The 56,115-nt window shown below is 72.3% G+C and carries 54 protein-coding genes (1 of these 54 running past the window's edge); 30 read left to right on the top strand and 24 right to left on the bottom strand.

The features are described from left to right. On the bottom strand, positions 1-1,700 hold the 5' portion of the coding sequence (locus tag ACFZB9_RS03010) for an ABC transporter ATP-binding protein (RefSeq protein ID WP_391443324.1). The gene continues 187 nt to the left of window position 1, outside the view; only the first 1,700 of its 1,887 coding nucleotides appear in the window; its start codon is at positions 1,698-1,700; its stop codon lies beyond the left edge, outside the window. 104 nt (positions 1,701-1,804) lie between these two features. Beyond that, complete coding sequence (locus tag ACFZB9_RS03005) at positions 1,805-3,538, bottom strand: ABC transporter ATP-binding protein (RefSeq protein ID WP_391443198.1); 1,734 nt, start codon at positions 3,536-3,538, stop codon at positions 1,805-1,807. Between the two features lie 346 nt (positions 3,539-3,884). Here ACFZB9_RS03005 and ACFZB9_RS03000 point away from each other — a divergent pair, with 346 nt between their 5' ends. Further along, a complete protein-coding gene (locus ACFZB9_RS03000) occupies positions 3,885-5,798 on the top strand; it encodes an AMP-dependent synthetase/ligase (RefSeq protein WP_391443196.1) in 1,914 nt (637 codons plus the stop codon). Positions 5,799-5,908: 110 nt separating this feature from the next. Beyond that, the gene (gene hemW, locus ACFZB9_RS02995) at positions 5,909-7,147 is read left to right on the top strand and encodes a radical SAM family heme chaperone HemW (RefSeq protein ID WP_391443195.1); all 1,239 of its coding nucleotides are present in this window, start codon (positions 5,909-5,911) and stop codon (positions 7,145-7,147) included. 26 nt (positions 7,148-7,173) lie between these two features. On the opposite strand, the gene ACFZB9_RS02990 is transcribed toward hemW, so the two are convergent. From ACFZB9_RS02990 to htpX, 3 genes are all read right to left on the bottom strand, one after another. Continuing rightward, positions 7,174-8,004: a DUF3097 domain-containing protein gene (locus ACFZB9_RS02990; protein WP_391443193.1), complete on the bottom strand. Its 831-nt coding sequence runs from the start codon at positions 8,002-8,004 to the stop codon at positions 7,174-7,176. Between the two features lie 55 nt (positions 8,005-8,059). Further along, positions 8,060-8,644: a hypothetical protein gene (locus tag ACFZB9_RS02985; RefSeq protein WP_327069297.1), complete on the bottom strand. Its 585-nt coding sequence runs from the start codon at positions 8,642-8,644 to the stop codon at positions 8,060-8,062. Positions 8,645-8,710: 66 nt separating this feature from the next. Next, entirely contained in the window at positions 8,711-9,637 is a 927-nt protein-coding gene (gene htpX, locus ACFZB9_RS02980; protein ID WP_391443192.1) for a zinc metalloprotease HtpX, read from the bottom strand. Between the two features lie 351 nt (positions 9,638-9,988). Between htpX and hrcA the strand changes: the two genes are divergently transcribed. From hrcA to ACFZB9_RS02915, 13 genes are all read left to right on the top strand, one after another. Further along, positions 9,989-11,233, top strand: coding sequence for a heat-inducible transcriptional repressor HrcA (gene hrcA, locus ACFZB9_RS02975; RefSeq protein WP_391443190.1), 1,245 nt, complete (start codon positions 9,989-9,991; stop codon positions 11,231-11,233). A 78-nt stretch (positions 11,234-11,311) separates the two neighbouring features. After that, entirely contained in the window at positions 11,312-12,448 is a 1,137-nt protein-coding gene (gene dnaJ / locus ACFZB9_RS02970) for a molecular chaperone DnaJ (RefSeq protein ID WP_391443189.1), read from the top strand. Between the two features lie 114 nt (positions 12,449-12,562). Beyond that, a complete protein-coding gene (locus ACFZB9_RS02965; RefSeq protein WP_391443188.1) occupies positions 12,563-13,312 on the top strand; it encodes a 16S rRNA (uracil(1498)-N(3))-methyltransferase in 750 nt (249 codons plus the stop codon). Between the two features lie 108 nt (positions 13,313-13,420). Then, positions 13,421-16,738 carry a PDZ domain-containing protein gene (locus ACFZB9_RS02960; RefSeq protein WP_391443186.1) on the top strand — a complete coding sequence of 1,106 codons (3,318 nt, stop codon included), beginning with the start codon at positions 13,421-13,423 and terminating at the stop codon, positions 16,736-16,738. Positions 16,739-16,885: 147 nt separating this feature from the next. After that, positions 16,886-17,239: an HIT domain-containing protein gene (locus ACFZB9_RS02955; protein ID WP_391443185.1), complete on the top strand. Its 354-nt coding sequence runs from the start codon at positions 16,886-16,888 to the stop codon at positions 17,237-17,239. 2 nt (positions 17,240-17,241) lie between these two features. Next, entirely contained in the window at positions 17,242-18,159 is a 918-nt protein-coding gene (locus ACFZB9_RS02950; protein ID WP_391443183.1) for a ribonuclease Z, read from the top strand. Positions 18,160-18,506: 347 nt separating this feature from the next. Beyond that, positions 18,507-19,544 carry a PhoH family protein gene (locus ACFZB9_RS02945; protein WP_391443323.1) on the top strand — a complete coding sequence of 346 codons (1,038 nt, stop codon included), beginning with the start codon at positions 18,507-18,509 and terminating at the stop codon, positions 19,542-19,544. 14 nt (positions 19,545-19,558) lie between these two features. Beyond that, positions 19,559-20,053, top strand: a complete 495-nt coding sequence (gene ybeY / locus ACFZB9_RS02940; protein WP_391443182.1) for an rRNA maturation RNase YbeY — start codon at positions 19,559-19,561, stop codon at positions 20,051-20,053. 83 nt (positions 20,054-20,136) lie between these two features. Next, positions 20,137-21,480 carry a hemolysin family protein gene (locus ACFZB9_RS02935; protein WP_391443181.1) on the top strand — a complete coding sequence of 448 codons (1,344 nt, stop codon included), beginning with the start codon at positions 20,137-20,139 and terminating at the stop codon, positions 21,478-21,480. A 102-nt stretch (positions 21,481-21,582) separates the two neighbouring features. After that, the gene (locus ACFZB9_RS02930) at positions 21,583-21,924 is read left to right on the top strand and encodes a cytidine deaminase (protein ID WP_391443179.1); all 342 of its coding nucleotides are present in this window, start codon (positions 21,583-21,585) and stop codon (positions 21,922-21,924) included. 110 nt (positions 21,925-22,034) lie between these two features. Continuing rightward, positions 22,035-22,187 (top strand): hypothetical protein, encoded by a 153-nt coding sequence (locus ACFZB9_RS02925; RefSeq protein WP_329564090.1) that lies wholly within the window; start codon positions 22,035-22,037, stop codon positions 22,185-22,187. A 100-nt stretch (positions 22,188-22,287) separates the two neighbouring features. Then, positions 22,288-23,238, top strand: coding sequence for a GTPase Era (gene era, locus ACFZB9_RS02920; RefSeq protein ID WP_391443177.1), 951 nt, complete (start codon positions 22,288-22,290; stop codon positions 23,236-23,238). 77 nt (positions 23,239-23,315) lie between these two features. Further along, complete coding sequence (locus tag ACFZB9_RS02915) at positions 23,316-23,918, top strand: hypothetical protein (RefSeq protein WP_391443175.1); 603 nt, start codon at positions 23,316-23,318, stop codon at positions 23,916-23,918. A gap of 42 nt (positions 23,919-23,960) precedes the next feature. Here the strand turns inward: ACFZB9_RS02915 and ACFZB9_RS02910 are convergent, their stop codons facing one another. Together ACFZB9_RS02910 and ACFZB9_RS02905 are read right to left on the bottom strand one after the other, a co-directional pair. Beyond that, positions 23,961-24,275 (bottom strand): protealysin inhibitor emfourin, encoded by a 315-nt coding sequence (locus ACFZB9_RS02910; protein WP_391443174.1) that lies wholly within the window; start codon positions 24,273-24,275, stop codon positions 23,961-23,963. 100 nt (positions 24,276-24,375) lie between these two features. Then, positions 24,376-25,401, bottom strand: coding sequence for a M4 family metallopeptidase (locus ACFZB9_RS02905; protein WP_391443173.1), 1,026 nt, complete (start codon positions 25,399-25,401; stop codon positions 24,376-24,378). 303 nt (positions 25,402-25,704) lie between these two features. Here ACFZB9_RS02905 and leuA point away from each other — a divergent pair, with 303 nt between their 5' ends. The 5 genes from leuA to ACFZB9_RS02880 all read left to right on the top strand — a co-directional run bounded on the left by leuA (position 25,705) and on the right by ACFZB9_RS02880 (position 30,861). Then, positions 25,705-27,501: a 2-isopropylmalate synthase gene (gene leuA, locus ACFZB9_RS02900; protein WP_391443171.1), complete on the top strand. Its 1,797-nt coding sequence runs from the start codon at positions 25,705-25,707 to the stop codon at positions 27,499-27,501. Between the two features lie 251 nt (positions 27,502-27,752). Next, positions 27,753-28,415 carry a TerB family tellurite resistance protein gene (locus ACFZB9_RS02895; protein ID WP_391443170.1) on the top strand — a complete coding sequence of 221 codons (663 nt, stop codon included), beginning with the start codon at positions 27,753-27,755 and terminating at the stop codon, positions 28,413-28,415. 185 nt (positions 28,416-28,600) lie between these two features. Next, complete coding sequence (recO, locus tag ACFZB9_RS02890) at positions 28,601-29,347, top strand: DNA repair protein RecO (protein ID WP_391443168.1); 747 nt, start codon at positions 28,601-28,603, stop codon at positions 29,345-29,347. A gap of 2 nt (positions 29,348-29,349) precedes the next feature. Beyond that, the gene (locus ACFZB9_RS02885; RefSeq protein WP_391443167.1) at positions 29,350-30,213 is read left to right on the top strand and encodes an isoprenyl transferase; all 864 of its coding nucleotides are present in this window, start codon (positions 29,350-29,352) and stop codon (positions 30,211-30,213) included. A 9-nt stretch (positions 30,214-30,222) separates the two neighbouring features. Beyond that, the gene (locus ACFZB9_RS02880) at positions 30,223-30,861 is read left to right on the top strand and encodes a hypothetical protein (RefSeq protein ID WP_391443166.1); all 639 of its coding nucleotides are present in this window, start codon (positions 30,223-30,225) and stop codon (positions 30,859-30,861) included. A gap of 19 nt (positions 30,862-30,880) precedes the next feature. Here ACFZB9_RS02880 and ACFZB9_RS02875 read toward each other — a convergent pair whose 3' ends face one another. The 4 genes from ACFZB9_RS02875 to ACFZB9_RS02860 are packed head-to-tail and all read right to left on the bottom strand — an operon-like array spanning position 30,881 to position 34,191. Then, positions 30,881-31,303, bottom strand: a complete 423-nt coding sequence (locus ACFZB9_RS02875) for a Fur family transcriptional regulator (RefSeq protein WP_391443164.1) — start codon at positions 31,301-31,303, stop codon at positions 30,881-30,883. A 35-nt stretch (positions 31,304-31,338) separates the two neighbouring features. Further along, positions 31,339-32,358: a metal ABC transporter permease gene (locus ACFZB9_RS02870; protein WP_391443163.1), complete on the bottom strand. Its 1,020-nt coding sequence runs from the start codon at positions 32,356-32,358 to the stop codon at positions 31,339-31,341. Then, on the bottom strand, positions 32,355-33,203 hold the full coding sequence (locus tag ACFZB9_RS02865; protein ID WP_391443162.1) for a metal ABC transporter ATP-binding protein: 849 nt from the start codon (positions 33,201-33,203) through the stop codon (positions 32,355-32,357). The genes ACFZB9_RS02870 and ACFZB9_RS02865 overlap by 4 nt, the downstream gene beginning before the upstream one ends. Positions 33,204-33,219: 16 nt before the next feature. Next, a complete protein-coding gene (locus ACFZB9_RS02860) occupies positions 33,220-34,191 on the bottom strand; it encodes a metal ABC transporter solute-binding protein, Zn/Mn family (protein ID WP_391443160.1) in 972 nt (323 codons plus the stop codon). Positions 34,192-34,396: 205 nt separating this feature from the next. Between ACFZB9_RS02860 and ACFZB9_RS02855 the strand changes: the two genes are divergently transcribed. Next, the gene (locus ACFZB9_RS02855; RefSeq protein WP_391443158.1) at positions 34,397-35,779 is read left to right on the top strand and encodes a glycine--tRNA ligase; all 1,383 of its coding nucleotides are present in this window, start codon (positions 34,397-34,399) and stop codon (positions 35,777-35,779) included. Positions 35,780-35,847: 68 nt separating this feature from the next. Here ACFZB9_RS02855 and ACFZB9_RS02850 read toward each other — a convergent pair whose 3' ends face one another. The 5 genes from ACFZB9_RS02850 to ACFZB9_RS02830 form a co-directional block, all read right to left on the bottom strand. Next, the gene (locus tag ACFZB9_RS02850) at positions 35,848-36,480 is read right to left on the bottom strand and encodes a hypothetical protein (RefSeq protein ID WP_391443157.1); all 633 of its coding nucleotides are present in this window, start codon (positions 36,478-36,480) and stop codon (positions 35,848-35,850) included. 38 nt (positions 36,481-36,518) lie between these two features. Continuing rightward, the gene (locus ACFZB9_RS02845) at positions 36,519-37,490 is read right to left on the bottom strand and encodes a WXG100 family type VII secretion target (protein WP_391443156.1); all 972 of its coding nucleotides are present in this window, start codon (positions 37,488-37,490) and stop codon (positions 36,519-36,521) included. Continuing rightward, complete coding sequence (locus tag ACFZB9_RS02840) at positions 37,487-37,798, bottom strand: hypothetical protein (RefSeq protein WP_391443155.1); 312 nt, start codon at positions 37,796-37,798, stop codon at positions 37,487-37,489. The genes ACFZB9_RS02845 and ACFZB9_RS02840 overlap by 4 nt, the downstream gene beginning before the upstream one ends. 159 nt (positions 37,799-37,957) lie before the next feature. After that, complete coding sequence (locus tag ACFZB9_RS02835) at positions 37,958-38,596, bottom strand: NADAR family protein (RefSeq protein ID WP_391443153.1); 639 nt, start codon at positions 38,594-38,596, stop codon at positions 37,958-37,960. A 128-nt stretch (positions 38,597-38,724) separates the two neighbouring features. Beyond that, positions 38,725-40,179, bottom strand: coding sequence for an MFS transporter (locus ACFZB9_RS02830; protein ID WP_391443151.1), 1,455 nt, complete (start codon positions 40,177-40,179; stop codon positions 38,725-38,727). A 112-nt stretch (positions 40,180-40,291) separates the two neighbouring features. Here ACFZB9_RS02830 and ACFZB9_RS02825 point away from each other — a divergent pair, with 112 nt between their 5' ends. Then, a complete protein-coding gene (locus ACFZB9_RS02825; RefSeq protein WP_391443150.1) occupies positions 40,292-41,209 on the top strand; it encodes a helix-turn-helix transcriptional regulator in 918 nt (305 codons plus the stop codon). Positions 41,210-41,246: 37 nt separating this feature from the next. On the opposite strand, the gene ACFZB9_RS02820 is transcribed toward ACFZB9_RS02825, so the two are convergent. The 6 genes from ACFZB9_RS02820 to ACFZB9_RS02795 form a co-directional block, all read right to left on the bottom strand. Continuing rightward, the gene (locus ACFZB9_RS02820) at positions 41,247-42,047 is read right to left on the bottom strand and encodes an ABC transporter permease (RefSeq protein WP_391443148.1); all 801 of its coding nucleotides are present in this window, start codon (positions 42,045-42,047) and stop codon (positions 41,247-41,249) included. After that, positions 42,044-42,949, bottom strand: coding sequence for an ABC transporter ATP-binding protein (locus ACFZB9_RS02815; protein ID WP_391443147.1), 906 nt, complete (start codon positions 42,947-42,949; stop codon positions 42,044-42,046). The genes ACFZB9_RS02820 and ACFZB9_RS02815 overlap by 4 nt, the downstream gene beginning before the upstream one ends. A gap of 132 nt (positions 42,950-43,081) precedes the next feature. Beyond that, positions 43,082-43,612, bottom strand: coding sequence for a GNAT family N-acetyltransferase (locus ACFZB9_RS02810; protein ID WP_391443145.1), 531 nt, complete (start codon positions 43,610-43,612; stop codon positions 43,082-43,084). Between the two features lie 42 nt (positions 43,613-43,654). Continuing rightward, positions 43,655-43,786 (bottom strand): hypothetical protein, encoded by a 132-nt coding sequence (locus ACFZB9_RS02805; protein WP_391443144.1) that lies wholly within the window; start codon positions 43,784-43,786, stop codon positions 43,655-43,657. Between the two features lie 38 nt (positions 43,787-43,824). Continuing rightward, positions 43,825-44,241, bottom strand: a complete 417-nt coding sequence (locus tag ACFZB9_RS02800; RefSeq protein ID WP_391443143.1) for a hypothetical protein — start codon at positions 44,239-44,241, stop codon at positions 43,825-43,827. Positions 44,242-44,367: 126 nt separating this feature from the next. Next, on the bottom strand, positions 44,368-44,892 hold the full coding sequence (locus ACFZB9_RS02795; protein ID WP_391443142.1) for a hypothetical protein: 525 nt from the start codon (positions 44,890-44,892) through the stop codon (positions 44,368-44,370). A 225-nt stretch (positions 44,893-45,117) separates the two neighbouring features. Between ACFZB9_RS02795 and ACFZB9_RS02790 the strand changes: the two genes are divergently transcribed. The 8 genes from ACFZB9_RS02790 to ACFZB9_RS02755 all read left to right on the top strand — a co-directional run bounded on the left by ACFZB9_RS02790 (position 45,118) and on the right by ACFZB9_RS02755 (position 53,948). Beyond that, positions 45,118-46,458, top strand: coding sequence for a histidine kinase (locus ACFZB9_RS02790; RefSeq protein WP_391443140.1), 1,341 nt, complete (start codon positions 45,118-45,120; stop codon positions 46,456-46,458). Then, complete coding sequence (locus ACFZB9_RS02785) at positions 46,446-47,090, top strand: response regulator (protein WP_391443139.1); 645 nt, start codon at positions 46,446-46,448, stop codon at positions 47,088-47,090. Before ACFZB9_RS02790 ends, ACFZB9_RS02785 begins: the two co-directional genes overlap by 13 nt. Positions 47,091-47,092: 2 nt before the next feature. Then, positions 47,093-47,899, top strand: coding sequence for a DUF4097 family beta strand repeat-containing protein (locus tag ACFZB9_RS02780; RefSeq protein WP_391443137.1), 807 nt, complete (start codon positions 47,093-47,095; stop codon positions 47,897-47,899). Positions 47,900-48,163: 264 nt separating this feature from the next. Continuing rightward, positions 48,164-49,237 (top strand): tRNA dihydrouridine synthase DusB, encoded by a 1,074-nt coding sequence (dusB, locus tag ACFZB9_RS02775; protein ID WP_391443322.1) that lies wholly within the window; start codon positions 48,164-48,166, stop codon positions 49,235-49,237. Between the two features lie 451 nt (positions 49,238-49,688). Further along, on the top strand, positions 49,689-52,508 hold the full coding sequence (gene ppdK / locus ACFZB9_RS02770; RefSeq protein ID WP_391443136.1) for a pyruvate, phosphate dikinase: 2,820 nt from the start codon (positions 49,689-49,691) through the stop codon (positions 52,506-52,508). A gap of 125 nt (positions 52,509-52,633) precedes the next feature. Further along, entirely contained in the window at positions 52,634-53,068 is a 435-nt protein-coding gene (locus ACFZB9_RS02765) for a ribonuclease domain-containing protein (RefSeq protein WP_391443135.1), read from the top strand. Between the two features lie 83 nt (positions 53,069-53,151). Beyond that, on the top strand, positions 53,152-53,631 hold the full coding sequence (locus ACFZB9_RS02760) for a hypothetical protein (protein ID WP_391443133.1): 480 nt from the start codon (positions 53,152-53,154) through the stop codon (positions 53,629-53,631). After that, on the top strand, positions 53,628-53,948 hold the full coding sequence (locus ACFZB9_RS02755; RefSeq protein ID WP_391443131.1) for a transcriptional regulator: 321 nt from the start codon (positions 53,628-53,630) through the stop codon (positions 53,946-53,948). Before ACFZB9_RS02760 ends, ACFZB9_RS02755 begins: the two co-directional genes overlap by 4 nt. Before the next feature lie 42 nt (positions 53,949-53,990). Here the strand turns inward: ACFZB9_RS02755 and ACFZB9_RS02750 are convergent, their stop codons facing one another. Both ACFZB9_RS02750 and ACFZB9_RS02745 read right to left on the bottom strand, forming a co-directional pair. Further along, a complete protein-coding gene (locus tag ACFZB9_RS02750) occupies positions 53,991-54,995 on the bottom strand; it encodes a hypothetical protein (protein WP_391443130.1) in 1,005 nt (334 codons plus the stop codon). A gap of 101 nt (positions 54,996-55,096) precedes the next feature. Further along, the gene (locus tag ACFZB9_RS02745; RefSeq protein ID WP_391443129.1) at positions 55,097-55,870 is read right to left on the bottom strand and encodes a GNAT family N-acetyltransferase; all 774 of its coding nucleotides are present in this window, start codon (positions 55,868-55,870) and stop codon (positions 55,097-55,099) included. Positions 55,871-56,115 lie beyond the last annotated feature (245 nt).

The raw sequence follows: 56,115 nt of genomic DNA, 5'->3' as shown, positions 1-56,115 counted from the left end.
CGCAGCCGGGCCATGGCCCGCTGGATCAGCACCTCGGTACGGGTGTCGACCGAGCTGGTGGCCTCGTCCAGGACCAGGATGCTGGGCTGGGCGAGGAAGGCCCGGGCGATCGTGATGAGCTGCTTCTCGCCGGTGCTGACGTTGGTGCCCTCGTCGTCGATGACCGTCTCGTAGCCCTCGGGCAGGGTGCGCACGAAGCGGTCGACGTGGGCCGCCTTCGCGGCCTCGATCACCTGCTCGCGGGTGGCGCCGGTGGACCCGTAGGCGATGTTGTCGGCGATCGAGCCGCCGAACAGCCAGGTGTCCTGGAGCACCATGCCGATCCCGGAGCGCAGTTCCTCGCGGGACATTGCCGCGATGTCGACGCCGTCCAGCGTGATCCGTCCGCCGCTGACCTCGTAGAACCGCATCAGCAGGTTGACCAGGGTGGTCTTGCCGGCCCCGGTGGGACCGACGATGGCCACCGTCTGGCCGGGCTCCACCTTGAGCGAGAGGTCCTCGATCAGCGGCTTGTCGGCCGTGTACCGGAAGGCCACGTCCTCGAAGGAGACCAGGCCGCGCAGCTCGGCGGGCCGCTCCGGCTGCTGCGGCTCGGCGGACTGCTCCTCGGCGTCGAGCAGTTCGAAGACCCGCTCGGCCGAGGCGACGCCGGACTGCACCAGGTTGGCCATGCTGGCCACCTGGGCCAGCGGCTGGCTGAACTGGCGCGAGTACTGGATGAAGGCCTGCACGTCGCCGATGGTCAGCGCGCCGCTGGCCACCCGCAGACCGCCGACCACGGCCACCAGCACGTAGTTGATGTTGCCGATGAACATCATCGCGGGCTGGATGATGCCGGAGATGAACTGCGCCTTGAAGCTGGAGGCGAAGAGCTCCTCGTTCTCCTGCCGGAAGGTCTCGGCGGCCTCGTGCTGCCGGCCGAAGACCTTCACCAGGGCGTGGCCGGTGTACATCTCCTCGATGTGCGCGTTCAGCTTGCCGGTGGTCTTCCACTGGGCGACGAACTGCGGCTGGGCCCGCTTGCCGACCCGGGCGGCCACCAGGACCGACAGCGGCACCGAGATCAGCGCGATGAGGGCCAGCAGCCAGGAGATCCAGAACATCATCGCCAGCACGCCGACGATGGTGAGCACCGAGTTGATCACCTGGCTCATGGTCTGCTGCATCGACTGGCCGACGTTGTCGATGTCGTTGGTGACCCGGCTGAGCACCTCGCCGCGCGGCTGCTTGTCGAAGTAGCTCAGCGGCAACCGGCTGAGCTTGGCGTCCACGTCGCCGCGCAGCCGGTTGACCGAGCGGTTGACCGCGCGCGCCACCAGCCTGCCCTGCAGCACACCGAAGACGGACGAGAACACGTAGATCAGCAGCACCCAGAGCAGCACGGTGCCGATGGCGTCGAAGTCGATGCCCTGGCCGGGTGTGAAGTGCAGCGAGCGCAGCAGGTCGGCCTGCTTGCCGCCGCCGTGGATGACAGCCTGCAGCATCTGGGAGGTGCGGATGCGGTGCCCCATCACGCCCGCCACGATCAGGTCGGTGGCGTGACCGAGCACCTTGGGCCCGATCACGGCGCAGCCCACGCTGAGGGTGCCGAGCACCAGCAGGCCGACCAGCGAGGCCCGCTCCGCGGTGAGCAGTCCGAGCATCCGGCGGCTGGAGGCCTTGAAGTTCATCGACTTCTCGGCGCCGCCACCGGCCATCATGCGGCCGGGACCGGCGGGTCCCCGCCGGGCGGCCGCCTCCGTGGAAGCGGCGGCGGGCGCCTCCTTGTCCGGCTCGGCGTTGCCGCCGGGCTCCTGCGCGGTGGTCACGCCGCCTCCTGCTCGGTGAGCTGGGAGAGCACGATCTCCCGGTATGTCGGGTTGTCGGCCATCAGCTCGTGGTGCGTCCCGGTGCCGACGACCGCGCCCTCGTCCAGCACCACGATCCGGTCGGCGTCGCGGATGGTGCTCACCCGCTGGGCGACGATCACCACCGTCGCCTCGGCCGTCTCCTGGGCCAGCGCCGCGCGCAGCCTGGCGTCGGTGGCGTAGTCGAGCGCCGAGAAGGAGTCGTCGAACAGGTAGATCTCGGGCTTGCGGACCAGGGCCCGGGCGATCGCCAGGCGCTGGCGCTGGCCGCCGGAGACGTTGCTGCCGCCCTGGGCGATCGGGGCTTCGAGGCCGCCCTCCAGGCGCTCCACGAAGTCCTTGGCCTGCGCGGTCTCCAGCGCGCGCCAGAGCTCCTCGTCGGTGGCGTCGGGCTTGCCGTAGCGCAGGTTGCTGGCCACCGTGCCGGTGAAGAGGTACGGCTTCTGCGGGACCAGGCCGACCAGTTCGGCCATCGTGGCCGGCGCGATCTCGCGCACGTTCACCCCGTTGACCAGCACCTGGCCGTCGGTGGCGTCGATCAGCCGGGGGATCAGGCTGAGCAGGGTGCTCTTGCCGCTGCCGGTGCTGCCGATCACGGCGGTGGTCTCGCCGGGACGGGCGGTGAACGCTATCCCGCGCAGCACCGAGGCCTCGGCACCCGGGAAGCGGAAGTCGACGTCGCGTACTTCGAGGTGGCCGTGCTGACGCAGCTCGGTGACCGGTGCGGTCGGTGGCACCACGCTGGACTCGGTGTCGAGCACCTCGACGATGCGCTCGGCGCAGACCTCGGCCCGCGGAATCATCATGAACATGAAGGTGGCCATCATGACGCTCATGAGGATCTGCATCAGGTAGGACAGGAAGGCCGTCAGGGCCCCGATCTGCATGCCGCCGCTGTCGATCCGGTGCGCGCCGAACCAGAGCACGGCGATGCTGGAGACGTTCACCACCAGCATCACGGACGGGAACATGAAGGCCATCAGCCGGCCGGTGCGCAGCGAGAAGTCGGTCAGTTGGTCGTTGGCGCCGCCGAACCGCTCCTGCTCGTGGCCGTCCTTGACGAACGCGCGGATCACCCGGATGCCGGTGATCTGCTCGCGCAGGATCCGGTTGACCGCGTCGATCCGCACCTGCATGCCCCGGAAGGCCGGGCGCAGCTTGCGCACCATCAGGTAGATCACCAGGCCGAGCAGCGGGACCACGACGATCAGCAGGCTGGAGAGCGGGACGTCCTGGTTGAGCGCCATGACGATGCCGCCCACGCACATGATCGGCGCGGCGACCAGCAGCGTGAACGAGGTCAGCACCAGCATCTGGACCTGCTGGACGTCGTTGGTGGTGCGGGTGATCAGTGAGGGCGCGCCGAACTGGCCGACCTCGCGGGCCGAGAAGCTCTGCACCTGGTCGAAGACCGAGGTCCGCAGGTCCCGGCCGATCGCCATGGCGGTGCGGGCGCCGAAGTAGACGGCGCCGACCGAGCAGATCACCTGGACGAGGGTGACCCCGAGCATCACGCCGCCGATCCGCATGATGTAGCCGGTGTCGCCCTTGATCACCCCGCTGTCGATGATGTCGGCGTTGAGGGTGGGCAGGTACAGCGTGGCGATGGTGGATACCAGCTGGAGCAGGACCAGGAGCAGGATGGGTTTGGTATAGGGCCTTAGATGGGCCCTCAGGAGTCTGATCAGCACTCGGACACTCTCGTTGTCGACGGGAGGATTCGCACCCTCATTTTGTGCCTTCCCACCGCAGGGTTGCGGCGTTATCACTCGATCCGGCCGGGGCCGGGCCGGATCGCTGTGCTCGTCCCCGATCGGTGAACGGCCCGGTGTCCGCCACCGTTTCGCTGCACTGGTGCCTTTGGGACGTGTCAGACATTCGTGCCCTCTTAACAGGGGCGCCCTGTTGGGCCTAGGCTGTCGCCAGTCTTGTTACCCGCCAGTTAATTACTCGCCGGTTACCAAGCCCGTCGGGTGGTCCACCCCTCAGCCCCCGTACGGAATCCACCCTCGGCCACCTGGTCCCCCGGAGGTCTCGTTGAGTTCAGCGCAGTCCGTCATCGGCTCCGACAAGATCGCCGGGCGCCCGGCCTCAGTGGCGCATCTCTTTCTCAGTAGGGTAGAGGCCACCCCGGACGACGAGGCATACCGGTTCCCCGTTCCGGTCGACGAGCACGCGGCCGACGGTGCGCCGGGCGCCGAGCAGTGGCGTTCGCTCAGTTGGGCGCAGACCGCCGTGCGGGTGCAGCAGATCGCGGCCGGCCTGATGTCCCTGGGCATCGAGCCCGAGGACCGGGTGGCGATCGCCGCCTCGACCCGGGTCGAGTGGATCCTGGCCGACCTCGGCAACATGTGCGCGGGCGCCGCCACCACCACCGTCTACCCGAGCACCAACGCCGACGAGACCGGCTTCATCCTCGCCAACTCCGGCAGCCGGGCGATCTTCGCCGAGAACGCCGCCCAGTTCGCCAAGGTGGTCGACCAGCGCGACCAACTGCCCGGGCTGGCCACGGTGATCCTCTTCGACGCCCCGGCCGAGCGGCCCGAGGCCGAGGGCCTGACCGTGCTCACCCTGGCCGAGCTGGAGGAGCGCGGCGCGGCCCACCTCAAGGAGCACCCGCAGGCCGTCCGCGAGGCGGTCGACGCGCTGGACCCCGAGCAGCTCGCCACCCTGATCTACACCTCCGGCACCACCGGGCGCCCCAAGGGCGTGCGCCTGGTGCACGACTGCTGGGCCTACGAGGGCATCGCGCAGCAGGAGAGCGGTCTGCTGCGCGCCGAGGACGTGCAGTTCATGTGGCTGCCGCTGTCCCACGTCTTCGGCAAGACGCTGATCTCGGGCCAGATCGCCACCGGCCACGTGATGGCGGTGGACGGCCGGGTCGACCGGATCATCCACAACCTGCCGGTCATCAAGCCCACCCTGATGGCCTCCGCGCCGCGGATCTTCGAGAAGGTCTACAACGGCATCGCGGGCCGGGCCAGAGCAGAGGGCGGGGCCAAGTACAAGATCTTCCTCTGGGCGGCCAGGGTGGCCCGCGAGTACGCCCGCACCACCCAGGCCAACCGGATCGCCACCGGCCGCGACAGCGCTCCGCTGGCCCTGTCGGTGCAGCACGCGATCGCCGACAAGCTGGTCTACGCCAAGATCCGCACGGCTTTCGGCGGGCGGCTGCGCGGCTCGGTCTCCGGCAGCGCCGCGCTGGCCCCCGAGATCGGCTACTTCTTCATGGGTGCCGGTGTGCCGATCCTGGAGGGCTACGGGCTCAGCGAGACCAGCGCCGGCTCGGCGGTCAACCCCGCCGAGGACGTCCGGATCGGCACCGTGGGCCTGCCGCTGCCCGGCACCGAGGTCCGGATCGCCGAGGACGGCGAGATCCTGCTGCGCGGCCCCGGTGTGATGCGCGGCTACCACGAGGACCCCGAGCGGACCGCCGAGGTGCTGGAGGCGGACGGCTGGTTCCACACCGGCGACATCGGCGAGCTGGGCCCCGGCGGGTACCTGCGGATCACCGACCGCAAGAAGGACATGTTCAAGACCTCCGGCGGCAAGTACGTCGCGCCCAGCGAGGTCGAGGGCAAGTTCAAGGCGCTCTGCCCGTTCGTCAGCAACATCCTGGTGATCGGCAGCGGCCGAAACTTCTGCACCGCGCTGATCGCGCTGGACGAGCCGGTGATCATGCAGTGGGCCGCCGAGCACGGCCAGAAGGGCCGGAGCTACGCCGAGGTGGTCGGCTCGCCCGAGGTGAGGACCCTGATCGAGGGCTTCGTCAAGAAGCTCAACGGCGAGCTGCAGCGCTGGCAGACGATCAAGAAGTTCAGCATCCTGCCGCGTGACCTGGACATCGAGCACGGCGAGCTGACCCCGAGCCTGAAGATCAAGCGCCCGGTGGTCGAGCGGACCTACGCCGAGACCGTCGCGGAGATGTACGCGGGCGCCAACGAGGCCTGAGGCACCCACGGTCCGGGTGCGGCGCGACATTCGGCCGCTCGGTGGGCTGCTCCTGCACCGCGTCGCAGCCCAGTCGCGGGGTAACCCGCGCCGTACCGGACAATGGACGCATGCCCTCCGCACTCCCCGACGGCGAACCCGTGCCGTCCGATGGTTCGCTGCCCGCCCACGCCCTGACGGGGCTGGGCGAGCGGCCCTTCGGCTTCTATCTGCACGTGCCGTACTGCGCCACCCGCTGCGGCTACTGCGACTTCAACACCTACACCGCCACCGAGCTGCACGCGCAGGCCGGACGCGGCCCCGTTGCCACGCAGGAGACGTACGCGCAGAACCTGATCGGCGAGATCCGGCTGGCCCGCAAGGTGCTGGGCGCGGTCGACCTGCCGGTGCGCACCGTCTTCCTCGGCGGCGGCACGCCGACCCTGCTGCCGGCCCGCGACCTGGTGGCGATGCTGGCCGCGATCCGGGAGGAGTTCGGGCTCGCCGCGGACGCCGAGGTGACCACCGAGGCCAACCCCGAGTCGGTCGACCCGGCCTATCTGACCGAGCTGCGCGAGGGCGGCTTCAACCGGATCTCCTTCGGGATGCAGAGTGCCCGGCCGCACGTGCTCAAGGTGCTCGACCGCCACCACACGCCCGGCCGTCCGGAGGCCTGCGTCGCCGAGGCCCGCGCGGCCGGCTTCGACCACGTCAACCTGGACCTCATCTACGGCACACCGGGGGAGTCCGACCAGGACTGGCAGGCCTCGCTGGCGGCCGCCATCGGCGCCGGGCCCGACCACGTCTCCGCCTACTCGCTGATCGTCGAGGAGGGCACCCGGCTGGCCGGCCGGATCAAGCGCGGCGAACTGCCGATGGTCGACGACGACGTGCACGCGGACCGCTACCTGATCGCCGAGCAGGCGCTCAGCGAGGCGGGCTACGCCTGGTACGAGGTCTCCAACTGGGCCACCACCGAGGCCGGGCGCTGCCGGCACAACGAGCTCTACTGGACCGGCGGCGACTGGTGGGGCGCCGGCCCGGGGGCGCACAGCCACGTGGGCGGCGTGCGTTGGTGGAACGCCAAGCACCCCGCCGCCTACGCCCAGGCGCTCGCCGAGGGCCGCACGCCGGCCCAGGGGCGCGAGGTGCTGCCGGCCGAGGACCAGCGGGTCGAGCGGATCCTGCTGGAGCTGCGCCTGGTCGACGGCTGTCCGCTCGACCTGCTCACCGCCGCCGGGCTGCGCGCGGCCGAACAGGCGCTGGCGGACGGCCTGCTGGCCGCCGAGCCGTTCGCCGCCGGACGGGCCGCGCTGACCCTGCGCGGGCGCCTGCTGGCCGACGCGGTGGTGCGGGACCTGGTGGACTGAGACCCGGCGGCGGGCCAGGTCGGGTCCTAGTGCCCGGGTTCCGTGACGAAATCGATCAACTCTTCGACCCGGCCGAGCAGGGCCGGCTCCAGGTCCTTGAACGAGTTCACCGAGGCCAGGATCCGCTTCCAGGCGGCCGGGGTCTCCACCGGCCAGCCCAGGCGGCGGCAGATGCCCTCCTTCCAGACCTCCCCGTAGGGCACGTCCGGCCAGCCGGGGATGCCCACGCTGGCCGGCTTGACGGCCTGCCAGATGTCGATGAACGGGTGGCCCACCACCAGGACGGCCTCGCCGGTGACCGCCGAGGCGATCCGGTGCTCCTTGGTGCCGGGCAGCAGGTGGTCCACCAGCACGCCCAGCCGCCGCTGCGGGCCCGGGCCGAACTCGGCCACGATGGCGGGCAGGTCGTCGATGCCCTCCAGGTACTCGACCACCACGCCCTCGATCCGCAGGTCGTCGCCCCAGACCCGCTCGACGAGTTCGGCGTCGTGCCGGCCCTCGACGTAGATCCGCGACTCGCGGGCGACCCGGGCCCGGGCGCCGGGGACGGCGACCGAGCCGGAGGCGGTGCGGGCGGGACCGCGGGCAGGGGCCGGCCCGCTCGGGCGGACCAGGGTGACCACCTGGCCGTCCAGCAGGAACCCGCGCGGCACCAGGGGGAAGACCCGGTGCTTGCCGAACCGGTCCTCCAGGGTGACGGTCGGTCCCTCGGCGGTCTTCTCGCAGCGCACCACCGCGCCGCAGAAACCGGTGGCGGCCTCCTCGACCACCAGGTCCCGCTCGGCGGCCACCTCGGGGGCGGGCTTCTGCCGCTTCCACGGCGGGGTGAGGTCGGGACCGTACTGAGTGCTGCGCATGGAGGGAACTATAGGAAATCCCCTCCGCGAGGCCGGCTCCGACGGCCCGTCAGGCTCACAGTCCGGGCGCGCCCCAGACCGGGAACCAGCGGCTCAGGTCGTTCTCCAGTCGCAGGTCGTTGCCGAGCATCGCCTTCACCTGGAGCTCCAGCGGGCTGTTGCGCCGCTCGCCGCCGCCGGGCATCGGGGCGAAGGGGTAGAAGGAGCCGCGCTTGTAGAGGTAGACCAGCGCCAGCGACTGCCCGGCCTCGTTGCGGAAGCCGACCAGGGAGCAGAGCAGCTGCGGACCGAAGCCGTTGGCCTCCAGCTCGCTGTTGACCGCGTGCAGGTCGTTGACCAGCTCCGGCAGCTCCTCGGGGGTGTGCCGGGCCAGCAGCCAGGAGTAGCCGTACTCGTCGCGGCTGGCCTCGACCGGGGTGCCGCCGTTCGGCGTGTCGGCGTCCAGCAGGGCCCGGACCTGGCGCTCCACCTCGCCGAACGCGCCGCCCTCGACCGCGGCGAAGCAGACCGAGCCGAGCCCGGTGGGCGTGAAGCCGGCGGCGGCCTCCAGGGTCAGGGCGGCCGAGGGCACACCGAAGAGCTGGTCGAGGTCCGGCTTGACCGGCTTGGTCCGGCCGAGCAGCGAGTCCAGGAATCCCACGGGTTGTTCCTTCCAAGGGGGCGCTCCCCAGCGCGGGGCCGGGGAGCGCGGCGGGGTGACCGGAGGTCAGCGTCCCAGTTCGGCGGAGATCTTGCCCAGCTGCTCCAGGCGCTGCTCCAGGCTGGGGTGCGTGGAGAGCAGCTGCGTGGCCGCCTCCTTGGCGCTGAGCGCGGGGGCGAAGTAGAAGGCGTTGTACGGCTGGGCCCGGCGCAGGTCCTGGGTCGGGATCGCGGCGATCTGCCCGGTCACCTTGGTCAGCGCCGAGGCCAGCGCGCTGGGCCGGCCGGTGAGCTGGGCCGCGGCCCGGTCGGCGGCCAGCTCGCGGTAGCGCGAGAGCAGCCGGGTGAGCAGGAAGCTGAGCGCGTAGACGACCATGCTGACCAGCGGGATGATGATCATCGCGATCGCGGCGCTGTCATTGTTGTTGTTGTTCCGGTTGCCGCCGCCCATCATGCCGCTGTAGAGCGCGATCCGGGTGATCGCGCCGGCCAGCACACCGAGGAAGCCGGCCACCGTCATCACCGCGACGTCCCGGTGCGCCACGTGCGAGAGCTCGTGCGCCAGCACGCCCTCCAGCTCCTCCGGCTCCAGGCGGCGCAGCAGCCCGGTGGTCACGCAGACCACGGCGTTCTGCGGGTTGCGGCCGGTGGCGAAGGCGTTGGGCATGTCGTTGTCGGCCACCGCGACGCGCGGCTTGGGCATGTCGGCCAGCGCGCAGAGCCGGTCGATGGTGCCGTGCAGCTGCGGGTACTGCTCCGGGGTGACCGCGTGGGCGCCCATCGCCCGCTCGGTGATCTTGTCGCTGAACCAGAACTGCGCGACGAAGAGCCCGCCCATCAGCAGGACGATCAGTGGCCAGGCGCCCCGCAGCAGGACGATCAGCACACCCGTGAAGCCGACGTAGAGCAGCCCGATCAGGAACATCGTGGTGACCATCCGACCGGTCAGTCCACGATCGGGCGCAAAGCGGGTGTGGGGGCCGGACGCCGACATGGCTGCTCCTCTTGGTCCTTCAAGTTATCCAGCGGGTTTTCCGTCGCCCGAGCGGCCCTTTCGGCGCTCGGGTGTCAGTTGCTATCGATGCTGCCACTTCGTCCGGCGCCGGGCACCACCCGGCCCGGAGACGTTCGCTCCAGGCGTGTCGTGCCCAGCGGACCGGGGTGCCATGCGGAGTGATCCGCGCGGCATCCCGGGCCAGGGCGTTCCTGCGATCGGACCCGGGCCTTACACTGGCAGGTACGGTTTTGGCACTCGTCCGGGCAGAGTGCCAAGCCGATCACCGGGCAGTACTTGTCAGGGCAGGACCTGGTACCTGGACAACGCGCGAAGAGGGAGGTGCGTGCCATGTTCGACGAACCCGATTCCGATCCGCGTCCGACCGGCCGCGAGCCGGCGGCCGGCAGTCCACCGGCCACCGGGGCCGCGAGAGTTCAGCGCACCGCCGCAGGCCCTCGGGCAACGGCCAAGGCCGCGCCGACGCGTAGTGGCGGCGGCACGCGCTCTGCCGCGCGCGGGTCCGCCGCGCCCGCCGCGCGCCCCGGTGGCGGCGAGCCGGCCGGCCTGGAGGTCCGCCAGCTCGACGAGCGCAAGCTCTCCGTGCTGCGCGCCATCGTGCAGGACTACGTCGGCACCGAGGAGCCGGTGGGCTCCAAGGCGCTGGTCGAGCGGCACAACCTCGGCGTCTCCCCGGCCACCGTGCGCAATGACATGGCCACCCTCGAAGAGGACGGCTACATCCAGCAGCCGCACACCAGCGCCGGCCGGATCCCGACCGACAAGGGCTACCGGCTCTTCGTCGACCGGCTGGCCGAGGTCAAGCCGATGAGCGCCCCCGAGCGGCGCGCGATCCGGCACTTCCTGGACGGTGCGGTCGACCTGGACGACGTGGTCGCCCGCACGGTGCGGCTGCTGGCCCAGCTGACCCGCCAGGTCGCGGTGGTCCAGTACCCCTCGCTGACCCGATCCACGGTCCGGCACATCGAGCTGGTCGCGCTGGCCCCGGCCAAGGTGATGCTGGTGCTGATCACCAACACCGGCCGGGTCGAGCAGCGGATGGTCGACTGCCCGGGCCCGGTGCGCGAGAGCACCCTGGCCGACCTGCGCGCCCGGCTCAACGCCCGGGCCGGCGGCCGGCGCTTCCCCGACGTCCCGTCCCTGGTGGAGGATCTGCCCGCGGCCTTCGAGCCGGCCGAGCGGCCGATCGTCTCCACCGTGCTCTCCACGCTCTTCGAGTCCCTGGTGGAGCAGAACGAGGAGCGGATCATGCTGGCCGGCACGGCCAACCTGACCCGCTTCGGCCATGACTTCCCGCTCACCATCCAGCCGGTGCTGGAGGCGCTGGAGGAGCACATGGTCCTGCTGCGCCTGCTCGGTGAGACCAACGAGGCCGGCATGACCGTGCGGATCGGCCGGGAGAACGAGTACGAGGGTCTGAACTCCACCTCGGTCGTCTCGGTCGGCTACGGCTCGGGCGACGAGAGCGTCGCCAAGCTGGGTGTGATCGGTCCCACCCGGATGGATTACCCCGGCACCATGGGGGCGGTGCGGGCGGTCGCCCGGTATGTGGGGCAGATCCTGGCAGAGTCCTAACCGGTTCTTGCGTACATTGAGTGGCGCAGGAGCAGTACCAGCAGCACTTTTCTAGAGGCGGAACAAGCGGAGTATTTGGTGGCCACGGACTACTACGCGGTACTCGGCGTCCGACGGGACGCGGGGCAGGACGAGATCAAGAAGGCGTTCCGGCGCCTTGCCCGTGAACTGCACCCGGACGTCAACCCGGACCCGAAGACGCAGGAGCGGTTCAAGGAGATCAACGCCGCTTACGAGGTGCTCTCCGATCCGCAGAAGCGGCAGGTCTACGACCTGGGCGGGGACCCGCTCTCGCCGGGCGGCGGCGGGGGCGGCTTCGGCGGCGGTGCGGCGGGCTTCGGCTTCTCCGACATCATGGACGCCTTCTTCGGGGCGGCCTCGGGCCAGCGCGGCCCGCGCTCGCGCACCCGGCGCGGTCAGGACGCGATGATCCGCCTGGAGATCACCCTGGATGAGGCCGCCTTCGGCACCACCAAGGAACTCCAGGTCGACACCGCCGTCACCTGCACCACCTGCAGTGGCGAGGGCGCGGCCCCCGGCACCTCGGCCCAGACCTGCGACATGTGCCGCGGCAAGGGCGAGGTCTCCCAGGTCACCCGCTCCTTCCTGGGCCAGGTCATGACCTCGCGCCCGTGCCCGCAGTGTCAGGGCTTCGGCACCGTCGTGCCCACCCCGTGCCCGGAGTGCGCGGGCGACGGCCGGGTCCGGGCCCGGCGCACGCTGACCGTCAAGATCCCCGCCGGGGTCGACAACGGCACCCGGATCCAGCTGGCCGGCGAGGGCGAGGTCGGCCCCGGTGGTGGTCCGGCCGGTGACCTCTACGTGGAGATCGCCGAGATCAACCACCCGACCTTCCAGCGCCGCGGCGACGACCTGCACTGCACGGTCACCATCCCGATGACGGCGGCCTCGCTCGGCACCCAGGTGCCGCTGCAGACCCTGGACGGTCTGGAGGAGGTCGACATCCGGCCCGGCACCCAGTCCGGGCAGTCGATCCCGCTGCACGGGCGGGGCGTCACCCACCTGCGCGGGGGAGGCCGGGGCGACCTGATAGTGCATGTCGAGGTCCAGACGCCGACCAAGCTCGACCCCGAGCAGGAGGACCTGCTGCGCCGCCTCGCGGTGCTGCGCGGCGAGGAGCGGCCCTCGGGCCAGTTCTCGCCCGGGCAGCAGGGGCTCTTCTCCCGGCTGAAGGACGCCTTCAACGGCCGCTGAGCGGCGACCAGTTCATCGGCAGGGGTGGGCCTGGAGCAACAGCCAGGCCCACCCCGACCCGTTTCGGGGGCCGACCCGTTTTCGAGGCCCGACCCGTTCCGAGGAAAGCGCGCCATGACCGCACCCGTCTTCGTCGTCGAGACCGCCCTGCTGGCCACCGCCGCGGCCGGGCACTCCATCCGCCTGGACGGACCGGAGGGCCGGCACGCGGCCGCCGTCAAGCGCCTGCTGCCCGGCGAGGCCGTGACCCTGACCGACGGCCTGGGGCTGGGCGGCCACGGCACCGTGACCGCCGTGCACGGCAAGGACGCGCTCGACGTCACGCTCACCGACGTGCGCACCGAGGCCGAGCCGCGGCCGCGGATCACCGTGGTCCAGGCCCTGCCCAAGGGGGACCGGGGCGAGCTGGCGGTGGAGACGATGACCGAGGTCGGCGTCGACGTGGTGATCCCGTGGTCGGCCTCGCGCTGCATCACCCAGTGGAAGGGCGACCGGGGCGCCAAGGCGCTGGCCAAGTGGCGCTCCACCGCGCGCGAGGCGGGCAAGCAGGCCCGCCGGCTGCGCTTTCCCGAGGTGCGCGAGCCGATGACGACCCGCCAGCTGGCACCGCTGCTGGCCGCCGCCGCGTTCGCGGCCGTGCTGCACGAGGAGGGGGCCGAACCGCTGGCCACCGCCGCGCTGCCGGCCGAGGGCGACCTGGTGCTGATCGTCGGCCCGGAGGGCGGGGTGAGCCCGGAGGAGCTGGCGGCCTTCGCGGAGGCCGGCGCGCGGCCCTACCGGCTGGGCCCCTCGGTGCTGCGCACCTCCACCGCGGGGGTGGCGGCGGGCGCCCTGCTGCTGGGCCGCACCGGCCGCTGGTCCTGATCCCGCGGCGCCGCTGAACCCGCGCCGTGGGCGATCTCCGCTCCTCGCGGGTCCAGGGCTCCTGGGAATCACTGGTGGCACCCGCCTGGCGCTGCATAACCTGACGCCGTGACGGAATCCGAGAGCACCTCTGCCGGCGCCTACCTGCGCCACCCGCACCTGCACGGCGACCTGGTGACCTTTGTCGCCGAGGACGACATCTGGCTCGCCCCGCTGGACGGTGGCCGGGCCTGGCGGCTGACCGCGGACCGCTCCCCGGTCTCCCACCCGCGCTTCTCGCCGGACGGCCGCTCGGTCGCCTGGACCTCCACCCGGGACGGCTCGGCGGAGATCCACCTCGCGCCGGTCGACGGCGGCGAGGCCCGGCGGCTGACCCACTGGGGCCACACCAGCCGGACCCTGCTGCGCGGCTGGACCCCGCAGGGCGAGCCGGTGGCGGTCACCAGCGCCGGTCAGTCGACGCCCCGGCAGGCCTGGGCCTTCGCGGTCCCGCTGGACGGCGGCGAGCCGCGCCGGCTGCCGTTCGGGCCGATCGGGCATCTCGCCTTCGAGGCCGCCGGCACGAGCCCGCGGACGGATGCCGACCAAGCCCCCGGGGACCGGGTGCTGCTGCTCTCCGCCTACAGCGCCGAGCCCGCCCGCTGGAAGCGCTACCGCGGCGGCACCGCCGGGCGGCTGTGGATCGGCACGGTGGGCGGAGAGTTCGGCCGCCTGCACCGCGAGCTCGACGGCAACATCGAGTCCCCGCTCTGGGTGGGCGACCGGATCGCCTTCCTGAGCGACCACGAGGGCAGCGGCCACCTCTACTCCAGCCGTCCCGACGGCTCGGACCTGCGCCGCCACACCCACCCCTCGGCCGACGCCCCGTTCTACGCCCGCAACGCCGCCACCGACGGCACCCGGGTCGTCTGGCACAGCGGCGGCGAGCTGTGGCTGCTGGACCGGCTGGACGGCGTGGCCCAGCCGCGCCGCCTGGAGGTGCGCCCGGCCGGTCCGCGCACCGGCCGCCGCCCCTACCCGCTGCCGGCCGCCGGACGCCTGTCCGTCGCCGCCCCGGACGCCACCGGGCGCGCCGCCGCCGTGGTGGTGCGCGGCACCGTGCACTGGCTGACCCACCGCGAGGGCCCGGCCCGGGTGCTGGCCGAGACCCCGGGGGCGCGTGCCCGGCTGGCCCGGGTGGTGCCGGCCACCGAGGCGGGCGGCCCGCAGGGCGCGCTGTGGGTGACCGACGCCGAGGGTGACGACGCGCTGGAGTACGCCCCGGACGTGCTGGCCGGCGAGCGGCGCCGGTACGCCGCCGGCGGCCTGGGCCGGGTGCTCGGCCTGCAGGTCGCCCCGGACGGCCGGCACGCCGCGGTCGCCGCCGACGACGGCCGGCTGCTGCTGGTCGCGCTGGCCGACGGGGCCGTGCGCGAGCTGGCCCGCAGCGTGGACGGCGAGGTCAGCGGGCTGGCCTTCGCCCCGGACTCGGGCTGGCTGGCCTGGTCCCAGCCGACCCTGGGCCCCTGGATGCTGCGCCAGATCATGCTGGCGAACCTCGCCTCGGGGGAGGTCGGCGAGGCCACCCCGCAGCGCTTCATCGACACCTCGCCCGCCTTCACCGCCGACGGCAAGCACCTCGCCTTCCTGTCGATGCGCAACTTCGACCCGGTCTACGACGCGCACAGCTTCGACCTGGGCTTCCCCACCGGCGCCCGGCCCTACCTGCTGACGCTGGCCGCCGACACCCCCTCGCCGTTCGGGCCCCGCCGTGGCGGCCGCCCGGTGGACGGGGCGCAGGAGAGCGCCGGGACGCCCGAGCCCAAGCCCGAGCAGTCCGAGGCGGGGGAGCAGCCGGGCGCGGAGGCCACCGAGGGCGCGCCGCCGCCCGCCACCGTGGTGGACCTGGTGGGGCTGGCCGACCGGATCGTGCCGTTCCCGGTCGAGGGCGGCCGGTTCGGCGGGCTGCGGGCGGCCAAGGACGGCGTGCTGTGGACCCGCTACCAGGTGATCGGCGAGCTCGGTGACGACGCGGCCACGCCGGAGGACGACCGCCCGGGCCCGGTGCTGGAGCGCTACGACCTGGCCAAGCTGCGGGTCGAGCAGCTGCTGGACAGTCTGGACACCTTCGCGGTCAGCGCGGACGGCAACCGGCTGGCCGTGCTGGACGGCGGCGAGCTGCGGATCGTGCCGGCCGACCGCAAGGCCGCCGAGGAGGACGAGACCCGGGTGGACCTGGCGCGGCTGCGGGTCACCGTCGACCCGGCCGGCGAGTGGCGCCAGATGTTCGACGAGAACGGCCGCCTGATGCGCGACAACTTCTGGCGCGCCGACCTCGGCGGCGTGGACTGGGCCGGGGTGCTGGTGCGCTACCGCCCGCTGGTCGAGCGGCTGGGCTCGCACGACGACCTGGTCGACCTGCTCTGGGAGGTGGTCGGCGAACTCGGCACCTCGCACGCCTATGTCTCGCCGCCCGGGCGGGCCGCGCCCGGCGCGCGGCCGCAGGGCCTGCTCGGCGCCGACCTGGTGCGCGACGGTGAGGTGTGGCGGATCGCCCGGATCCTGCCCGGCGAGTCCTCCGACCCCAGGGCCCGCTCCCCGCTGATGGCCCCCGGCGTCGCGGTGCGGGCCGGCGACGCGCTGCTGGCCGTGGACGGGCGCCCGGTCGACCCGGTGACCGGACCGGCCCCGCTGCTGGCCGGCACCGCCGGGCAGCCGGTGGAGCTGACCGTCCGGCGGGCCGACGGCACCGTGCGCCACCCGGTGGCCGTCCCGCTCGCCGACGACGAGGCGCTGCGCTACCACGACTGGGTGGCGGGGCGGCGGGCCGAGGTGCGCAGCCTCTCCGCGGGGCGGCTCGGCTACCTGCACATCCCGGACATGATGAGCGCCGGCTGGGCCCAGCTCCACCGCGACCTGCGGGTGGAGCTGGCCAAGGAGGGCCTGCTGGTCGACCTGCGGGAGAACCGCGGTGGCCACACCTCGCAGCTGATCCTGGAGAAGCTCTCCCGCCGGATCATCGGCTGGGGCCGCGGCCGCGGTCTGGCCACCGCCGAGCCCTACCCGGGCGAGGCGCCGCGCGGACCGGTGGTGGCCCTGGCCGACGAGCACGCCGGCTCGGACGGCGACATCGTCAACGCCGCGATCCAGGCGCTCGGCATCGGCCCGGTGGTCGGCACCCGGACCTGGGGCGGGGTGATCGGCATCGACAGCCGCTACAGCCTGGTGGACGGCACCTCGGTGACCCAGCCCAAGTACGCGACCTGGCTGGAGGGCTACGGCTGGGGCCTGGAGAACCGCGGGGTCACCCCGGACGTCGAGGTGCCGATCGCCCCGCACCACTGGGCGGCCGGGCAGGACCCGCAGCTGGCCGAGGCGGTGCGGATCGCGCTGGACAGCCTGGCGACCACGCCCGCCAAGACGCCGCCGCCGCTGCCCGAGCTCTGAGCGGTCGCCGCAGGGCGCAGCGGCCCGGGTGTTGCGGCCGGGCCGGGCGGGAGGTTCCCGCCCGGCCCGCGGGCCCGGGCGGCTCGGCTAGGCTGCCGTTCCGTCAGACCATCAGATGCCAACGACGTAGCGCGAAGGAGCCCCCGGATGTCCGGCGAGCCGCAGGCGGACTGCCTGTTCTGCAAGATCGTGGCGGGTGAGATCCCGGCCACCGTGGTCCGCAAGACCGAGCGCACCATCGCCATCCGGGACATCAACCCGCAGGCGCCCACCCACGTCCTGGTGATGCCCCGGGCGCACTACCCGAACGCCCCCGAGCTCGCCGCCGCCGAGCCGCTGGTCGCCGCCGAGCTGCTCACCGAGGCCGCCGAGGTCGCCGCCGAGGAGGGGATCGCCGACTACCGGCTGATCCTCAACGTCGGGGCGGGCGCCGGTCAGACGGTCTTCCACGTCCACGTCCACGTGCTCGGCGGCAAGCCGCTGCGTGAGGGCATGGTCTGACGGTGTCGCAGCGCGAACTCGTCGTCCTCGGTACGGCCAGCCAGGTGCCGACCAGGCACCGCAACCACAACGGCTACCTGCTGCGCTGGGACGGCGAGGGCCTGCTCTTCGACCCGGGGGAGGGCACGCAGCGCCAGATGCAGTACGCCGGGGTCTCGGCCACCGACCTGACCCGGATCTGCGTCACCCACTTCCACGGTGACCACAGTCTGGGTCTGGCCGGGGTGGTCCAGCGGATCAACCTGGACCAGGTCCCGCACCCGGTGCACGCCTACTACCCGGCGAGCGGCCAGGTCTTCTTCGACCGGCTGCGCCGGGCCACGGCCTTCCACGAGACGGCCGAGCTGCGCCCGCACCCGGTCGCCGAGGCGGGCGTGCTGCCCGCCGAGGGCGCGCCGTTCACGCTGGAGGCGGTGCGGCTCTCGCACCCGGTGGAGGCCTTCGGCTACCGCCTGACCGAGCCCGACGGGCGCCGCCTGCTGCCCGCGCGGCTGGCCGCCCTCGGCATCGCCGGTCCGGCGGTCGGCCGGCTGCAGCGCGAGGGCGCCGTCGAGGTGGACGGGCGCCGGGTCACCCTGGCGGAGGTCAGCGAGGTGCGGCGCGGCCAGCGCTTCGCCTTCGTGATGGACACCCGGCTCTGCCCGGGCGCGCAGGCCCTGGCCGAGGGCGTGGACCTGCTGGTGATCGAGGCGACCTTCCTGACCGCCGACGCCCGGCTCGCCGAGGAGCACGGCCACCTGACCGCCGCCCAGGCCGCCCGGCTGGCCGCCGAGGCGGGGGTGCGGACCCTGGTGCTGACCCACTTCTCGCAGCGCTACCCGGACCTGGCCGGTCACCTGGCCGAGGCCCGCGAGCACTTCGACGGCGAGTTGGTGATCGCCGAGGACCTCGCCCGGGTGCCGGTGCCACCGCGCCGGTGACGCCGACGGCGAGCCGTCGGGGGCGGGCGGTCCGAGGGGCACAGCGGGCTCCCGGGGGATTGCGGGGGATTGCGGGGGAGGCGAAAAGCGTTGGCGTCCCTCCCGGAACTGGCCCACCATCGATCGGGCCGCGTCACAGCGAACACGTGCGCGGCGTACCCTGGTGACCCCGGAACCGACCGAGTGGCACCCCGAGACACGGATTGGGATGAGGCAGGCCTCAGCGCCGACCCATGAGCGAACCGATGAGTGACACCGCACAGCACGGCGCGCGGAACGGCACGAGGCCCAGCGCGCGCGGCGGCGACGGATCGACCGCCCGGATCGTGATTCCCGAGAAGCACCCGATGGTCACCCTGCTCGGTGCCACCGACTCCCTCCTGCGGGTGATCGAGCGCTCCTTCCCGGAGACCGACATCCACGTGCGGGGCAACGAGGTGACCGCCACCGGCGACACCGCCGACATCGCCCTGGTCAAGCAGCTGTTCAGCGAGATGATGCTGGTGCTGCGCACCGGACAGCCGCTGACCGAGGACTCCGTGGAGCGGTCCATCGCGATGCTGAAGAGCGCCGCCGCCAACCCGGACGGCGCCGCCGAGAGTCCCTCGGCGGTCTTCACCGCGAGCATCCTCTCCAACCGGGGCCGCACCATCCGCCCCAAGACGGTGAACCAGAAGAACTACGTCGACGCGATCGACCGGCACACGATCACCTTCGGGATCGGCCCGGCCGGTACCGGCAAGACCTATCTGGCGATGGCCAAGGCCGTGCAGGCGTTGCAGGCCAAGGAGGTCAACCGGATCATCCTGACCCGCCCGGCGGTCGAGGCCGGCGAGCGGCTCGGGTTCCTGCCCGGCACCCTCTACGAGAAGATCGACCCCTACCTGCGTCCGCTCTACGACGCGCTGCACGACATGATGGACCCCGACTCGATCCCGCGGCTGATGGCGGCGGGCACCATCGAGGTCGCCCCGCTCGCCTACATGCGCGGCCGGACCCTGAACGACGCCTTCATCATCCTGGACGAGGCGCAGAACACCTCGCCCGAGCAGATGAAGATGTTCCTGACCCGCCTGGGCTTCAACTCCCGGGTCGTGGTCACCGGTGACACCAGCCAGATCGACCTGCCGGGCGGTACCCGCAGCGGTCTCAAGGTGGTCCAGGAGATCCTGGCCGGCGTCCCGGACATCCACTTCTCGATCCTGACCAGCACCGACGTGGTCCGCCACAAGCTGGTCGGCCGGATCGTGGACGCCTACGAGCGCTGGGACGCCGAGAACGGCGAGGACTCGGGCCGGGAGGCCCAGGGCCAGTCCCCGCGTAAGAGCGCCCCGCGCGGCCCCCGCAGCCGCACCCCCCGACAGCCCCATCGCACCGAAAGCTGAGTCGACACCGCTCCATGTCCATCGACATCGCCAATGAATCCGGCTGGGAGGCCGACGAGGAGTCCATCCTCGACGTCGCCCGCTTCGCCCTCGACAAGATGCGGATCCATCCGCTGTCCGAACTGTCCGTGATCCTCGTGGACGCCGAGGCGATGGAGCAGCTGCACATCCAGTGGATGGACCTGCCGGGTCCCACCGATGTGATGTCCTTCCCGATGGACGAACTGCGTCCCGGCAAGGAGGGCGAGGAGCTGCCGCAGGGCCTGCTCGGTGACATCGTGCTCTGCCCCGAGGTGGCCAAGGCCCAGGGCCTGGCCGCGCCCTCCGAGCACTCGATGGACGAGGAGCTGCAGCTGCTCACCGTCCACGGGGTGCTGCACGTGCTCGGCTACGACCACGAGGAGCCGGAGGAGGAGCAGGTCATGTTCGCCCTCCAGAAGCGGATCCTCGACGACTGGCGGGCCGGTCGCGGGCTGTCGGGGATCTCCCCGGCTCCCACGACGCACTGATATCGCATGAGCGAACGAAGTGAGCTCATCATCGATAGGTGCGTGTGCCGCGAAGCGCCTGCCGAGCGAAGTGAGGCGGCCGCATGAGTGGCGACAGTACGAGCTTTCTTGTCGCGTCCTTCCTGCTGGTGATGCTGGGCTGGCTGGCCGCCTGTGCGGAGGCCGGCATCTCCCGGGTCTCCCGGTTCCGGGCCGAGGAGGCCGTGCGGGCCGGGCGGCGCGGGGCCGACCGGCTGCTGACGGTGGCCTCCGACCCGATCCGCTACCTCAACCTGGCCACCCTGATCCGGGTGGCCAGCGAGATGGCGGCCGCGGTCATGGTCACCGTGGTCTGCGTGCGCAACCTCAGCCAGGCCTGGCAGGCGATCCTGCTGGCCTTCGGCGTGATGGTGCTGGTCTCCTTCGTGGCGGTCGGCGTCTCACCGCGCACCATCGGCCGCCAGCACCCGCTCACCACGGCCACCGCGGCCTCCTTCGTACTGCTGCCGCTGGCCGCGATCCTCGGCCCGATCCCGCGGCTGCTGATCCTGCTGGGCAACGCGCTCACCCCCGGCAAGGGTTACCGCGAGGGCCCCTTCGCCTCCGAGGCGGAGCTGCGCGCCCTGGTCGACCTGGCCGAGAAGGACGACCTGATCGAGGACGACGAGCGCCGGATGGTGCACTCGGTCTTCGAGCTGGGCGACACCATCGTGCGCGAGGTGATGGTGCCGCGCACCGACCTGGTGATGATCGAGCGGCACAAGACGGTCCGCCAGACCCTCACCCTGGCGCTGCGCTCAGGCTTCTCGCGGATCCCGGTGGTCGGCGACAACGAGGACGACGTGGTCGGCATCGTCTACCTCAAGGACCTGGTCCGGCGCACCCACGTCAACCCGGAGGCGGAGGCCGACCAGGTGGACACCGTGATGCGCCCGGCGGTCTTCATCCCGGACAGCAAGCCGGTGGACGACCTGCTGCGCGAGATGCAGCAGATGCGCTCGCACGTGGCGATCGTGATCGACGAGTACGGCGGCACCGCGGGCCTGGTCACCATCGAGGACATCCTGGAGGAGATCGTCGGCGAGATCACCGACGAGTACGACCGGGAGACCGCCCCGGTCCAGGACCTCGGCGACGGCTCCTACCGGATCACCGCCCGCCTGCTGGTGGAGGACCTCGGCGAGCTGTTCGGCATCGAGCTGGAGGACGAGGACGTCGAGACGGTGGGCGGCCTGCTCGCCAAGCACCTGGGCCGGGTGCCGATCCCGGGCTCGGCCTGTGAGATCCCGGTGCCGTCGGACGGTCCGGCGGGGCCCGCGGCGATCACCGCGATCCGGCTGACCGCGGAGAGCTCGGCCGGGCGGCGCAACCGGATCGGCACCCTGGTGGCCGCCCCGGTCGGGCCGCAGCTGCGGCAGGCCCAGCCGGAGCAGGGCGACTCCGACTGACCCCCGCCCGCCTGGCCGCCTGGCCGCCCGCCTGGCCGCCGGTCAGGCGGCGGGGTGAGGAGCGGCTCGGCGGGCCAGGGGTGGGCGTCTAAGCTCGGCGGCATGACTGACCTTGATCCCGAAGACCAGAAGATCATCACGCTGGCCCGCTCCGCCCGGGCCCGCAATGGTGTGGCCGAAGGCGCGGCGGTGCGCGACGAGACCGGGCGCACCTACGTGGCCGGCTCGGTGGAGCTGGCCTCGCTGCGGCTGAGCGCGGTGCAGGCGGCTGTGGCGATGGCGGTGGCCAGCGGGGCCAAGGGGCTGGAGGCGGCGGCCGTGGTGACGGCCGAGGCGGCCCCGGCGGCGGTGGACCTGGCCGTGGTCGGCGACCTCGGCGGCCCGGGCACGCCGCTGCTGCTGGCCGGGCCGGACGGCTCCCTGCGGGTTCGCGCCGAGGCCTGAGCCGTCCGGCCGAGGCCCGAGCCGTCTGCGAGCCACCCCGCTCGTTGAGCACCCCGTGGCCTGATGCCATAAGTGTGAAAGGCGGATAATCTCGCCCGAGGGGGTGGGGAATGCTCGGGGCACTCGGATTCTTCGCGGCGCTGCTGGCCGTGGTGATGGGCATGGGGCGTTGGCACGAGACCGGCTCGCCCTACTGGCTGGGCGGCTCGATCGCGCTGCTGGTCCTCACCCTGATCGGGGCGCTGCAGTCGCGGCGCAAGTGACCCCGGACACCCCGTCCCGCCCCCGTTCCGGCCCCCGATCGGTGGTCTTGACGCGGCTGTGGGGCGGGGGTGGCCGGGGGTGATCGGCCGATCAGGGAGAATGGTCCCCATGAGCGACACCCCCTCCTCCCCGGCAGCCCCCTACCGTTCGGGCTTCGCGTGCTTCGTCGGCCGACCCAACGCGGGCAAGTCGACCCTGACCAACGCCCTGGTGGGAACGAAGGTCGCGATCACCTCCGACCGCCCGCAGACCACCCGGCACACCGTGCGCGGCATCGTGCACCGCCCGGACGCGCAGCTCGTCCTGGTCGACACCCCCGGCCTGCACAAGCCGCGCACCCTGCTCGGCGAGCGGCTCAACGACCTGGTCCGCTCCACCTGGGCCGAGGTGGACGTGATCGGCTTCTGCCTGCCCGCCGACCAGAAGCTCGGCCCCGGCGACAAGTTCATCGCCAAGGAACTGGCCGAGATCAAGAAGACCCCCAAGGTGGCCATTGTCACCAAGACCGACCTGGTCGACTCCAAGCGGCTGGCCGAGCAGCTGATCGCCATCGCCCAGCTCGGCGCCGAGCTGGGCATCGAGTGGGCGGAGATCATCCCGGTCTCGGCGGTCGCGGACAAGCAGGTCGGCCTGGTGGCCGAGCTGCTCACCAAGCTGCTCCCCAAGGGCCAGCCGCTCTACCCGGACGGCGACCTGACCGACGAGCCCGAGCAGATCATGGTCGCCGAGCTGATCCGGGAGGCCGCCCTGGAAGGCGTGCGCGACGAGCTGCCGCACTCGCTGGCCGTGGTGGTCGAGGAGATGATCCCGCGCGAGGACCGGCCGGCCGACCGCCCGCTGCTGGACATCCACGCGAACGTCTACATCGAGCGGCAGAGCCAGAAGGCCATCGTGATCGGCGCCAAGGGGGCCCGGCTCAAGCACGTCGGGACGACCGCCCGCAAGCACATCGAGGCGCTGCTGGGCACGCCGGTCTACCTCGACCTGCACGTCAAGGTGGCCAAGGACTGGCAGCGCGACCCCAAGCAGCTGCGCAAGCTCGGCTTCTGACCGCCCCTGCTTTACCTGTTCTTTGCCTGATCGGGGCAGAGATTTGGGAAAGCGAAATAATTCAATATCATCGCTGGATGCAGTATGACGTGATCACCCATGCCGTGGGCGTCGCCGTCCCGGTCGAGGAGGTCCGCGCGGTGCTGCCGTGGATGCGCACCGGCGGCTACCTGCTGGCCACCGGTCCCGGCGGCACGGCGCTGTTGCCCGACCCGCCGCGCCTACGGCTGGGGCGGCCCGACGGACGGTACCCCGTGCGCCGGGCTCACCGGTTCGCCCGGGACCTCGCCGTCGCGCTGGCGGCCCCGGTCTGGCACCTGCTGGACCGGCCGGGCGGCACCCGCGTCATGCTCGTCACCCCCGAGGGCGCGGCGGCCTCGCTCGACTGGCCGGTCCAGGGGGCGCGGCCCGTCGGGTCGCACCGGGCGGCCGCGCACCGGGCCGACTGGGAGCGGCGCTGCGCCCGCCTCGCGACCATGGCCGGCCACCCCGGGCGGGGTGCCGCGCTGGCTGGGCTGTGCCACGGGGCGGCCGCACCCGGCGGTCCGGCCGAGGGTGCCCGGCTGCTCGCGCAGCTGTGCGAACTCTTCGGGCTGCCGGGGCAGTTGGTGGGCCAGTCGCCGGCCTCCCGGGGCGCCGCCCACGGCCGCGGCGCGGTCCGCTTCGAGGGGCGGCCGTAGCTGCCCGGCGAACCGGCCCTCAGCGGGTGCGGCGAACCAGTCCTAAGCGGGTGCGGCGAACCAGCCGTCGCCGGGGGAGAGCGGCGGCAGCACGATCCCCTGATGCAGGATCAGCGAGATCAACTCCCGCTGGGAGTCGGTCAGTCGCGGGTCCGCGCAGTGCACCGTGCGGCCGTCCACGGTGATCTCGTAGTGGTAGCCGTCGGGCACGCCGAATCCGGGTGCCCGCGAGGCGCCGGCCACCGCCTCGCGGGCCAGCGCGTGCACGTGCGGCGCGTCGATCCGGGTGGCGGTGTCCAGCTCGGCCCGCAGAACCTGCCCGGTGAAGCCGCCGTTCCTGCTCACCTGTATACGCATGGTCGCCAGTCTGCTACGCACCGCTGGTCGATGCTGGGATTTTCCTGAGAAGGCCTCAACTGCGTGTCGTCAGAGCCGAGAAGAGGCGGTGCGGAGCCGCTCAGGCTACCGCCAGGCCGACCTGCTTCCAGGCACCGGCCACCGCCTCCGACACCGGTCCCTCGCCGTACCGGGCCCGGGCGGCGGCCAGGGTGGCCCGGGCGAAGCCGGCGAAGTCGGTGTCCGGACTCACCGCGGGGCCGGTGACGGCGTCGTACCAGATCCGCCCGGCCCGCTCCCAGGCCGCGCCGCCCAGCTCGGCCGCGAGCAGGTGGAAAGCCCGGTTGGGGATACCGGAGTTGATGTGCACCCCGCCCTCGTCCGCGGTGGTCTCCAGGTAGCCGTCCATCGAGTCCGGCTGCGGATCGCGGCCGAGTCTGGGGTCGTCGTAGGCGGTGCCCGGCGCCTTCAGCGAGCGCAGCGCCACCCCGCGCACGCCCCGGCCCAGCAGCCCCGCGCCGATCAGCCAGTCGGCGTCCGCGACCTGCTGGCCCAACGCGTACTGCTTGACCAGGGAGCCGAAGACGTCCGCCACCGACTCGTTGAGCGCCCCGGACTGGCCGTGGTACGCCAGCGCCGGGCCGTACTGGACCAGCCCGTGAGCCAGTTCGTGGCCGATCACCTCCAGGCAGCCGGTGAAGTCGTCGAACAGCACGCCGTCGCCGTCACCGAAGACCATCCGGCCGCCGTCCCAGAAGGCGTTGTCGTACCCCTCGCCGAAGTGCACCGTGGCGTGCAGTGGCAGGCCGGCGTCGTCCAGCGAGCGGCGGCCGTAGACCTCCAGGAGCAGGGCGAGGGTGGCGCCGAGCCCGTCGTAGGCGCGGTTGACGGCGGGGTCGGCGGTCGGTGGCCCGCCCTCGGTGCGCACCGTGCGACCGGGCAGGGCCGTGTGGTGCCCGGCGTTCGCGATGGTGCGCCCGGGGCGCCCGGCCGGGGCGGACCGGGCGGCGGGCAGTGCTGCGCGGGTGGCGCGCAGGGCGTCGTCGGTCTCGCGTGAACGCCGGGCGTCCTCGTCGCCGAGCTCGACCAGCCGGTCCAGCAGATAGGGCGGCACGATCGAGCAGATCGGGGTGCTGGGCTGCGTCATGGCACCCAGCGTCCGGGCAAAGACACCGGGTGTCACGCAGGTGCCGTCTCACGGAGTGGAAATGTCGCGGTCCGGGCTTCGGTCGCGCGGGCCGCTCGGCTACGCTGGCCCCATCATGCGTAACGGGCTGCTTCTTCTTAGCTGCCGCGGCGAGGGCCTGTAAGACCGTTGAAGGCCGGCTCCCTCGTCGCGGAGGCTGTGCTGTGCGCACGCGTGGATCGTGGCGCCGCACCCAGTCGGCCCGTCGGGTGACCAGAGCCCCCGACCAGCCCGCATCCGAAGAGAAGCCGAGAGTCTCATCACATGACTGAGCAGTCTTCTGTCACCGGCGCTTTCCGTGCCCGCCCCTTCATCGACCGGCCCACGCCGATCACCGCGGGGACGGTGCGGCAGAAGCCGTCCGGGATGCCCTTCGAGCGCTACCTGCCGTTCGGCGCGGTCGACCTGCCGGACCGCACCTGGCCGAACACGGTGATCGGCAAGGCCCCGCGCTGGCTCTCCACCGACCTGCGCGACGGCAACCAGGCGCTGATCGACCCGATGTCGCCGGCCCGCAAGCGCAAGATGTTCGACCTGCTGGTATCGATGGGGTACAAGGAGATCGAGGTCGGCTTCCCGTCCTCCGGGGCCACCGACTTCGACTTCGTCCGCTCGCTGATCGAGCAGGACGCGATCCCCGAGGACGTCACCATCTCGGTGCTGACCCAGGCCCGCGAGGACCTGATCGAGCGCACCGTGGAGTCGCTGCTCGGCGCCCCGCGCGCCACCGTGCACCTGTACAACGCCACCTCGCCGCTGTTCCGCCGGGTGGTCTTCAAGGGCAGCCGGGAGGACATCAAGCAGATCGCGGTGGACGGCACCCGGCTGGTCATGGAGTACGCGGAGAAGCTCTTGGGGGAGGAGACGGTCTTCGGCTACCAGTACTCGCCGGAGATCTTCATCGACACCGAGCTGGACTTCGCGCTGGAGGTCTGCGAGGGCGTGATGGACGTCTGGCAGCCCGCCGAGGGCCGCGAGATCATCCTCAACCTGCCGACCACGGTGGAGCGTTCGACGCCGAACGTGTATGCGGACAAGATCGAGTGGATGTCCCGCAACCTGTCCCGCCGCCAGTTCGTCGCGCTCTCCACCCACCCGCACAACGACCGCGGCACCGGCGTCGCCTCGGCCGAGCTGGCCGTGATGGCCGGCGCCGACCGGGTCGAGGGCTGCCTGTTCGGCCAGGGCGAGCGCACCGGCAACCTGGACCTGGTCAACGTCGGGATGAACCTGTTCTCGCAGGGCGTCGACCCGATGATCGACTTCTCCAACATCGACGAGATCCGCCGTACCTACGAGTACTGCAACCAGATGAACGTCCCCGAGCGCCACCCCTACGCCGGCGACCTGGTGTACACCTCCTTCTCCGGCTCGCACCAGGACGCGATCAAGAAGGGCTTCGACGCCCTGGAGGCCGACGCCAAGGCGGCCGGTGTCCCGGTGGGCGAGTACACCTGGGGCGTGCCCTACCTGCCGATCGACCCCAAGGACGTGGGCCGCTCCTACGAGGCGGTCATCCGGGTCAACTCGCAGTCCGGCAAGGGCGGTATCGCCTACGTGCTGAAGAACGACCACAAGCTGGACCTGCCGCGCCGGATGCAGATCGAGTTCTCGAAGATCATCCAGGCCAAGACCGACGCCGAGGGCGGCGAGGTCACCCCGGCCGACATCTGGGCGGTCTTCCAGGACGAGTACCTGCCGACCCCCGAGAACCCGTGGGGCCGGATCGCGCTGCGCGAGCAGCAGAGCCTGACCACCGAGGACGGGCGCGACGCGCTCTCGGTGCAGGCGCTGCTGGACGGCGCCGAGGTCGAGCTGACCGGCTCCGGCAACGGCCCGGTCTCCGCCTTCACCAACGCGCTGGCCGGCATCGGCGTGGACGTACGGGTGCTGGACTACGCCGAGCACGCGCTGAGCGAGGGCGGCGACGCCCAGGCCGCCGCCTATGTCGAGTGCGCGGTGGACGGCCAGGTGCTGTGGGGGGTCGGCATCGACGCCAACACCGTGCGCGCCTCGCTGAAGGCGATCATCAGCGCCGTCAACCGGAGCGGCCGGCGCTGACCCGGCGCGCTCGGCGACGGGCGGCGCGGGGCGGGCGGCCGCGCTACCAGCGGTCGGAGTGCGGTCCGGGAACAGCTGTGTCCTGGGCCACACTTTTTCCTTCCGGCACTCGTTCGGGGTGCTGACACCGCTTGGCAACCGTGGCACCATCGACCCACCGGAAGCGCGGTCGGTGGGACGGCCGGCGCCTCCGGTCGCGTGACCTGCCCGTTGTCGTGCAGGCCGCCTGCCAGGTCTGGGGAGTTGGCGCCGTGACACGGTTGTGGGGTGTTCGCCCGCGGTGGCGGACGGATGTGCTCGGTGAGTTCTTCTGTCCGGGCTGCGGCGGGGACCGCAACTACCGTCGGCAGCACGGCCGGCGGTGGCTGCGGCTGCTCGGTAGCCCGGTGCTGCCGCTCGGCCCGGTGCTGACCACCGTGCAGTGCACCAACTGCCATGGCCGGTACGGCATCGAGTGCCTGGAGCAGCCCACCAGCGGGCGGCTGACCGGGTTGCTGCGGGACGCGCAGTACACCATCGCGCTCACCCTGCTCGCGGCCGGCGGCACCGGCTCGGCCGCCGCCCGGGCCGAGGCCTGCGAGCTGGTCCGCGCCGCGGGCTTCGAGGACTGCGGCGAGGCCCAGGTGCTGGCCTCGCTCGCCGCGCTGTCCGGCCTCGACACCGGCGAACCGCTCGAACTGCGCGGCCCCGGCGCCGGTCTGGCCATCGAACTGCATGCCGCGCTGGAGCCGTTGGCCCCTTACCTGGCCCAGCAGGGACGCGAGCGGCTGGTCCTGCAGGGGGCCAGGATCGCGCTGGCCGACGGCCGCTACCTGCCGCAGGAGCGGGCCGCGCTGGCCGCGGTGGGCCGCTGCCTGCGGCTGGCCGACGAGGTGGTGCTCCGGCTGCTGGAGGCCGCCCGTACCCCGCACTGACCTCGGCGCCCCGCGCGCCGGGGCGCCCCCGAGCTGGGCCCGTTCCCCCCTCCGGGCCCGCCGTGCCCGCATCGGCTCCCCCGAGTGCCCGGTGCGGCGCCCGGCTGTCCGCCGCCGCCGGCTGCCGGACCGGCCGGGTCCGAGGGCCTGTCCGGGCGGCCCGCGCCGTGCGGGACAATGGGGGAATGAGTCTGATCCGTGACGACGGCGTTGTCCTGCGCGCCCAGAAGCTCGGCGAGGCCGACCGGATCATCACCCTGCTCACCCGCCAGCACGGCAAGGTCCGCGCGGTGGCCCGGGGGGTGCGCAAGACCAAGTCCAAGTTCGGTGCCCGCCTGGAGCCCTTCTCCCACGTGGACGTGCAGTTCTTCAGCCGGGGCAGCGAACTGCTCGGCCGCTCGCTGCCGCTCTGCACCCAGGTGGAGACCATCGCCCCCTACGGCGGCGGCATCGTCACCGACTACGGCCGCTACACCGCGGGCACCGCGATGCTGGAGACGGCGGAGCGGTTCGCCGAGAACGAGGGTGAACCCGCCGTCCAGCAGTACCTGCTGCTGATCGGCGCGCTGCGCACGCTGGCCGCCGGCACCCACGAGTCGCACCTGGTGCTGGACGCCTTCCTGCTGCGCTCGCTGGCCGTCAACGGCTACGGCGCCAGCTTCACCGACTGCGCCAAGTGCGGCCTGGACGGCCCCAACCGGTTCTTCTCGCTGCAGGCGGGCGGCGTGCTCTGCGCGGACTGCCGCGTGCCTGGCTGTGCCGTACCCTCCCCTGAGACACTGGTTCTGCTCGGTGCCCTGCTCTCCGGAGACTGGCGGACGGCGGACGCCAGCGAACCCCGGTACTGGCGGGAGGGCAGCGGTCTGGTCGCCGCCTACCTGCAGTGGCACCTTGAGCGGGGTATCCGCTCGATGAGATACGTGGAGAAGTGAGCATGGCAGCGCGACGGCTCTTCGGCGGCAGCAAGCAGCGGACCTACCGCACCCCGGACCCGCACCCGAGCGGCGCCCGGCCACCGAAGATCCCCGGTGAGCTGGTCCCGGAGCACGTCGCCATCGTCATGGACGGCAACGGCCGTTGGGCCAAGGAGCGCGGACTGCCCCGCACCGAGGGCCACAAGGTCGGCGAGAGCGTGGTGCTGGACGTGCTGAAGGGCGCGATCGAGCTGGGCGTCAAGAACATCTCGCTCTACGCCTTCTCCACCGAGAACTGGAAGCGTTCCCCGGATGAGGTGAAGTTCCTGATGAACTTCAACCGGGACGTGATCCGCCGCCGCCGCGACGAGCTGGACGAGCTGGGCGTGCGGATCCGCTGGGCCGGGCGGATGCCCAAGCTCTGGAAGAGCGTGGTCCAGGAGCTCCAGGTGGCCGAGGAGCAGACCAAGGACAACGACCTGGTCACCCTCTACATGTGCGTCAACTACGGCGGCCGGGCCGAGGTCGCCGACGCCGCCGCCGCGATGGCCGCCGATGTGGCGGCCGGCAAGCTGGACCCGAAGAAGGTCAACGAGAAGACCCTCGGCAAGTACATGTACCACCCGGACATGCCGGACGTGGACCTCTTCCTGCGCCCCAGCGGCGAGCAGCGCACCTCCAACTTCTGGCTCTGGCAGTCGGCTTACGCCGAGTTCGTGTTCCAGGACGTGCTCTGGCCGGACTTCGACCGCCGTGACCTGTGGCGGGCCTGCGAGCAGTACGCGATGCGCGACCGCCGCTTCGGCGGCGCGCTGCCCAACGAGCTGCCGGCCGAGCCGTCCGCGGAGCTGACGGGCGCCGCCGAACTGCCGGCGCAGCGCTGAGCCTGCCGGGTGTTCGAGGCCTCCCGGGTGTTCGAGGTCAGGCGCGGCATCCGGCGCCTGCGGCGCGACCCGCACTGGGACTACCGCAGGCGGGCGTCGGCCGATGACGTCGGCCTCGGCACCCGGGGCTATCCGTTCACCCTCGGCTCCGGCACCGACCGGCTGTACGACCTGCTGCGCGGTCAGGTGGCGGGCCGGTCCGCGGTGCTGGCGCACCTGCTGGTGGCGCCGGCGGCGCCCATCCGCGGCGGCGCGCTGCACGACTTCTCGCTGGTCGCGCTCGACCTGCCCCGGGCGCTGCCCGCCACCGCCGTGACGCCGCGTCGGCTGGCGGCCAAATGGCGCGGCGAGCGGTCCTGGCCGATCCCGCCGGGCCTGTGGCAGCGCCACCCGCTGCCGGGCGGCGGGCCCGGTGCGCACGTCGAACGGGTCTGCGCCGACTACGAATTCGGCGAGCTGCTGATCACCGACCAGCTCAAGCGGCTGACCGTGGCGGCCGACTGCGGCTGGCGGATCGACGGCGCCCGGCTGATCGGCTGGACCGACGGGCGCCGTCCGTACGAGGAACTCATCACATTGGCCGAGCGGTTGGACCAGCTGGTGGCGGCCTTTCCGGCCGCCGTCTGGCAGTGGCGCAGCTGGTCCTGACCCGGCCTCGGGGGTGGGATCAGGCGCCGGCCCGCTGCTTGGCCGCGCACTCGGCGCAGGTGCCGAAGATCTCCAGCGTGTGCGCGATGTCGCTGAACCCGTGTTCGGCCGCCACCGTGTTGGCCCAGCGCTCCACCGCCGGGCCCTCGACCTCCACCGTGCTGCCGCAGAGCCGGCAGACCAGGTGGTGGTGGTGCCCGCTGCTGCACCGCCGGTAGACGGCCTCGCCGTCGGCCGTGCGCAGCACGTCCACCTCGCCGGCGTCGGCGAGCGACTGCAGCGTGCGGTAGACGGTGGTCAGACCCACCGAATCGCCCCGGTGCTTGAGCATGTCGTGCAGTTCCTGCGCGCTGCGGAAATCCTCGATCTCGTCCAGCGCCGCGGAAACGGCGGCGCGCTGCCTGGTGGATCGGGCGCGTGGCGACGGGCCTGCGGTGGTCACCGGTGCTCCTCCTGAAGGTCGGGGCGGGTCACAGCTCATTGTGCCAGCCTCGCACTACCGACCGGGTCGTGTGGTGCGGCCGCTTTCGCGGGCCCCGGGATCGCCGGGCGGGCGCCTGCGTCCCCGTCGCTGCCGACATCGCTGCCGACATCGCTGCCGATGTCGGTGGTGCTGTCGGTGGTGCTGTCCTCGCGCAGGTCGGTGTCGGGGGTGCCGGTGCCGCGGTGGCGGCGCCTGGCCAGCGGCGCGGCCAGCACGCTGAACACCGCGAAGACGGCGATCGCCAGCAGCACGATCGCGGAACCCGGCGGCACGTCGGCCTGGTAGGAGGTGGCCACCCCGCCGAGCGACACCAGCACGCCGAGCCCGATCGCCAGCATCTGGGTGGCCAGGAACGAGCGGGTCAGCAACTGGGCGGCCGCGACCGGCACCACCATCAGCGCGCTCACCAGCAGCAGCCCCACCACCCGCATCGCCACCGTGACGGTGACCGCGGCCATCACCGCGAGCAGCAGGTTGAGCAGACGCACCGGAACCCCGGTGACCTTGGCGAACTCCTCGTCCTGGCAGACCGCGAAGAACTGGCGCCGCAGCCCCAGGGTGACTGCGATGACGACCGCGCCGAGCACCCCGATGGTCACCAGGTCGCCGGTGTCCACCGCCAGGATCGAGCCCCAGAGGTAGCTGTCCAGGCTGCCCCCGGTCCCGCTGGCCGACGGCGCCTTGCTGATCAGCAGCCGGCCGCAGGCCATCCCGCCGTAGAAGAGCATGGCCAGGGCGATGTCACCGCGCTGGTTGCCGCGGGAACGGACCAGCTCCATGATCACGGCGGCCACCACGCAGACCAGCACCGCCATCCAGACCGGGCTGGTCTGGAAGACCAGGCCGAGGCCCACGCCGGTCAGCGCCACATGCCCGATGCCGTCGCCCATCAGCGCCTGGCGGCGCTGCACCAGGTAGACGCCGACGGCCGGCGCGGTGATGCCGACCAGCAGGGCGGCGAGCAGCGCGCGCTGCATGAAGTCGTAGGACAGCATGTCGGTCAGGCCGGTCATATCAACAGTCCAGGCTGGGAGCGGTCGTGGGGGTTCGGGGCGGTGGGCGCCAGGTCGTGACGGTCGTGGTCATGGTGGCCGTGGCCGTGGCCGTGGTCGTGATGGCCGTGGCCGTCGGCCGTCGGGGCCGTCGCCGGTGGCCCGTCGTGCCACACCCGCCCGTCCCGCAGCAGCACCGCGCGATCGATCAGCGGCTCCAGCGGTCCCAGTTCGTGCAGCACCAGCAGGACCGCCACACCCTTGGCCACCTCGCGGCGCAGCGTGTCGGCGAGCACCCGCTGGCTGGCCAGGTCCACCCCGGCCATCGGCTCGTCCATGATCAGCAGCTCCGGCCCGCCGACCAGCGCTCGGGCGATCAGCACCCGCTGCTGCTGCCCGCCGGACAGGTTCGCCACCGAGTCGCCGGCCCGGTCCAGCAGGCCCACGGCGTCCAGTGCCTCATCGACCGCGGCCCGGTCCCGGCGCCGTAGCGGCAGCAGCCCGTGCCGTGCCAGCCGCCCGGTCGCGACCACCTCGCGCACGGTGGCCGGCACCCCGCCGGCCGCGGTGGTGCGCTGCGGGACGTAGCCGATCCGGTGCCAGGCGCGGAACCTCGCCCCCGGCGTGCCGAACAGTTCGCGCCCGCCGCCGGTCAGCGGTACCGAGCCGACCACCGTCTTCACGGTGGTGGACTTGCCGGAGCCGTTGGCGCCGAGCAGTGCGACCACCTCGCCCGGGGCCACGCGCAGGTCGACCCCGCGCAGCACCGGGCGGCCGCCGAGCGCGGCGTGCGCGCCGCTCAGCCGGATCACGTCGGCGGGCCGGGGCGTGTCGCCGGGTCGGGCCACCTCGTTGGGGGTGCTCATCGTCACTGACCTCCCGTCAGCTCGCGCAGCCGAGCGCCGACCGCAGGTTGGTCAGGTTCTGCTGCATGATCGAGAAGTAGTCGTCGCCGCTGCCCTTCTTGACGCCCTCCAGGGGGTCGAGCACCGCGGTCCTCAGGTTCAGGTCCTTGGCCACGCTGTCCGCCAGCTTCGGGCTGACCAGGGTCTCGAAGAAGATCGTGGTCACCCCGTTGGCCTTGGCCGCCTGCTGGATCTGCGCCATCCGGGCCGGGGTCGGCTCGGACTCCGGGTCCACCCCGTTGATCGCGATCTGGTGCAGCCCGTAGTGGTCGGCGAGGTAGCCGAAGGCGGCGTGGCTGGTGACGAAGGAGGTGTCGGTGCAGCCCTGGAGCCCGCTCCTGAAGCTCTGGTCCAGGGTGCCGAGCCGGCTGACCAGGTCCTCGGTGTTGCGCTGGTAGGTGGCGGCGTGCGCCGGGTCGGCCTTGGCCAGTTCGGCGCCGACCCCCTGGGCGACGGCCGCGTACCGGGTCGGGTCCAGCCAGATGTGCGGGTCGCCGCTCGGGCCGGGGTGCTCGTGGGTGTGCCCGGCGCTGTCGGTCTCCTCGGTGCCCTCGTCGAGGTGGTGGTCGGCCAGCGGCGAGATCGCGGCGGCATCCACCACGTGCTTGCTGTGCGACTGCGCGACGGCCTTGTCCACCGTGGGCTGCAGGCCCTTGAGGTAGAGCACGACGTCGGCCTTCTGGACGGCGCCCACCTGCTTGGCGGTGAGCTCCAGGTCGTGCGGTTCGGTGCCGGCCGGGGTCAGATCGCTGACCTTCACCTGGTCACCGCCGATCCGCTCGGCCAGGTACTGCATCGGATAGAAGGAGGCGACCACGCCCACCTTGCCGCTCGCGCTCTTGGCGTCGGAGCTGCCGGCGCCGCTCGAACCGCAGGCGGTGAGCAGCAGCGCGCCGACGGCGGCGGTGGCCGCCAGGGCTATGGAGGTGCGGAGGGGGCGGAGCATCATGACAACCATTCTCATCTTAATTGGAAATGATTGTCAACTTCCGATGGCGGAGGGGGGCTGTTCGCTGCCTCGAACCCGCGCGGACATTATCGATTTGAACCCCTCACCCGCCCGCCCGGTAACCTGAGGTATTCGGGTGCGCGCAACCAGCCGCGCCCTGACCGTGCCGTCGTACCGAGTTGCGACGTCGTCTGAAGAGAGCACTGTGGCCGCCGACAAGATCGACACGATCGTCAGCCTGAGCAAGCGCCGTGGATTCGTCTACCCCTGCAGCGAGATCTACGGTGGCACCAAAGCCGCCTGGGACTACGGGCCACTGGGCGTCGAGCTCAAGGAGAACATCAAGCGCCAGTGGTGGCGTGCGGTGGTCACCGCTCGCGAGGACGTCGTCGGGCTCGACTCTTCGGTGATCCTGGCCCGCGAGGTCTGGGAGGCCTCCGGCCACGTCGCCACCTTCAACGACCCGCTGACCGAGTGCACCTCCTGCCACAAGCGCTACCGCGCGGACCACCTGGAGGAGGCCTACGAGGCCAAGCACGGCAAGCTGCCGGCCAACGGCCTGGCCGACATCAACTGTCCGCACTGCGGCACCAAGGGCGCCTTCACCGAGCCCAAGGAGTTCTCGGGCATGCTGAAGACGCACCTGGGCGTCACCGAGGACGCGGGCGGCCTGGCCTACCTGCGCCCGGAGACCGCGCAGGGCATCTTCACCAATTTCAAGGCCGTCCAGACCACCTCGCGCAAGAAGCCGCCGTTCGGCATCGCCCAGGTCGGCAAGAGCTTCCGCAACGAGATCACGCCCGGCAACTTCATCTTCCGCACCCGCGAGTTCGAGCAGATGGAGATGGAGTTCTTCGTCAAGCCGGGCGAGGACGAGACGTGGCACGAGTACTGGCTCGAGCAGCGCTGGAACTGGTACACCGACCTGGGCCTGCGCACCGAGAACATGCGCTACTTCGAGCACCCGAAGGAGAAGCTCTCGCACTACGCCAAGCGCACGGTCGACATCGAGTACCGCTTCAACTTCGGCGGCAGCGAGTTCTCCGAGCTTGAGGGCGTGGCCAACCGGACCGACTACGACCTGGCGACCCACAGCGAGGCCTCCGGCCAGGACCTCAAGTACTTCGACCAGGAGTCGGGCGAGCGGTACTTCCCGTACGTCATCGAGCCGGCAGCGGGCCTCAACCGCGCGATGCTGGCCTTCCTGCTCGACGCCTACTTCGAGGACGAGGCGCCGAACGCCAAGGGCGTCATGGAGAAGCGCGTCGGCATGCGGCTCGACCCGCGGCTCGCGCCGGTCAAGGTCGCGGTGCTGCCGCTGTCGCGCAACGCCGACCTCTCGCCGAAGGCCCGCGGCCTGGCCGCCGACCTGCGCCAGGCGTGGAACGTCGAGTTCGACGACGCGGGCGCGATCGGCAAGCGCTACCGCCGCCAGGACGAGATCGGCACGCCGTTCTGCGTCACCGTCGACTTCGACACCCTTGAGGACAACGCGGTCACCATCCGCGAGCGGGACACCATGGCGCAGGAGCGCGTCTCGCTGGACCAGGTGAAGTCCTACCTGGGCGCGCGGCTGATCGGCTGCTGATCCGGCCACCCACGTGGTGAAGGGGCCGCTCCCGCTTCGGCGGGGGCGGCCCCTTCGTGGTCGCTGCGTCAGGCTCGGCCGGCGAGCAGGGCGCGGAGCTGCTTGCGCTCGTCGGTCCCGGCGTCCAGCGCGAGCAGTGAGCCGTCGGTGAAGCTCAGGTCGACCCGCTCAGGCTGGCGGAACTCGCGTTCCTTGGGCTCGCCGACGACCAGGTGATGCAGGGCCAGCTCGCCCAGGCGCTCGCCGCTCTTGCGGTGCAGCACCAGGACGCGGCGATCGGTGAAGACGAGGAATGCCTCGTGGTTCTCGTGGTACCGGTGCCTGGACGAGCCGGTGCGCACCATGCGGAGGAAGACTCCGGCCTGACTCGCCCACCCGCCCTTGAACGGTCGGCCGTGCGGGTACTGCCAGAGAATCCGCACCGCGACAACTCGCGGACCGAGCAGTGCAATGGCGATAAACCGGAACACGTGATCGGCCGGCCCCGTGTCCCAGCCGTCCGGCGGTACCGGCTTGGCGATCCGCAGGCGCCGAGGTACACGCATCGGGATCAGCCCGTGCAACTCGACGTCCATCGCACCGCGCACCCGCTCCTGCGGCTGGAGCCACGGTGAGATCAGATCCCGCGTCGCCTGCTCCCGTTGTGCCTCGCGGGCCGCAATCTCGGTGAGGAGCCGCTGCCTCCGTGCCTCGTTCGCCATGCTCTCTCTTCTCAGCGCCTGAAACCCTTGGACGGACGTCAGCCGAAAGCCTGCTCGATCCGACCGCCGGGCACGTGGTACGGCGCCGGCGGGTCGGCCGGCGGGGGGCTGTCCAGTTCGCCCGCCAGCTTTTCGGCCTCGCCCTTCAGATCGGGGTGCACGCCGGTGAGGCCCCCGAGGATCGGGGCGGCCAGGCCGCTCTTGATCGGCTTGACCGCGAGTTGTCCGACGAGGTTGGCACCCTTGTACGCGCTCCCGTAGGTCTTGAGCTTCAAGAGCTCCCGATCCCCGGTGCGGATGTTCTTGATCACCTTGCGGGCTTTGTTGGCCGCCGAGATCTCCTTGCCGAGCTTCTCGGCCTCCCGTAGCTCCTTCATGGCCTCCTGGAGCTTCGTCAACTTCTCCGCCAGTGTCTCCGACACCTTGGCCACCCGGCCCACGAACGCCGTGATCTCCGCGTCCGCCACCAGCCCGTCCACGATCGAGGCCAGGCCCAGGGTCAGGATGTCCGCGAGGAACCCCGCCGCCACCGTCATCCCGATCCACTCGATGGCCTCGCGGATGATGCCGATCACCGTGTCCTCGGCGAGCTGGCACTCCGCCGCCGCCGAGCCGATGATCTGGGCGGTGTTGGCGGCGTCGTCGGCGGTGGCGTCGATCGCGGCGACGACCTGGCCCATGTGGGCGCCGAAGGCGTTGGAGGCGCTGCCGTGCCACTGCTGGGAGACCGGCCCGGCGCCCTGGCGCAGTGACTCGGCGACACCGCGCAGTGCCATGGCCTGGTCCTGCCAGGTCTGGGCGGCGGTGAGCAGGGCCTGCGGCTGGCCGGTCACCTTGTCGAGCTGGTCGAGCAGCCCGGTGGCTTCGAGCACGCCCTTGACCACGTCGTCGAGGAACGAGCCGATCGCGCCCGGGTTGTCGGCGTGGATCTGCGGCAGCGGCTTCAGCGGTGCCGGGGGCGGCGCGCTGGCCCACCCGTAGGCGTTGCCGGTCGGGTCGGGAGCCCTCACTGCGCACCCCCGAACATCCCGGCCATGTCGGCGTCGGTGCCCGCGTAGTTGCCTGCCGTGGTCTGCAGGCCGCTGGTGGCGTAGTCCAGGCAGTCCATCAGGTCGCTGCAGTTCTGCTGCTCGGCGTCGGCGTGGCCGGTGTACGCGTCGAGCAGTCCGGCGGAGTCCGGCAGCTTGCCGAACGCCCCGTCGGGAATCTGGACCTGGGCGAGCGTCGCCTGTATCTGGCTCAGCTCGCTGTACTGCTGGTCTATCAACTGGCCGTACGCGACCAGCGCGTCGGGTTCCACCTGAACGGGTTCCCGCATGACTAGTTCCCCCATGAAGATGCGGTGTTGGATGGTGCCAGGACCGAGGCGACCAGAATAGTCGGGCGGCTGCGGTCCGGGGTCACCAAGGGGCATCAGGGCAATGTCAGTTGCTGAACGGCCTGATCACCTGGGGCGCCGGGAGCCCGACGATCTGGGTCAGCTGCTCGCGGGCTGGGCCAACTGCTCGCGGGCCGCCATCAGGGCGAAGCCCAACAGGTTGAGCCCGCGCCAGCGTTGCGGATCTTCGGCCCCCAACTCGTGGGCGGCCCGGCCGATCCCCCAGACCCGGTCCAGCGGACTGGCCTCCACCAGCACCCGCTTGCCGGTGCCGAGCAGGTAGTCGCGCAGCGCCTTGTCCTGCCCGAACTTGGCCACGCTGCCGGCCACCACGAGCTCGAACCGCTCGGCCGCCCACCGCTCCTCGTCGAAGCCGCGCACCAGCCGCCCGAGTTTCTTCGCCTCGGCCGGAGTGCGCGCGGCCAGGATCCGCGCCTCGGTCTCGCTGTCCGCGAAGAGCCGCGCCTTGCCGGCCATCATCCAGTGCTCGGCAGAGGCGTAGGTGACGCCGTCGACGGTGAACGCCGAGGGCCACCACTGGCTCAGCGCGCCGGACCCGATCCGGCCGTCGCGCTGCGGCTGGTGGCCCCAGAAGAAGAGGTACTTGGGCCGCGCACCGGCCGCGACCAGGGCGGCGAGATCGTCGCGGGTGCGGGCGTCGGCGGGGTGGTTCACATCGGCGGGGCGGTCCAGCTCGGGATCGTTCAGCTCGGGGTGGTTCAGCTCGGGGTGGTTCATGGGGGAATCGTCCCAGGGTGGGGCGGGGGAGGGCGAACAGAATTCGGGAACGGCGCAGCCCTCGCCCGGGTGCCCCGGAAACCGGGGCCGGGCGAGGGCTGAGGGAGTGCCCATCAGCTGTGTGTGGCTCAGTTCATGCTGCGCGGTAGCCGGGTGCTCAGGTAGGTGATGACCACCGCGCCCACCAGCTCGATGCCCAGGACCACCGCGAGGCTGTGTGCCATGCCGATCGACGGGACCAGGGAGAGGAAGAGGGTGCCGAGTGTCGCGACGCCCAGGGCCAGGCTGGACTGCTGGGTGGTCGCCAGCACGCCGCTGCCGACGCCGGCTCGCTCCAGCGGGACCTTGGCCAGGACGACCCGGAACAGCGGGGTGCCGATCAGGCCGTTGCCCAGGCCGGTCAGGGCCATGCCGGGCAGCAGGGTCAGGACGCTCAGGCCGTGGAAGTCGGTCAGCACGGTGACCAGCAGCACCACCGTGCCCAGCGGGTTGATCAGCGAGCCGGCGGTGATGACGCGGCTGCCGAACCGGCCGATCAGCCGAGGGCCGGCCAGCGAGGAGGCGAAGTAGCCGACGGCCAGCGGGACCAGGGCCAGGCCCGCGTTGACGGGGCTGAGCTGGAGGCCCTGCTGCAGGGTGATGGCCAGGATGAACATGAAGGCGCCGAAGTTGGTGAAGTACGGCACCGCGATGCCCAGGCCGCGCCGCATGTCGGGGATCCGCAGCAGCGACAGCGGCACCAGCGGGCTGCCGCCGGCCTGCTCGGTGCGGCGCTCCACGACCACGAACGCCCAGGCGGCGAACGGGAAGAGGGCGAGCAGCAGCCAGGTCCAGAGCGGCCAGCCGACGGCCCGGCCCTCCATCAGCGGGACGAAGAGGCTGAGCAGCGCGGTGCTGAGCAGCGCGGTCCCGGGCAGGTCGACCCGGCTGGGGGCGGCGGAGCGGTTCTCGGGGACGAAGCGCAGCGCCAGCAGCATGGTGGCCACCGCGAACGGCACGTTGAGCAGGAAGACCGAGCGCCAGCTGCTGCCGAACAGGTCGGCCTGGACCAGCATGCCGCCGAGCACCTGGCCGATCACCACGCTGATCCCGCCCACGGCGCCGTAGATGCTCAGGGCGCGGGCGCGGTGGGCGCCTTCGGTGGTGGCGGTGATGATGGCGAGCACCTGCGGGACGAGCAGCGCGGCCGAGGCGCCCTGGGCGACCCGGGCGGCGACCAGGGTCCAGGCGGTGGGGGCCAGGCCGCAGGCGAGCGAGGTGACGGCGAAGGCGGCGACGCCGATCAGGAAGAGCTTGCGGCGCCCCAGGCTGTCGCCGAGGCGGCCGCCGAGCACGAGCAGGACGGCGAAGGCGATGCCGTAGCCGGCCGCGATCAGCTCCAGCACGGCGGGGCCGGCCGAGAGCTGGTGGTCGATGCTGGGCAGCGCGACGTTGACGATGAAGAAGTCCAGCATGGGCAGAAAGGCGCCGAGCAGGACGGTGACCAGGCCGGCCGTCGTCAGGGTGTGACGGGTGGGAGCCGCTGCGGTCAGGTGCGATGAGCTGATGGGGAGAGCCTGTGGGCGTTCCAGTTGCTGAGTCACGGGTCCTACGATCCGGCAGTTCCTACCCTGGTACCAGAGTCTCGTTATCCTGTTATAACGACTACCAGGCACCAGGGTCGCCCCCGGCGCGCGCCGGGCGCATGCTGGTGGCATGCGCATCGTGAACTCGCCCACCACAGTCAACGTGCCCGCCACGGACCCCCCTGGCAAGGGGCCCGCCCTGGCGCCGGTCGCCACGGTGTCCGAGGTGCCGGACCTGCGCCGCCAGGAGCTGGCCGCCTTCCTGCGCAGCCGCCGGGAGCGGATCTCGCCCGAGCAGGTCGGCCTGCCGAGCACCGGGCGGCGCCGCACCCCGGGCCTGCGGCGCGAGGAGGTCGCGCAGCTCGCCGCGGTCGGGGTGACCTGGTACACGTGGTTGGAGCAGGGGCGTGACATCCAGGTGTCGGGGCAGGTGCTGGAGGCGGTCTCCCGTGCGCTGCTGCTCGACCCCAACGAGCGCGAGCACCTCTACGTCCTGGCCGGGGCCGGTCACCCCACGCCCGGCCGGGACTGTCCGGTGATCACCCCGGCGGTGCGGCAGATGCTCGACCAGATGACGCTGCTGCCCAGTTGGGTGCTGAACAGCCGCTACGACATCCTGGCCTACAACGAGATGTGCGTGCGGCTGCTCGGCGACTTCGGCCAACTGCCCCCCGAGGACCGCAATGTGGTCTGGCTGATCTTCACCAACCCGGCCTACCAGTCGCGTTGGCTCGATCTGGAGGCCGCCCAGCAGCAGGTGGTGGGCCGGATGCGCGGTGCGATGGCCGACCATGTGTCCGATCCGGCCTGGAAGGCACTGGTGGCCCGACTGCGGCAGGCCTCACCGGAGTTCGAGGAGAGGTGGCAGCGGCACGAGGTGCTGGGCCGCGGGAACGGCAACAAGGGCTTCCTGCACCCCGAGGTGGGGGTGCTGCGGATGGACTACACCAACATGTGGTTCGGCCCGCGTGAGGGCACCCGGCTGGTCGTGTACAGCCCCAGCGACGAGGAGGGCCGGGCCAAGCTGGCGCGGCTGGCGGAGGGCTGATGGCGAAGGGCTGACAGCCGCCGGGACGGCCGGGCCGTCACTCCGGCCGCGGATCCCAGCGGAAGCGCCGGATCGCGACGACCGCCCCGGCGGCGCCCCAGGCGAGCAGCACCCCGAGGCTGCGCCAGGCGGGGGCGCTGCCGCCCTGCCCGGCGAGCGAGTGCAGCAGCGCCTCGTTGAACGGCCGCACGGGCAGTGCGGCGGCGACGCCGTTCAGCGCGCCGGAGTGGATCGGCAGGTAGGTGCCCGAGATGAAGACGAGCGGGAACAGCACGAACTGGACGACCGCCGGCGCCGCCTCGGCGTTGCGGATCAGCGAGGCGACCGCCGCGCCCAGCGCGCAGAAGGCGGCCGCCCCGAGCAGCAGCGTCAGCGCGATCGCCGGCCAGTGCGCGGGCTCGGGGACCGGCACCCCGTAGCAGCTCCCGACGATCACGATCAGCGCCACGTCCACCACGCTCACCAGGACGCAGTGCGCCAGCAGCCCGAGGAAGTACAGCCACGCGGGGAGCGGCGTCGCCCGGACCCGCTTGAGGATCCCGTTCTGCCGTCGCGTCGCGAGCACGATCGCCAACTGGCTGTAGCAGGAGCTCAGTACGGAGAGCGCGGCGATCGTGCAGACGTAGTACCGCAGTGCGCTGAGCCCGTCGAAGTACGAGCTCGGGGTCGGGTCGCGGAACAGCGCACCGAAGATCGCGATGATCACGACCGGGAAGACGAAGGTGAAGAACGCGCTCTGCGGATTGCGCCAGAAGGTCAGCTGCTCGTAGCGGATCTGGTGCCACAGCAGGGCGAGTTCACGGCGCGGGGCCGGGCGGACGGCGGTTGTGGGGTTCACTCGGCGCCTCCTTCGGTCAGGCGCAGATAGACGTCCTCCAGGCTCGGCCGCTCGACGGTGAGTTGACTGAGCGTCAGTCCGTGTTCCAGTGCCCAGCCGGTGAGTTGGTGCAGTGCCGCGGTCGGCTCCGCGGTCTCCACGGTGTACCGGCCCGCGCCCCGCCCGGTGGCGAGCGGCGGCTCGGCGCCGCGGTGCTCCGAGGGCAGCGTGAAGCGGATCAGGGTCCGGTCCCGGTCGCGGCCGCCGAGGGTGGCGGGTGTCCCCTCGGCCACGATCCGGCCGCCGGCCAGCACCGCCACCCGGTCGGCCAGCGCCTGGGCCTCCTCCATGTAGTGCGTGGTGAGCAGGATGGTGGTGCCCGCCTCGCGCAGGTCGCGCACCAGCTGCCAGGCGCCGCGGCGGGCGTTCGGGTCGAAGCCGGTGGTCGGCTCGTCCAGGAAGAGCAGACTCGGGTCGCCGATCATCCCCAGTGCCAGGTCCAGCCGCCGCTTCTGCCCGCCGGAGAGCGTGCGGACCTTGCGGCGCTCCAGCCCGGCGAGGCCGACCAGGCCGATCACCTCGGCGACGTCGCGCGGGGCCGGGTAGTAGCCGGCGTTGCGGGCGATCGTCGCGCGCACCGTCAGATACGGCTCCACGGCGATGTCCTGCAGCACCAGCCCGATCCGCTCGCGCAGTGCCCGTCCGCTCGCCCGGTCGCCGGGGTCGATGCCGAGCACCGCGACCCGCCCGGCGTCCCGGGCGCGGAACCCTTCGAGGATCTCTACCGTGGTGGTCTTGCCGGCGCCGTTGGGCCCGAGCAGTGCGAAGATCTCCCCGGGCTCGACGCTGAAGCTCACCCCGGCCACCGCCGCCACCGCGCCGTAGCGCTTGTGCACACCGTCGACCTCGACCGCGCTAGCCATGCCCGGTACCGCGCGGCTCGGTCGCCGCTGTCCCTCGTTGCGTTGCCATGCCTCTATTGCACGCCTCTCGCGGGCCGAATGGCAGGGGTGGTGGCGGCCGTGTCGCACGGCGAGGGGCCCGCCGGCGCCGCGTCAGGCTCCCGGCCGGTCCGGGAAGCGGTAGATGCCGCGCCCCTCACGGTCGTTGCTGCCCGAGTTGCGGAGCCCGAGGGCCTCGGCGAGGCGGCGGGAGGGCAGGTTGACGTCGTCGATCAGCGCCACCACCGGCGTCTGCGGGCGCAGTTCGGCGGCCTGCCCGAGCGCGGCCCGGGCGCCCTCGGCGGCAAGGCCCCGACCCCAGGCGGTGGGGGAGTACCGGTAGTAGAGGTTGAGGGTGGGCGTGCCGTCGAGTTCGAACAGCCGCGTTCCGGTGAAGCCGATCACCGTCTCCGGATCGGTGCGCAGGCTCACCGCGCAGTACCCGATGCCCTGTTCGGTCCAGTCGGTGAGCCAGGTGCGCAGCGAGGTCTCGCTCTGCTCCAGATCACGGTGCGGGCCGTGCGCGTTGTAGCGGTTGGTGGCCGGGTCCCCGTGCACCGCGAAGACGGCGGGCCCGTCGGCGGGGGTGGGCCGGCGCAGCAGCAGGCGGTCGGTGGCGGCGAACAGGGTGGTGTCGGTCAGCACAGTGGATCCCCCGATGTAATAGTCACTGATGAATAGAGTCTATTACGTTGTTGGTTCCTTGGGCAGGGGTCCGGGCCCGGCGACGAGCTGCGCGTCCTCCTCGTCCAGCCCGGGGTCCACCTCGGCGTCGAGCCCGGCGCTGATCTCTGCCTCGGTCGTGGTCCTCGTTGACATCGGGCCAGTTCACCCCGAACGCCGCAAGGCGATCCCCCTCACGCGGCCAGCGCCAGCACCGGCGCCCCGGTCACCCGGCGGCCCACCGCCCGCCCCGGCCCGCGCAGCGCGAGCACCGCGCAGAGCGCCGCCAGCGGCAGCTCCGCCAGCACGGCCATCGCGAGCGCGACCAGCAGCCCCGAGGTGGCGTTCGCCGTACCGAGGTCCCACAGCGCGTCGCTCACCAGCAGCAGCGCCGCGCACCCGGCCAGCGGGCGGTGCAGGCGGTGGCCGGCGCGCAGCAGCCCGGCCGTGCCGAGCAGGCAGGCGGCCTCGGCCAGGTCGAGCGCGACCCAGCCCGCCGAGTCACGCAGCGTCAGCATCAGGACGGCGATCCACGGCAGCAGCACCACGCCCGCGCCGCCGAGCAGCAGCGCCTGGCGCCGCACCGTCGGCCACTCGCTCCCGATCCTCATGACGCTTCCTCCCGTTCCCTCGACGACGTGCTCCAGCAGGCCCGCGACCGAGCCCGTACCGCTGTCCTCGGCCGGCCTTCGCTCAGCGACCGGGCCTTCGCTCAGCGCGCCCGACCCGGCCTTCGCTCAGCGCGCCCGGCCGGCCCGCAGCCGCTCGGTGCCGCCGTCGGGCCGGTGGGCCCGCACGTCCACCAGCGGCCCGGGCGCCCAGCCCAGCCAGAATTCGCCGCCGACCACCACCACCTCGGCAGGCCGCCAGGTGCGGCGCAGCCGGCCGCCGGTGAAGGCGACCTCCGGCGCGCTGCCGTCCGCGTCCACCCGCCCCCAGGCGAAGCCGGCCGCCGCCCCGCCGCCCGGCCCGGCCACCTCCACCACACCCGAGCCGTCCACCAGCCCCGCCGCGTCCACCAGCCCCGAGCCGTCGAGCCGCCCCGCCCCGTCGAACCGCCGCGCCCCGCGCAGCAGGTCCTCGCTGAGGCTGCTGGCCACCAGCACGTCGATCAGCTCGCCGTGCTCGTAGACCTCCAGCGCGGGGCGCGCGCCGCCGCCGGTCAGCCGGATCGACCAGGGTCCGTCCACCGGCCAGGTCCAGCCGGCCCGGGTGGTGTCCCCGGTCGGCCGGTCCTCGGCGGCCTCGCGTGCCGTGCCCATCTGCGCCACCCCGTTCACGTCCCTGCCCCGTCCGCCATCGCGTCGTGTGCCGCGTCCTGCCGCTCTGCCACGGCGCGCTCCGGGCGCCGACAGGCTCCAGCCTCCCGCCTGAGGGGTGCCGCCGTCGTTGTCGTGCACTGCCGTCTTGGGGGTGTACCTAGCTACACCCCCGGGCGGTATCCAGCTGCACTGCCCGCCCTCAGGCGCGCGCCCTAAGCTGTCCGGGTGATCAGGACCAGCTGGCGGCGCCGACTGCGCGAGGGGATGCGCCGGGGCACCGCGCACCCCAGCCTGGCCTGGCTCTGGTCCGGTCACGACGAGCGGCAGCCGGGCGGGGGGCAGCCGACCGACCGGCCTCACCTGCCCGGGGCCCGGTTCGCGCGGGCGCTGAGCGACCTGTGGCTGGTGGCGGCGGGGCTGCCCTTCCTGCTGCCGCTGCTGGTCGTGGCGACCTCCAACAAGCTGGTCAACTCGGTCTGTGTGCTGCTGCTGCTCTTCCTGCCGCTGCTGACCCGCGCCCAGCGCAGCCGGTTCCGGGCGCTGGGCGACCTGGAGATCCCCGAGCACCCGCCGCTGACGCCGCCCGGCACCTCGGCCCCGAAACGCTGGCTGGTCGCGCTCGGCTCGGAGTCGACCTGGCGCCAGGTCGGCTACCACGTGCTGATCGGCCCGACCCTGGCCCTCTTCGGACTGCTCGGCCTGCTGGGGCTGGGCGCGGGGCTGACCATGTCCACCGTCTTCGCCTGGCACGGGCTGATGCCGCACGGCAGCCTGGTGCGCAACGACCGCGGCCACGCGGTGATCGACCTGGTGCTCACCGCCCTCGGCGTGCTGCTGCTCTTCGTCGGCCCCTGGCTGGCCGTGCGCGCGGCCCGGGTGGACCGGCGGGCGGCCCGCGCGCTGCTCGGGCCGAGCCGGGCGCGCGAGCTGGAGCGCCGGGTCGAGGACCTGGCCGAGAGCCGGGCCGGCGTGGTGGACGCGGCCGACGCCGAGCGCCGCCGGATCGAGCGCGACCTGCACGACGGCGCCCAGCAGCGGCTGGTCTCGCTCGCGATGAATCTGGGCCTGGCCCGCAAGACCCTCAAGGACGTCCCGCCGGAGGCGATGCGGGTGATCGTCGAGGCGCACGAGGAGGCGCAGGCGGCCATCGTGGAGCTGCGCGACCTGGTGCGCGGGCTGCACCCGGTGGTGCTGGAGGACCGCGGCCTGGACGCGGCGCTCTCCGGCATCGCGGCCCGGGCCCCGCTGCCGGTGCGCCTGACCGTCAGCCTGTCGGCGCCGATGTCGCCCACCGTCGAGGCGGTCGCCTACTTCGTGGTCTCCGAGGCGCTGGCCAATGTGGCCAAGCACGCCCGGGCCTCCCGGGTCGACCTGTCGGTCGGCCAGCTGGGCCCGAGGCTGCGGATCGTGATCCATGACGACGGTGTCGGCGGCGCCGACGCCTCCCGGGGGACCGGCCTGACCGGGCTGCGCAAGCGCGCCGCCTCGGTGGACGGCACCCTCGCCATCAGCAGCCCCCTCGGGGGTCCCACCATCATCACTGTGGAGTTGCCGTGCGAGCTGTGATCGCCGAGGACTCGGTCCTGCTGCGGGTGGGCCTGGTCAAGGTCCTGGAAGCGGTGGGCTACGAGGTGGCCGCCGCGGTCGGCGACGCGGACGCGCTGCTGGTAGCCGTCGAGGAGCACCAGCCGCAGGTGGTGGTGACCGATGTGCGGATGCCGCCCGGCATGAGCGACGAGGGCGTGCGGGCCGCGCTGATGATCCGCCGGCAGTGGCCCGGGATAGCGGTGCTGCTGCTCTCCCAGTACGTGGAGGAGCGGTACGCGGCCGATCTGCTGGCCACGAACACCAGCGGGGTGGGCTATCTGCTCAAGGAGCGGGTGGCCAACGTGGACGACTTCCTGGAGGCGCTGGAGCGGGTCGCGGCCGGCGGCACCGCGCTGGACCCCGAGGTGGTCGCTCAGCTGCTGGTGCGCCGGCACCGCGATCCGCTGGAGCGGCTGACCCCGCGCGAGCGGGACGTGCTGGCGCTGATGGCCCAGGGCCACTCCAACGCCGCGATCGCCGGGGCGCTGGTGGTCAGCGACAGCGCGGTGGCCAAGCACATCAACAGCATCTTCACCAAGCTGGAGCTGCCGGCCGCCGATGCGACCCACCGCCGGGTGCTCGCGGTGCTCCGCTTCCTCGGGGAGGGCTAGCGGTGGCCTCGGCGCAGCAGGCCGCTGACCGGCCCGGGGGCGGTGAGCGACGGGCCTGGCGGGTGGTCGGCACGCTGGCCGGAGCAGGGGTGCTCCTCTTCGGCGCCGGGCAGACCTGGACCAGCCTGGTGCGCCAGACCAGCATCCGCCCGAACCTCTACCCGAGCACGGTCACCGCACTGGAGCTGGACCTGCAGAACGCGAACGCCACGATCACCGCCGGCGGTGACGACCAGCTGTCCGTCCAGGAGGCCGAGCGCTGGACGGTGAGCCAGCCGCAGATCAGCCGCGTCGTGGTGGGCAGCACGCTGAAGATCTCGGCCCGGTGCCCCAAGGTGCTGGGGATCAACGAGCCCTCCTGTTCGGTGGAGTTGGACATCGGTGCCCCGGCGAGCACCGCCGTGACGGTCCGGAGCACCTCGGGCGACACCAAGATCCGCGGCCTGAGCGGCGATCTGAGCCTGCGCACCACCTCCGGCTCGATCGAGCTGGACAAGGTCTCGGGCCGGGTCGCCGCCCAGCTCACCAGCGGCTCGCTCACCGCCCAGCGGGTCTCCTCCGCCCAGGTGCAGGCCCACACCACCTCCGGGTCGCTGGACCTGCAGTTCGCCGCCCCGCCGCAGAGCGTGTCGGTGACCGCCACCTCGGGGTCGGTCACCGCGGGGCTGCCGCCGGGTACCACCTACCGGCTCAACGTGCACGGTTCGGCCGACCTGGACCCGGCGCTGAACGACTCGAACGCGACCCGGTCGATCACGGCGAGCGTCGGCTCGGGGCACACCAGCCTGGGCTACACGACCGGCGGCTGACCGGGGCGGTCGAGCGGGGCGACCGGCCGGTCCTCAGGGGCGCTGCTCCGGGTGGGGGACAATGGAGAGTCCACTCCGCCCGCTCCCGCCGAGGACCCGCCGCGCATGACCGCCACGCCCGAAGCCCCCAACGCCCCTGCCGCGACCGAGGCCGCTGTGCCCGAGGCCGCGGCGACCCCGCCGAGCGAGCCCGCCCCCGGCGGTGAGTTCGCGACGCTCTCGATCGGCCCGCTGCGGGTCTGGCCCCCAGTGGTGCTGGCGCCGATGGCGGGGATCACCAACGCGCCGTTCCGCACCCTGTGCCGCGAGCAGTCCGGCGGCAAGGGTCTCTTCGTCAGCGAGATGATCACCACCCGGGCGCTGGTCGAGCGCAACGCCAAGACCATGCAGCTGATCCACTTCGACCCGAGTGAGAAGCCGCGCTCGATCCAGCTCTACGGCGTGGACCCGGCCACCGTCGGCAAGGCCGTGCGCATGATCGCCGAGGAGGACCTGGCCGACCACATCGACCTGAACTTCGGCTGCCCGGTGCCCAAGGTGACCCGCAAGGGCGGCGGCTCGGCGCTCCCCTACAAGCGCAACCTGCTGCGCGAGCTGCTGCGCGAGGCGGTGGCGGGCGCGGGCGGGCTGCCGGTCACCATGAAGATGCGCAAGGGCATCGACGACGACCACCTGACCTACCTGGACGCCGGGCGGATCGGTGCCGAGGAGGGCGTCTCGGCGATCGCGCTGCACGGCCGCACCGCCTCCCAGCACTACGGCGGCACCGCCGACTGGTCGGCGATCGCCCGGCTGCGCGAGGCGGTCCCGGCGCACATCCCGGTGCTCGGCAACGGCGACATCTGGTCGGCGCCGGACGCGCTGCGGATGATGCGCGAGACGGGCTGCGACGGCGTGGTGGTCGGCCGCGGCTGCCTGGGCCGGCCCTGGCTCTTCAAGGACCTGGTCGCCGTCTTCGAGGGCGTCACCGACCCGGTCCGCCCGAGCTTCGCCGAGGTCGGCGCCGCCATGCTGCGCCACGCCGAGCTGCTGGGCCGCTGGATCGGGGACGAGCAGCGCGGCGTGGTCGACTTCCGCAAGCACGTGGCCTGGTACACCAAGGGCTTCTCGGTCGGCTCCCAGCTGCGGGTCAAGCTGGCCACGGCCAGCTCGCTCGACGAACTGGCGGGCCTGCTCGCCGAGGTGGACCAGGAGCAGCGCTGGCCGGCCGGCGCGGACGGTCCGCGCGGGCGCACCAGTGGCAATGGACGGGTGGTCCTGCCGGAAGGCTGGTTGGACGATCCGTATGACTGTGCCGTGCCGGGCGTTGAGGCCGAATCGGACACCTCTGGCGGCTGATTCATCCAAAGCGTCGAAGTAGCCGCTCGAAGGCGGCGGGACGCGATGTCCCAGCCCTCTTGGCCAATCTGGCCAAGAGGGCTCCTTTCTGGCAGATTTTCCTTACGGAGCGCAGTCGGATCGGCGCGTTGGGCGACGAACGTACGAGTTTCGATACGTACGATGAGTGAGCCGCGTCCGTGACACTGGCCACACCGTGGCACGACTGACGGCATGTCAGGGGTGTCGAAAGTGCCACGGTGTCCAAATCGCTTCCCGAACGGGCGCCGCAGCCGATCGCCCCCTTGACTGCAGGAAATCAAGCCGGGGAAACAAGGTGGTCGCCTCACCGCTACCCTCCGTCCGATCCTGGTGATCTTCAGCGCCGATGCCTTCAAGACTTGAACGATCGCTAGCGTCAGCCGGACGATTTCAGCAACAGAGGTGAACGCCTTCACAAGCTTTTGATCTCATGGGTCGAGCCCGGCCCCCGGGATCGGACGGCCTGTCGACGGCGCGAAACCGCCTTCGAAATGGGTATGTTCTCCGGCGTCAGGGCAACCCCGTGCGAGGAGACCGACCCGTGGCGGCGACGCAGAAGTTTGTTTACTCCTTCACCGAAGGAAACAAGGACCTCAAGGACCTGCTGGGCGGCAAGGGCGCGAACCTGGCCGAGATGACCAACCTCGGTCTCCCGGTCCCCCCCGGGTTCACCCTCACCACCGAGGCCTGCAAGGTCTTCCTGGAGACCGGGGCCGAGCCGGCCTCGCTGAACCAGGAGGTCAGCGACCACCTGGCGGCCCTTGAGCAGCAGATGGGCAAGAAGCTCGGCCAGGCCGACAACCCGCTGCTGGTCTCGGTGCGCTCCGGCGCCAAGTTCTCCATGCCCGGCATGATGGACACCGTCCTGAACATCGGCCTGTCCGACGTCTCGGTCGCGGGCCTGGCCGCCCAGTCCGGCAACGAGCGGTTCGCCTGGGACTCCTACCGCCGCCTGGTCCAGATGTTCGGCAAGACCGTGCTGGGCGTCGAGGGCGAGCTGTTCGAGGAGGCGCTGGAGGAGGCCAAGCACGCCAAGGGCACCACCAGCGACCTGGACCTGGACGCCGCGGACCTCAAGGCGCTGGTCGAGACCTTCAAGGCGATCGTGCTGCGCGAGACCGGGCGGGAGTTCCCGCAGGAGCCGCGCGAGCAGATGGACCTGGCCGTCCACGCCGTCTTCCACTCCTGGAACGGCGACCGGGCCCGGCTCTACCGCCGCCAGGAGCGGATCCCCAACGACCTGGGCACCGCCGTCAACATCTGCTCCATGGTCTTCGGCAACCTCGGCGAGGACTCCGGCACCGGTGTCGCCTTCACCCGCGACCCCTCCACCGGCGCGGTCGGCGTCTACGGCGACTACCTCTCCAACGCCCAGGGTGAGGACGTGGTCGCGGGCATCCGCAACACCCTGCAGCTCGCCGACCTGGAGCAGCTGGACAAGAAGTCGTACGACGAGCTGATGGCGATCATGCAGAAGCTCGAACTGCACTACCGCGACCTGTGCGACATCGAGTTCACCATCGAGCGCGGCAAGCTGTGGATGCTGCAGACCCGGATCGGCAAGCGCACCGCCGCGGCCGCCTTCCGGATCGCCGTCCAGCTCGTCGACCAGGGCCTGATCGACCTGGACGAGGCGCTGCACCGGGTGACCGGCGGCCAGCTGGCCCAGCTGATGTTCCCGCGCTTCGCCCCGGAGTCCACCTCCAAGCAGATCGCCCGGGGCCTGGCCGCCTCGCCCGGCGCCGCGATCGGCAAGGTGGTCTTCGACTCCTACACCGCGGTCAAGTGGTCGCGCTCCGGCGAGAAGGTCATCCTGGTCCGCCGCGAGACCAACCCGGACGACCTGGACGGCATGATCGCCGCCGAGGGCATCCTGACCTCGCGCGGCGGCAAGACCTCGCACGCCGCCGTGGTGGCCCGCGGCATGGGCAAGACCTGTGTCTGCGGTGCCGAGGAGCTCGAGGTCGACACCAAGCGCCGCAAGATGATCACCGCCGACGGCCTGGTCATCGAGGAGGGCGAGGTCGTCTCGATCGACGGCGGCACCGGCAAGGTCTATCTGGGCGAGGTGCCCGTTCTGCCGTCCCCGGTGGTCGAGTACTTCGAGGGCACCCTGCACGCCGGCGCCGACGTCCAGGGCGGTCTGGTCCAGGCGGTGCACCGCCTGATGGCGCACGCCGACGTGCGCCGCCGGCTGGCCGTGCGGGCCAACGCCGACAACGCCGAGGACGCGAACCGCGCCCGCCGCTACGGCGCCCAGGGCATCGGCCTGTGCCGCACCGAGCACATGTTCCTCGGCGAGGAGCGCCGCAAGGAGGTCGAGCACCTGATCCTGGCGGACAACGACAAGGACCGCGAGCAGGCGCTCTCCACCCTGCTGCCGCTGCAGAAGAGCGACTTCGTCGAGCTCTTCCAGTCGATGGACGGGCTGCCGGTGACGGTCCGCCTGCTCGACCCGCCGCTGCACGAGTTCCTGCCCGACATCACCGAGCTGTCGGTGCGCGTCGCGCTCGCCGAGGCCCGCAAGGACCCCAACGAGAACGACCTGCGCCTGCTGCAGGCCGTGCACAAGCTGCACGAGCAGAACCCGATGCTGGGCCTGCGCGGTGTGCGCCTCGGCCTGGTCATCCCCGGTCTGTTCGGCATGCAGGTGCGGGCGATCGCCGAGGCGGCCGCCGAGCGCCGGCTGGCCGGCGGCGACCCGCGCCCCGAGGTGATGATCCCGCTGGTCGGCACCGTCCAGGAGCTGGAGCTGGTGCGCGACGAGTGCGAGCGGGTGCTGGCCGAGGTCGCGGTGTCCACCGGCGTCAGCCTGGACATCAAGCTCGGCACGATGATCGAGCTGCCCCGCGCGGCCGTCACGGCCGGTCAGATCGCCGAGGCTGCCGAGTTCTTCTCCTTCGGCACCAACGACCTCACCCAGACGGTGTGGGGCTTCTCCCGGGACGACGTGGAGGCCTCGTTCTTCACCGCCTACCTGGAGAAGGGCATCTTCGGGGTCTCCCCGTTCGAGACCATCGACCGTGACGGTGTCGGCGCGCTGGTCAAGCACGCGGTGAAGGAGGGCCGGGCGACCCGTCCCGACCTGAAGCTCGGCGTCTGCGGCGAGCACGGCGGTGACCCGGAGTCGGTGCACTTCTTCCACGAGGCGGGCCTGGACTACGTCTCCTGCTCGCCGTTCCGGATCCCGGTGGCGCGCCTGGAGGCCGGTCGCGCCGCCCTTGAGACTGCGGGCAGCGACTCACGCTGATCCGCACCCCCTCCAACGGGGAGGGGCGACCGGCGGTGCTCGGCGCAGGAGAACCGCCGGCCGTACAGAGCCGGGGCGGGTACGGACAACGGCGTCCGGACCCGCCCCGGCTCTACGCTGTTCGGATGCGTATGTCCAGCCGCCTCCGCCTGATCGCCGTCGTCGCCGTGCTGCTGTGCGCGGTGGCGGCCGCCGTCCTGTACGCGACGGGACGGCACCACGGCCCCGCCGGCCCCGCCGCCTCCGCGTCCCGGACGACCACCGCCGGCACGGCCGCCGCGGGCGGGGTCTGCCAGAGCCGGCTGCCCGGCCAGGCGCGCGACACCCTGGCGCTGATCGGCAAGGGCGGCCCCTACCCGTACCGCACGGACGGCGTGGTCTTCGACAACCGCGAGAAGCGGCTGCCCAAGGAGCCCAGCGGCTACTACCACGAGTACACCGTGGTCACCCCGGGCTCGGGGGACCGCGGGGCCAGGCGGATCGTCACCGGCGGCGCGGGCGAGGAGTACTGGACGGCGGACCACTACGCCACCTTCCAGCGGATCGACGCCCGCTGCTGAGGCGATGCCTGCCACCATTCACTTTCCAATCTGGAAACTATGTGCCACCCTGGAATCACGTTTCCATGCCAGGGGGTAGCAGCATGTCCACCGATTCCACCGCCGTACCGCTCGATCCCACCCAGGCGCTGGCGCTGGCCGAGCGCGCGCAGGCCGCCGCGGTGCGCCCGCGGCTGATGCCCGGCTGGTACGGGCCGGTGATCGGCGCGGTGCTCGCCGGCTACGGCGTGCTCACCGGTGTGGCGCAGGCCTATGACCTGACCTGGCTGATGATCCTCGACTGCGTGCTGATGGGCCTGGGGATCGGGCTGGCGGTCCAGCTCGCCGCGCGCAGTACCGGGGTGGTCAACCGGCCCACCCAGCTCGGCGGCTGGCGCGGCTTCGTCTTCGGCGGCACCGGGGCGGTGGTGCTGGCGGCCGGGGTCGGCGGGGCGATCGGCTGGGCGGTGCGGGGTGACGCCCTGGGGGCCGACGCCGCCGCGGGGGTGGCCGCGGGCCTGGCCATGTGGGTGCTCACGCTGCTGGCCAACCGCCGGGCCCGCCGGGAACCGGCCGCCGCGTGAACGCCATCGACCCGCTGCTGCAGCACCCCACCCGGCTGACCCTGCTGGCCTTCCTCTGTGGTTGCGCCGAGGCGGAGTTCGGGGTGGTGCGGGACTACTGCGAGGTCTCCGACTCGGTGCTCAGCAAGGCGGCCGGCGCCCTGGAGGCGGCCGGCTACCTGACCATGAAGAAGGGGTACGTGGGCAAGCGCCCGCGCACCTGGCTGGCCGCGACCAAGGCCGGCCGCGCCACCCTGACCGCCCATCTGGCCGCCCTGCAGGCGCTGGCCGCCGCCGCGGGCGCCGCGGGCGCGGCCGGCGGCGAGCCGGAGTCCTGACGCCGGGGCCCTTGCACCGGGGCCCTGACGCCGGGGGCCGCGCTAGCCGACCCGGGCCCTGGTCCAGGTGATCCGGTGGTAGGGCCCGTGCGGCCCGGTCGCCAGCAGGGTGCGCAGCTCGCGCAGCACCGTGGCCGAGTCGGTGCGCAGCTGGTGCGGAGTGGCGCGGACCACCGGCAGTCGGGCCGCCTGCAGGCGGTTGCCCCGGGTCAGGGTGCGCTCGTAGTCGGCCGGGCGCAGGTGCCAGGCCCGCGAGTCGATCTCCAGGGCCACGCAGGCCTGCGGCCAGAACGCGTCGGGGATCGCCAGGAACCGTCCGTCCAGCAGCAGCACCGGGTTCCACAGCGGCTCCGGCAGGCCGCCGCGGTGCAGCAGTTCGCGCGCCTCGCTCTCCGCGATCGAGTAGATCCCGCAGGTCAGCTCGTCGGCCACCTGCCGCACCTGGGGCAGCGCCACGGTGGCCGGCGGGCCGCCCAGCAGCCGGGCGAGCAGGTCGGCCCGCTCGCAGTGCCGGCCCTGCACCGCCTCCGCGCACAGCGCCCGGAACTGCCGGCTGCTGGTCAGGTACGGCGCGACGTCCGACAGCGCGCGCCCCACCCCGACGCTCCACAGGCCGTCGTCCCGCTCGAAGCCGGCCGGCAGCGTGCTCGATCTCGCCGGGGCGCGGTGCACCCGGACGAAGTCCCGGCTGGCCACCCGCCGCCCGGCCGGGATCAGGACGTCGACCATGTCGAGGTCCGAGGGGTGCCCGGCGCTGGTCAGCCCGGCGTCGGCCAGCACGGCCAGCCCGGTGAGCAGGACGGCGCCCGGCAGTGGCCGCTCGCCCTTCGGGGCGGCGTAGCTGAGCGCGGCGCGCAGTCGCTGATGCGGTGTCAGCCGTCCGCTCTGCAGGCAGATCACCCGGGGCAGGACCCGCTGCCAGGGCCCGCCCGGGCGCAGCCGGTGCGCGATGGTCCCCGAGGGGACCCCGTGTTCGATCAGCTGCGCGCGGGTGACGATGTGCTGCTGGTCGGCGCCGAGCAGCCGGACGGAATCGAGGGCAGTCATGGCGGGGTGGTGCCCAACAGAACGGTGGGTATGCGAAATATCCCCCGCAGGAGGTCACCGCTGCCGCAGGTTGACTCCGGCCCCCGCGGGGGCCGGTCCGGTCAGACCGTGATCAGCGAGGCGGTGCTCAGCGCACCGGGGACCAGCGAGCCGGCGTGTCTGACGCACTCCTGGTCGAGCTCGCGCCCCAGGCCCCGGTCGATCCGCCGCTCCGGCGCACTCGGCGCGATCGCGGCCGCGATCCGCAGCTCGATGATGTCGCGCACGGCCGGCCACTCGTCGGCCAGGATCGAGTAGAAGGCGGTGCTGCGCACCACCCCGTCCAGCCCCCGGCTGTGGGCCCGGCGCACCCCCTCGGAGGTGGCCCCGAGCCGCTCGATCGCCGCGCGCGAGCGCAGGTTGCGGGCGTCGGCCCGCAGCGAGATCCGCTGCACGCCCCAGGCCTCGAAGGCGTGGCGCAGCATCAGTAGCTTGGCCTCGGTGTTGATGCCGGTGCCCTGGGCGAGCGGGGAGAGCCAGGTGCGGCCGATCTCGGCGGCGTCCGGCACGGCGGTGGCCGGGTCGCCGACCGGGCCGGCGGGCAGCGGCGGCCAGACCACCGGGCCCTGCCAGTAGTCGAGTTCCAGGAACCGGGTGGAGCCGACCACCACACCGTCCGAGGCGCGCACGGTGGCGAAGGCGAGCGAGCGGCCCGCCGCCTGGTCGGCCCGCGCGGTGGCGATGAACTCGCGCGCGGCGTCCAGGTCCTGGGGGACGGCGGTGAAGGCGTACGTCGTGCGGTCCTTCGAGCCGGCTTCGGCCAAGGCCTCGGCGTGCTGCTCGGAGAGGGGCTCCAGCCGAACGGTGCGGCCGGTGAGGGTGACAGGTGCTGGCACGGAACCTTCGGTCCTTCGGCAGTCGGAGGGACCCTCGCGCCCGGGTGACGGGCGTCCGGGAGTGGACAGTTCGCCCCGCCCCGAGGTGTTCCACCACGCCCCGGGTACGCCGGAACTCGGCCGTACGGCGGGGTGGGGGTGGCCCGAAGGCAGGCAGCGCGGTGCCGGAGCGGGCACGGTGCACGGGACCGGTCCGGCGGGGAGGTGCGGGGGGACAGTGTGCGTCCGCGAGATGGCCGAGAGAG

The organism is Kitasatospora sp. NPDC008050, assembly GCF_042957465.1.
Classification (GTDB): Bacteria; Actinomycetota; Actinomycetes; order Streptomycetales; family Streptomycetaceae; genus Kitasatospora.
This window is presented reverse-complemented; position numbering and strand designations above follow the sequence as displayed.

Excerpts from the sequence above, each read along its gene's own strand:
- hemW (WP_391443195.1), top strand. The coding sequence starts at position 5,909 with ATGCCCTCCGCACTCCCCGACGGCGAACCCGTGCCGTCCGATGGTTCG.
- ACFZB9_RS02990 (WP_391443193.1), bottom strand. The coding sequence starts at position 8,004 with ATGCGCAGCACTCAGTACGGTCCCGACCTCACCCCGCCGTGGAAGCGG.
- htpX (WP_391443192.1), bottom strand. The coding sequence starts at position 9,637 with ATGTCGGCGTCCGGCCCCCACACCCGCTTTGCGCCCGATCGTGGACTG.
- hrcA (WP_391443190.1), top strand. The coding sequence starts at position 9,989 with ATGTTCGACGAACCCGATTCCGATCCGCGTCCGACCGGCCGCGAGCCG.
- ACFZB9_RS02965 (WP_391443188.1), top strand. The coding sequence starts at position 12,563 with ATGACCGCACCCGTCTTCGTCGTCGAGACCGCCCTGCTGGCCACCGCC.
- ACFZB9_RS02955 (WP_391443185.1), top strand. The coding sequence starts at position 16,886 with ATGTCCGGCGAGCCGCAGGCGGACTGCCTGTTCTGCAAGATCGTGGCG.
- ACFZB9_RS02945 (WP_391443323.1), top strand. The coding sequence starts at position 18,507 with ATGGTCACCCTGCTCGGTGCCACCGACTCCCTCCTGCGGGTGATCGAG.
- ybeY (WP_391443182.1), top strand. The coding sequence starts at position 19,559 with ATGTCCATCGACATCGCCAATGAATCCGGCTGGGAGGCCGACGAGGAG.
- ACFZB9_RS02935 (WP_391443181.1), top strand. The coding sequence starts at position 20,137 with ATGAGTGGCGACAGTACGAGCTTTCTTGTCGCGTCCTTCCTGCTGGTG.
- ACFZB9_RS02930 (WP_391443179.1), top strand. The coding sequence starts at position 21,583 with ATGACTGACCTTGATCCCGAAGACCAGAAGATCATCACGCTGGCCCGC.
- ACFZB9_RS02925 (WP_329564090.1), top strand. The coding sequence starts at position 22,035 with ATGCTCGGGGCACTCGGATTCTTCGCGGCGCTGCTGGCCGTGGTGATG.
- era (WP_391443177.1), top strand. The coding sequence starts at position 22,288 with ATGGTCCCCATGAGCGACACCCCCTCCTCCCCGGCAGCCCCCTACCGT.
- ACFZB9_RS02915 (WP_391443175.1), top strand. The coding sequence starts at position 23,316 with ATGCAGTATGACGTGATCACCCATGCCGTGGGCGTCGCCGTCCCGGTC.
- ACFZB9_RS02910 (WP_391443174.1), bottom strand. The coding sequence starts at position 24,275 with ATGCGTATACAGGTGAGCAGGAACGGCGGCTTCACCGGGCAGGTTCTG.
- ACFZB9_RS02905 (WP_391443173.1), bottom strand. The coding sequence starts at position 25,401 with ATGACGCAGCCCAGCACCCCGATCTGCTCGATCGTGCCGCCCTATCTG.
- leuA (WP_391443171.1), top strand. The coding sequence starts at position 25,705 with ATGACTGAGCAGTCTTCTGTCACCGGCGCTTTCCGTGCCCGCCCCTTC.
- recO (WP_391443168.1), top strand. The coding sequence starts at position 28,601 with ATGAGTCTGATCCGTGACGACGGCGTTGTCCTGCGCGCCCAGAAGCTC.
- ACFZB9_RS02885 (WP_391443167.1), top strand. The coding sequence starts at position 29,350 with ATGGCAGCGCGACGGCTCTTCGGCGGCAGCAAGCAGCGGACCTACCGC.
- ACFZB9_RS02870 (WP_391443163.1), bottom strand. The coding sequence starts at position 32,358 with ATGACCGGCCTGACCGACATGCTGTCCTACGACTTCATGCAGCGCGCG.
- ACFZB9_RS02865 (WP_391443162.1), bottom strand. The coding sequence starts at position 33,203 with ATGAGCACCCCCAACGAGGTGGCCCGACCCGGCGACACGCCCCGGCCC.
- ACFZB9_RS02860 (WP_391443160.1), bottom strand. The coding sequence starts at position 34,191 with ATGATGCTCCGCCCCCTCCGCACCTCCATAGCCCTGGCGGCCACCGCC.
- ACFZB9_RS02850 (WP_391443157.1), bottom strand. The coding sequence starts at position 36,480 with ATGGCGAACGAGGCACGGAGGCAGCGGCTCCTCACCGAGATTGCGGCC.
- ACFZB9_RS02840 (WP_391443155.1), bottom strand. The coding sequence starts at position 37,798 with ATGCGGGAACCCGTTCAGGTGGAACCCGACGCGCTGGTCGCGTACGGC.
- ACFZB9_RS02835 (WP_391443153.1), bottom strand. The coding sequence starts at position 38,596 with ATGAACCACCCCGAGCTGAACCACCCCGAGCTGAACGATCCCGAGCTG.
- ACFZB9_RS02825 (WP_391443150.1), top strand. The coding sequence starts at position 40,292 with ATGCGCATCGTGAACTCGCCCACCACAGTCAACGTGCCCGCCACGGAC.
- ACFZB9_RS02815 (WP_391443147.1), bottom strand. The coding sequence starts at position 42,949 with ATGGCTAGCGCGGTCGAGGTCGACGGTGTGCACAAGCGCTACGGCGCG.
- ACFZB9_RS02805 (WP_391443144.1), bottom strand. The coding sequence starts at position 43,786 with ATGTCAACGAGGACCACGACCGAGGCAGAGATCAGCGCCGGGCTCGAC.
- ACFZB9_RS02800 (WP_391443143.1), bottom strand. The coding sequence starts at position 44,241 with ATGAGGATCGGGAGCGAGTGGCCGACGGTGCGGCGCCAGGCGCTGCTG.
- ACFZB9_RS02795 (WP_391443142.1), bottom strand. The coding sequence starts at position 44,892 with ATGGGCACGGCACGCGAGGCCGCCGAGGACCGGCCGACCGGGGACACC.
- dusB (WP_391443322.1), top strand. The coding sequence starts at position 48,164 with ATGGCGGGGATCACCAACGCGCCGTTCCGCACCCTGTGCCGCGAGCAG.
- ppdK (WP_391443136.1), top strand. The coding sequence starts at position 49,689 with ATGGGTCGAGCCCGGCCCCCGGGATCGGACGGCCTGTCGACGGCGCGA.
- ACFZB9_RS02765 (WP_391443135.1), top strand. The coding sequence starts at position 52,634 with ATGCGTATGTCCAGCCGCCTCCGCCTGATCGCCGTCGTCGCCGTGCTG.
- ACFZB9_RS02760 (WP_391443133.1), top strand. The coding sequence starts at position 53,152 with ATGTCCACCGATTCCACCGCCGTACCGCTCGATCCCACCCAGGCGCTG.
- ACFZB9_RS02750 (WP_391443130.1), bottom strand. The coding sequence starts at position 54,995 with ATGACTGCCCTCGATTCCGTCCGGCTGCTCGGCGCCGACCAGCAGCAC.